Origin of the sequence: Rhizobium sophorae, from assembly GCF_013087515.1 — a bacterium.
GTDB lineage: Bacteria > Pseudomonadota > Alphaproteobacteria > Rhizobiales > Rhizobiaceae > Rhizobium > Rhizobium sophorae.
The window spans coordinates 230,291-287,224 of the sequence record NZ_JABFCN010000066.1; the positions used below are offsets into that span (position 1 = coordinate 230,291).

Consider the following 56,934-nt stretch of genomic DNA (forward strand, 5'->3'; position numbering starts at 1 on the left):
ACCATGCGGGGGCGTTTGGCGAGCATCGGTGCCGAGGAAAGTCTACTTTCCGAAGGCTGGAACCTGATCCTGGCGGAGCCGGGCGCCTGCGCCGTGCCGCACGACATCCCGCTGTCGGCGCAGTTCATTCCAGCACCCGTTCCCGGCACCGTCGCCGCAGCCCTCGAAAAAGCCGGGCTCTTCGACCGTGAAAATCCCGATCCGCTGAACACGCGGGATGCCTGGTATCTCTGCCGGCTTTTCGATGCCGAGCCCGGCGACGCGATCCTGCGTTTCGAAGGGCTGGCGACTCTCTGCCATGTCTTCCTGAACGGCCAGGAAATCCTGTTTTCCGAGAGCATGTTCACGGCGCACGAGATTCCGGTGACGCTGTCGGGCGGCGACGAACTGGCACTGTGCTTCCGGGCGCTCGGCCCCCGTCTGTCCGAGCCGGGACCGCGCGCACGCTGGCGGCCGCAGATGATCACGCCGGCGGGCTTGAAGAATTTCCGCACGACGCTGCTCGGCCATATGCCGGGCTGGTGCCCCGATATCCATGCCGTCGGCCCATGGCGGCCGATTTCGATGGTGCGGCGTCATCCCGTCTCGATCGACAATGTCTCCATACGCGCCGTTTTGGAGGAGAGTGGCGTCGGTCGCCTCAGCGTTTCCCTGCATAGCAATGCCGAGGATCCGGCAATGCTGCTGCGCTGCGGCGGGATGGAGCAGCCCTTCGAGAAGGTCGGCGACAGTCATTACTCGGCTATCCTCAAGCTTTCCGACATCGAGGCCTGGTGGCCGCATACGCATGGCGCTCCGCGTCTCTATGAGCTGACGCTGGTTTCCGACGGCGTGGAATATCCGCTCGGCAGGACCGGCTTCCGGCGCATCGACGTCGACCGCGGTGCCGATGGCGATGACTTCGCGCTCCTCGTCAACGGCGAACGCATCTTCTGCCGGGGCGCGGTGTGGACGACGGCCGATATCGTGCGATTGCCGGGCGGGCGGGCGGATTATGAGCCGTTCCTGCGGCTTGCCGCTGCAGCCGGCATGAACATGATCCGCATCGGCGGCACCATGGCCTACGAAACGCCTGATTTCTTCGCGCTCTGTGACGAGCTCGGTCTGCTCGTCTGGCAGGATTTCATGTTCGCCAATTTCGATTATCCGCGCAACGACAAGGCTTTTCTCGGTCACGTGCATGCAGAGGTCGAGGAGTTCCTGCACGGTTTGCAGGCGGCGCCTTCCCTCGCGGTGCTTTGCGGTGGCAGCGAAATCCACCAGCAGGCGGCAATGCTCGGTCTGCCGGCGGAATTCTGGAGCGGGCCGGTCACCGATGAAATCATCCCGGCGGTCGTCGCGCGCATGCGTCCCGACGTGCCCTACGTGCCGAACTCGCCATATGGCGGAGCGATGCCCTTTTCGCCCAATGCCGGTATTGCGCATTATTACGGTGTCGGCGCCTATATGCGGCCGATTGCAGATGCGCGCCGCGCCGATGTGCGTTTTGCCTCGGAAAGCCTCGCATTCGCGCATGTGCCGCAGCAAAGGACGCTGGTGCGTCATCTCGATGTGCCCGCCGTCCACAGCCCGCTGTGGAAGGCTCGCGTGCCCCGCGACCGCAGCGCATCGTGGGATTTCGAGGATGTTCGCGATTTCTACCTGCAGCTTCTTTACGGTTTCGATCCGGCTGAGCTGCGCCGCGAAGAGCCGGAACGCTATCTCGATCTCTCCCGCGCTGCGACCTGCGAGGTGATCGAGGAGACTTTTGCCGAATGGCGGCGCAAGGGCTCCGCCTGCAACGGCGCGCTCGTCTGGACGCTGCAGGACCTGCTGCCAGGCCCCGGCTGGGGGGTGATCGATTCCACCGGAGAGCCGAAGCCGGTCTGGTATGCGATGCGCCGTGCATTCCGGCCGGTGCAGGTGGTCTTCACCGACGAGGGAACGAACGGTCTCGATGTGCATATCGTCAACGAGACGGATGCCGCGCTCGATGTCGAGCTCGAGGTCGTCTGTCTGCGCGGCGGAAAACAGCAGGTCGTCAGCGGCAGCAGGGCCTTCAAGCTGGCGGCAAGAGACACGGAGCGCCTTGCCTGTACCGCGCTGTTCGGCGCCTTCTTCGACACGACCTATGCTTTTCGTTTCGGGCCGCCGGCGCATGATGCCAGTGTAGCGCGCCTGCGCTCGCTGGCGGACGGCGCCCTTCTCGCCGAGAGCTTCCACTTCCCGTGCGGACGGGGGAAGGCGCTGCATGATGCAGGTATCGAAGCATCATTCATCAGAGACGGCGACGACTGGTTCGTCGATCTCAGGACCGACCGGCTGGCACAATCGGTGCATATCGACGTCGAAGGCTATCGGGCCGACGACGACTGGTTCCACCTTGCCCCGGGCGCGATGCGGCGCGTGTTGCTCCACGCGCTGTCCGGCGTGGAAAGCGATATTCCGCCTGCGGGCGAGATCAGAAGTCTAGGCAGTTCGCATCGCGTCGCGTTCTAGAAAAGAGAGAGCATGCTGTCGTCCGAAAACCGCCCACACTTTTCGGCATCATGCTCTGGGGCTGACGCCGCTGCGAACGATGATGCCGATCCATTGGGAAAGACCGTGATTTGAGAACGATATACCGCTTTCTGCGCGCCCATGTTCTGCAGCGGCTGATCCCGCGGTCGCGTCTTGCCTTCAATTCGCGCAGGCCGGTGGAAATAGTCGGCTATCTCTCGATGGCGGTCGGCGTCGGCGAATCGGCAAGGCTCTGTGCCGGCGCATTGGCGGAAGCTGGGCGGGCGATTTCGCTCTCCGACGTCAGCACGCATCCTGACGAGAATTCCTTCGCCGGATGGATGCCGTCGCATCTCTCCACCGAACCCGCCGGGAGCCGGATCTGGCATCTCAATCCGCCGATGCTGCCGCGCGCCATCCTGAAGAAAGGCGTTGCCAATTTCAACCGCGCCTTCAACATCGGTTATTTCGCCTGGGAGCTCGAAGTCGTGCCGACCGAGTGGCGCAATGCGATGCATTACATGAATGCCGTCTTTGTGCCGTCGGAATTCACCAGGCGGGCGATTGCGCCCCTCACTGCGGCACCGGTCATCGTCGTTCCGCATCCTGTCACCGAGAAGCCGGCGACGGAAGGCATGCGCCAGAAATTCGGCATCGAGGAAGACGCCTTTCTCGTCAGCTTCATTTTCAGCGCCGGCTCCTCGATCAACCGGAAGAATCCGCGGGCCGTCATCGAGGCCTTCAGGATATTCGCCGCCGAATGCCCCAGCGCCTTCCTATTGATGAAGGCCAGCGGCGATATCAACAAGGATGAGGGCCTGCGCGAACTGGTCGCTTCGGTCGCTGGCAACGCCCGGATCAGGATCGTCACCGACAGGCTGTCGGACTCCGACATCAACGGCCTCATCCGCTGCTCAGACGCCTATCTTTCGCTGCATCGTTCCGAGGGTTTCGGGCTGACGGTGGCCGAGGCGATCATGCAGCGTACGCCCGTTGTTTCCACTGCGTGGTCTGGCACGGTCGATTTCTGCGATCCCGACAATAGCTGGCTGGTCGCCTCTCCCCTCATTGCGGTGGTCGATACCCATCCGGAGTTTGCCGGGCTCGAGGGCGCGGTCTGGGCCGATCCCTCTCCAGAAGCAGCCGCCGCGCACCTGCAAGATATCTTCCGCACACCCGAGCGTGCACGAGAGAAGGCCGAGAAGGCGCGAGAGTTCCTGCTGCGTTACCTCGCGGAAAACAGCTACGAGAAGGCGCTTCAGACGCTGCCGGCGATGCAGGCCAGCTAAGGTGCCACTCCGCTTTATTTTAACATTTTCGCATTAGAGATGGCGGGTATGCGGCGGTAGGCCGATCCTGACGGATGGACAGATGTCGAAGGGTATTATCGCAAACTCGGTGATGAACGCAGCGGCAGGCATGCTGCTGCTTCTGACGGGCTTTGTTTCATCGATCATAACCGCGCGGCTGCTCGGGCCGGAAGCCAACGGCATCGTCGCCTTCTCCCTCTGGCTGGTGGTGACCGGCGCCTCGATCGCCGAGCTTGGCTCCAGCATCACGCTGCTGAAGACGTTGCCGCAACTTTCGGCAGAGGGCTTCGATGCGCGCCGCCGGCGGGGTTTTGCCGCCATCCTCGTCAGCTTCATGATGTTCTCGACCGTCGTGCTGCTGGCGCTCTACGCGCTGTTCTTCCTGACTTCCGAAAAGATGCACTGGGCCGACACCGCGCCATCCGTCGCTCTGGTCACGGGCGTGCTGTTCTTCATCCAGGCAATCGGATCCTTCGTCAAATTCTACCTGATCGGCGAAAAGAAGCTCGGCGCCTTTTTCAAGCTGACGGTCGCCGTCTCGATCGTGCAGCTTGCCGGTGTTGCCGCCGGCGCCGTTTTCTACGGCGTCGAGGGCGTTCTCGTCGGTTATGCGCTCGGCCAGCTCGTGCTGTTCTTCGCCACGCTGCCGATCCTGCTTGCGCGGCGCGACTGGTGCGGGGTCTCGCTGAAATATCTCGCCTCCTCCTCCGTCATCCTGTCGGTCCAGTTCATCATCGATTCGATCTTCCTCAACCGGCTCGAACTGCTCTTCCTGCAGCAATTCTGGTCGGTGGAGATGGTCGGCTATTATGCCGTCGGCCTGTCGATCGCCAATATCGCCCTTCAACTGCCGATCCAGATGACCGGCAGCCTGCTGCCCTATTATTCCGAGCGGCGCCACAACAGCGACGATTCGACCTTGCCGGTCGAGGTCTTTACCGCGGTCACCCGCAGCATGGCCTATATCGTGCTGCCGATGAGCCTCGGGCTTGCCGCGATATCCAGCGAACTGGTGCTGGTCGTGTTCGGCGAAGCGTTCCGCCGCAGCGGAACGGTGGTGGCGCTGCTTGCGCTGGTCGCGCCCGCCTATACTTTCATGCAGATCCTCAGCCTCTACCTGCTGTCGATGGACAGGGCCCGCTTTCGCCTGAACATCAGTGTAATAGGTGGCCTACTGATGGTAGCGGGTTGTTTACTGATCGTACCTAGGCTTGCAGCCGAGGGTGCCGCACTCGTGCGCATCCTCGTATTCGTTGCGATGTCGGTGATGATGATCAGACAGACAGGATTCGGATCCCAGCTTTCGGGTCTCTACGCAAGCTTGACGAAGGTGACGCTCGCCTCCGTGCTGTGTGCTTGCGGAGCGACTTCCGTGTTGGAATTTGTCCAGGGTCCGGCCGGATTGGTCGGCGCGATCATCGCCGGCGCATTCTGCTATTTCGCAGCGCTGCGGGTGCTGCGCGCCGTGCCGGCCGAGGATGTCGAGGTCATGCGCTCCATTCTCGAGAAGATGCCGCCCCTGCTGCGGCGACCGGTCAGCCAGGCGATCAATTTCATCGCGCCGCGGCTTCCCGGCGATCCCGACCGCGCCAAAGTCGCGCCGGGCGAATTCTCGCTGGAGCCGGCCGAGGGTGCGGGGCGCAACGCTGCCCTGCCTGTCGTCTTCGACGGTACAATCGGGCTGTTCATGCCTGAGAATCCGCTCGCGAAGAAACGTTCGGCCGCCGTGCTCTTCGTAAGCCCCTGGGGTTTCGAGGAGATGTGCAGCCGGAAATTCTTCCGCGTGGCGGCCGAGCATTTCTCGGATATCGGCGTGCCGAGCCTGCGTTTCGACTATCGCGGCACCGGCGACGCGCTCGATTTCGGGGCGCTACCGGCAAGGCTGGAAACCTGGGAAAACTCGATCCGTGCGGCCGCCGCCGAGCTGAAATCCCTGAGCGGCTGCGACCGTGTCATCCTCATAGCCCAAGGCCTCGGCGCGACCCTTGCCCATCGCGTCGGTTCCTCGATCGACGGCGTCGACAGCCTCGTCATGCTGGCGCCGGTGCTGAGCGGCAGAGCCTATCTACGCGAACTCAACATGTGGTCCAAGATCATCGATGCCGATCTCGGCCTCGGCAAGGAGCATGTCCAGACCGCCAAGGTGCAGATCGCCGGGCTCGTCATGCCCGAAGAGATCGCTGCCGAGCTCGGCAAGCTCAGCATCGCCTCGCCGCAGGGGATCGCAGCCTCCCGCTATCTGATCCTCGAACGTCCTGCCAAGGCCGAGGATACCGGTTTTGCCGATGCGCTGAGGGCGCTTGGCGCCGATGTGGAGCAGGCGGCCTTCGAAGGCTATGACGAGCTGGCCACCAATCCGCTGTTTGCCAAGACGCCGATGGCTGTCGTCGCACTGCTGACGACGTGGCTGGAAACAACGACGACGGCGACATCCGCCGTCCATTCACCGGCCGCGTTCGACAACCAGCCGCTTGCCGGCGATGGTTTTGCCGAAACGCCGGTGCGTTTCGGAAGCCACAATCATCTGGTCGGCGTCGTCAGTCGGCCGCTCGGCGAGATCAAGGGCAATGCCGTGCTCTTCCTGTCGACGGCCTATGACCGGCATGCCGGTTGGGGACGGACGACGGTTGATATGGCGCGCGAGCTCGCCCGCCAAGGCGTCGTTTCGCTGCGCTTCGACTCCGCCAATGTCGGCGACAGCCCGCCGCGGCCGGATGCGCCGGAACAGGTGCTTTATTCGGATACGCAGACCGCAGATGCTGTCGCCGCGCTCGATCTACTCGAAAACGTCGTCGCCGGTCCCGTCATGGTCGCCGGCCGATGCAGCGGCGGCTATGTCGCCTTCCGCGCCGGCGTCGCCGACGAACGGCTGAAGGCGGTCGTGTCGATCAATCCCTTCGTCTATTACTGGGATCCCGACGTGCCGGTTCGCCGGGAGCATGTCGTCTCGGTCCCGCGTAGCCTTGATGATTACAGCCAGCGCCTGGCGCGACTCGACACGCTGAAGCGGCTGCTGCGCGGCCAGGTCGACGTCGTTGCGGCGCTGCGGAACATCGTCATCGCCGCCGGCCGCCGGCTGTCGCCGTGGATCGCGCCGCTGCTCGAGCTGCTTCCCGACCGGCGCCATATCGCCCGCGAGGTCCGGCACTCATTCGCGCTGTTCGGCAAGCGCAAGGTACCGCTGACGCTGATCTACAGCGAGGCCGATGTCGGGCTCGACCACGTCTATTTCCACTTCGGACCGCGCGGCGCCAGGCTTTCCCGCTATCCGAACGTGCGGCTGCTGATGCTGCCGGATGCCGATCACAATCTGACGCCGCCGCAATCGCGTAAATTCGTGCTCGACGAGATCATCCGTCTGGCGAAAGCATAACCGGCGATTCTACCGCGCCGCGTCGTTTCACATGCGCAATGCTGTAGCATATGCGGCAGGAAGACAGGATCAGATGCTTCTCGCGGCGACGACATCAAGCGACCTGTAGAGATCGATGTAACGTCCGGCGACGATATCCCAGGAATAGCCGCGGGCAGCGTCGAGAAGTCCGGCGCGAACGGCGTCCGGCTGGCGCGAAAGAGCTTGGTGGGCCGCTTCGATCGCCGTGGCGGCGCTCTCAGGATCGGTGAAATCGGCAAGCATGATAACAGGATGCCGGGCTGCAAGCGTCGCAAAGGCATCATTGGCGTTCAGCACCGGCAGGAGACCGGCGCTCATCGCCTCCAGCGCCACCAGGCCGAAACCTTCATATTCCGAGGCGGAGGCGAAAATCGAGGCTTCTGCGATAATGCGCCGGATGGTGTCGTTCTCGGGCGATACATGCAGGGTGACGCGGCCGGACAGATGACGGCTTTCGATTGCGCCTTCGACATCCGCCCGGCCCAGGTCGGATTCGGCGCCGACGATGTCGAGATGCCATTCCGGGTCGCGGGTCTTCAACATGGCCATCGCATCGAGCAGATGGTCGATGCGCTTGTTCACCGAGAACCGGCCGATCGTGACGATGCGGCGCTTTGCCCGGCGCGAAGCGGTGTCGGCGAATTTGCCGATATCGGCGCCGTTTTCGATCAGGAGGCTGTCGGGCACGATCTCGGAAAACTGCTTGAGGTCGGAGGCGCTGCAGCAGACGACGCGGCGATAGGCCATCGCCGAAGCGCGGGTCAGCGTCTGGAACCAGATCTTCTTGATCGTCGCGTATTTCCGCGTGTGGAAGAAGCCGCCATGGGTCGTGACGATCATCGGTTTTCCGTGCAGCCGCCGGCCCCAGGCGAGCGCGTCGAAGAAGAAGTCGATGGCATGGACATGGACGAGATCGGCGTCGGCGAGATGGCGAAAAACCTGCGGTGCCAGTGGATAGCGGCTGGTGCCGAACCAGGGGATGCGCACCACCTCGATGCCGTCGATATCTTCGCGAAGCGGCAGCTTGTCCTCTGGCGCAGTGAAGAGTGAATCCAGCGTGACGACGCGCACACGATAGCCGCGGCGCACGGTCTGGCGGGCGAGATTGGCGACCACGTCTTCCAGGCCGCCGCGATTGGGCAGGAATTGGCGCACGACATGGACGATCAGCGGCGCCGTTTCCAACTGCGGCTTCGCGCGCAACCTATCTGCCTCGACGATTGACATTTTCCACCTATCGCTGCACGTGCCGGCCCGCGCTGATGCAGGCCCGTGATATAACAACGACCAGATATGCCCGGCGTTAAGGCGCGGTTTAGGTGACCTCCTGCGGGGGCCAATCTTCGCGAAAAAGGTTAACCGTGTCTGACGGGAATTCAGAACGCCTTGAAGGTCAGCGTCGTCAGCGAGCGGACGATGCCGGGAATATTGGCGATGTTGTCGTTGATGAATTTGCCGATATCCTGGCCTTCCTCGATATAGACCTTCAGCAGCAGATCGTAGTCGCCGCTGGTCGAATAGAGCTCCGAGACCAGTTCGGTCTGGTAGATGGCGTCGGCGACATCATAGGTCTTGCCGGGTGCGCATTGGAGCTGGACGAAGATCGGCTTCATGGAGATTTCCTGCAAAGTTGTTTGGCGCGCATAATGGTCGAAAGCGCTATGCCGATGCAAGCCGTTCGTCACGCAGTCGGGCTGGCGGTCGCTTCTGCGACGATCCAGTCGCGAAAGGCGGCAAGTGGCGCATAGTCGGCGCGCTCGGGCGGAAAGGCGAGATAATAGCGCTCGCGACTTTCCATTTCTCGGTCGACAGCGGCGACGAGATCGCCGCGCCTGATCTCCTCCTGCATCAGGAATGTCGGCAGCAGGGCGACACCGAGGCCGGCGATCGCCGCCTGCGCGGCGGTGGCGAATTGGTCGAAGAGCATGCCGTGCACGCTTTCGAAGGAAACGCCGTTGCCGGCGAACCATTGCTCCCAGGCGTCCGGGCGTGTCGTCAGGTGCAGAAGCGGAACGGCCAGCAGATCCTCCGGTCCTGAGATCGCATATTGCTTCAGAAAATCCCGACTGCAGGCCGGCACAGTGCGCTCCGACATCAGAAGGGCGAGTTCGGCGCCCGGCCAGTGCGGATGGCCGAAATGGATGGCGGCGTCGATCGAATCAAGGCGGAAATCGAACGGCGAAAGCCGGGTCACCAGATTGATGGTCACGCCGGGATTGGCGGCGAGAAAGCGCCCCAGGCGCGGCGCCAGCCAGCGCGTGCCAAAGGTCGGCAGGATGGCGAGATTGAGCGTGCCGCCATGCGGATTGGCGCGTAGATTCAGCGAGGCGCTCGATATCCGCCGCAGCGCCTCGCGAATCTCGCGGGCATATCCGTCGCCAGCAGGCGTCAGCCGCATGGTCTGGCGTTCGCGCAGGAAGAGCTCGACACCAAGCTGCTCCTCGAGCGCGCTTACCTGACGGCTGACGGCGCTCTGCGTCAGATCAAGTTCGCGCGCCGCTGCCGTCACGCTGCCGGTGCGGGCAACCGCCTCGAAGGCGGCGAGATGCGAAATCGATGGCAGAAAACGTCTAGACGTCAGCATGGTCATTCCGTTTCAGAATGGGCTATTTCCGAAATAGCGATATTTGCGGCTTTGTCGCGCGTGTAAAGGGGTTCATCCTGCAAAAACGGAATGAGTCGGAGTTTCCCAATGCCGCAATTCTTCGTTTCCCCAGATCGCATCCGATCGCTGTTCACCGAGGCGATGTCGCAGATGTACCGGGCGGAGGTGCCGCAATACGGCACGCTGATCGAACTGGTGGCGGATGTGAATGCCGGCTGCCTTGAAAAGGATCCTGACCTCCGCGATCGCCTGGCCCGCGCCGGCGAGCTGGAGCGCATCGATGTGGAGCGCCACGGCGCCATCCGGCTCGGTACGGCCGACGAGCTCTTCACCATCCGCCGGCTGTTTGCGGTCATGGGCATGCAGCCGGTCGGCTATTACGATCTTTCGGTTGCCGGCGTGCCGGTTCATTCCACCAGCTTCCGCCCAGTCGACGAGGTGGCGCTCAACTTCAATCCATTCCGCGTCTTCACCTCGCTGCTGCGATTGGAACTGATCGAAGACGAAGAGCTGCGCGGCGAGGCCGAAGCCATTCTGGCAAAACGGCGGATCTATACGCCGCGTGCGGTCGCGCTGATCGAGCGCCACGAGCAGAACGGCGGCCTGACCGAGGCGGAAGCGACGGAATTCGTTGCCGAGGCGCTGGAAACCTTCCGCTGGCATGGCGAAGCGACAGTCAGCGCCGACACCTATAAGCGGTTGCACGATGCGCATCGGCTCATCGCCGACGTCGTCAGCTTCAAGGGGCCGCACATCAACCATCTGACGCCGCGTACGCTCGATATCGACGCGGTCCAGGCCCGTATGCCGGAACGCGGCATCACGCCGAAGGCGGTCATCGAAGGACCGCCGCGCCGTCATTGCGATATCCTGCTGCGACAGACGAGTTTCAAGGCGCTGGAGGAAACGATCGCCTTTTCCGGTGATGACGGTGCGATTCTAGGGACGCATACCGCCCGCTTCGGCGAGATCGAACAACGCGGCGTGGCGCTGACGGCGAAGGGCCGGGCGCTCTACGACCAACTGCTCGCCTCGGTTCGCGGCGAGGTGCAGGTGGGCGCCGGCGGCGCCAAGGCGGGCGCCTACGACGACGAACTCGCTGCGCGTTTCAAGGCACTGCCGGACAGCTGGGATGAGCTGCGCAGGGCGGATCTCGCCTTTTTCCGCTATTCCGCGACGCCGGCGGGCATTGCGGCTACGGTCGGCAGTACGCTGCCCGGCGATCCGGAGGCGCTGATCGCCAAGGGTTACCTCGCCTTCACCCCGATCGTCTACGAAGACTTCCTGCCCGTCAGTGCGGCCGGAATCTTTCAGTCGAACCTCGGCACCGACCAGCAGCAGAACTACGCGACCCGCTCGAACCGTGATGCCTTCGAGGCAGCACTGGGTGCTACCGTTCAGGATGAGCTGGCGCTTTACGCCGAACGCCAGGCTGCATCGCTGGATTCGGCACTGGCCGCGCTTGGCCTTGCGGGCCTGCCGCTGAAGACCGTTGCGTGAAATGGCAGGTTCAACACTTTCTTTTATGCATTAGAGTATCCGCGATTTCGCTCTGATCGGACTGAGCCATGCTGAATGATCCGCGCTCCCACGGCCTCTGGGAAAAGACAGCGCCCGAAGCGCCGACGACCTCGCCTCTCGACGGCGCGATGTCGGCCGACGTCGTCATCGTCGGCGGCGGTTACACCGGTCTCTCTTCCGCCTTGCATCTTGCCGAAGCCGGGTCGAAGGTGGTGCTGCTGGAGGCCAAAGAGATCGGCTTCGGCGGTGCCGGGCGCAATGTCGGGCTGATCAATGCCGGCATGTGGGTGATGCCGAACGATCTGCCCGGCGTGCTCGGCTCGGTGCATGGCGAACGTCTGCTCGATTTGCTCGGCAATGCGCCGAAGCTCGTCATGGAGCTGATCGACAAACATCAGATTGCCTGCGAACTCGAACGGAACGGCACGCTGCATTGCGCGGTCGGCGCGGACGGGCTGAAGGAGATCGAGGATCGCGCGGCGCAATGGTCCGCCCGCGGCGCAGCCGTGACGCTGCTCGATGCCGCGGAAACGGCAAAACGCATCGGAAGCGATGCCTATACCGGTTCGCTGCTCGACAAACGCGCCGGAACGCTGCAGCCGCTTGCCTATGCGCGCGGCCTTGCCCATGCCGCCGTCAAGACCGGGGTCGTCATTCACACGTCAAGCCCCGTCATCGCAACGGAGCAAAACGGCAGCCGCTGGATCGTGAAGACGGCAAAGGGCGAGGTCAGCGCGGACTGGATCATCGTTGCGACCGATGCCTACAGCACCGGTCCTTTCGAGCAGGTGCGCAACGAACAGATCTATCTGCCCTATTTCAATTTCGCCACCGTGCCGCTCGGCCATAATCTGCGTCAGTCGATCCTGCCGGGGCGGGAAGGCGCATGGGATACCAAGGAAATCCTCTCATCCTTCCGCATGGACCAGGCCGGGCGTCTCGTTTTCGGCAGTGTCGGGGCGCTGCGCAATACCGGCCTTGCCGTACACAAAGGCTGGGCGAAACGCGCATTGAAGCGGCTCTTCCCTGTGATCGGCGATGTCGAATTCGAGTGCGAATGGTATGGCCAGATCGGCATGACCGACAATGCGCTGCCGCGCTTCCACAAATTTGCGCCTGGGGTTGTCGGCTTTTCGGGTTACAATGGCCGCGGCATTGCGCCCGGCACGGTCTTCGGCCGCACGCTGGCGGAGCATATCCTTGGCCGGCTCACCGAAGCCGATCTGCCGCTGCCGCTGACTTCGCCGACCGAACCGAGCTTCCGTGCGCTGAAAGAAATATGGTACGAAGCCGGCGCTCAGGTCGCCCATTTCGCCGATGCCCGCTTCTGAGAAAAATTAGATTGGAACCAAGACAATGACCATCGCCGTCCTCGATCTCGCCACCGAAACCGCCAAGCTGCTTGCCGAACTCGGCGTCGATGCCGGCCGCTATCATGGCGGCACGCTTTCCGTTACCTCGCCGGTCACCGGCAAGGAAATCGGCAAACTCAGGGAACATTCCGTTTCCGAGGCGAAGGCGGCAATCGAAGCGGCGCATCAGGCCTTCCTCGAATGGCGTGCCGTGCCGGCGCCGAAGCGCGGCGAACTGGTCCGCCTGCTTGGCGAGGAACTGCGCGCCGCAAAGACGGCGCTCGGTCGTCTGGTCTCGATCGAGGTCGGCAAGATCACCTCCGAGGGTCTCGGTGAAGTGCAGGAGATGATCGACATCTGCGATTTCGCGGTCGGCCTTTCCCGTCAGCTCTACGGCCTGACGATCGCCACTGAGCGCTCCGAGCATCGGATGATGGAAAGCTGGCATCCGCTCGGCGTGATCGGCATCATCTCCGCCTTCAACTTCCCGGTTGCCGTCTGGTCGTGGAATGCGGCACTTGCGATGGTCTGCGGCAATTCCACTGTCTGGAAGCCTTCGGAAAAGACGCCGTTGACGGCGCTTGCCGTGCAGGCGCTGTTCGAAAAGGCGCTGAAGCGTTTCGTCGCCGAGGGCGGTAGCGCACCGGCCAATCTGTCGACGCTGATCATCGGCGGCCGTGAGGTCGGCGAGGTACTGGTCGACCACCCGAAAATCCCGCTCGTTTCCGCCACGGGCTCGACGGCAATGGGCCGCGCGGTCGGTCCGCGCCTGTCGCAGCGTTTTGCCCGCGCCATTCTCGAACTCGGCGGCAACAATGCGGCGATCGTCTGCCCGACGGCCGATCTCGACCTGACGCTGCGCGGCGTTGCCTTCTCCGCCATGGGCACGGCCGGCCAGCGCTGCACGACGCTGCGCCGTCTCTTCGTCCATGAGAGCGTCTACGACCAGCTGGTGCCGCGCCTGCAGAAGGCCTATGGCTCCGTCACCATCGGCAATCCGCTCGAGGCCGGGACGCTTGTGGGACCGCTGATCGACGGCCAAGCTTTTAAGAACATGCAGGCAGCGCTTGGCGAGGCGAAATCGGCCGGCGGCACGGTAACCGGCGGCGACCGCGTCGAAACCGGTTCGACCGAGGCCTTCTACGTTCGCCCGGCGCTTGTCGAAATGCCTGATCAGACCGGCCCGGTCGAGCACGAGACCTTTGCGCCGATCCTCTATGTGATGAAATACAGTGACTTCGACGAGGTGCTGGCGCTGCACAATGCCGTGCCGCAGGGCCTGTCGTCGTCGATCTTCACCAACGACATGCGCGAGGCCGAAACCTTCGTCTCCGCACGCGGCTCGGATTGCGGCATCGCCAACGTCAATCTCGGGCCATCGGGCGCCGAAATCGGCGGCGCCTTCGGCGGCGAGAAGGAAACCGGCGGCGGCCGCGAATCCGGCTCGGATGCCTGGAAGGCCTATATGCGCCGCTCCACCAACACGATCAATTACGGCAGGACGCTGCCGCTTGCGCAGGGCGTCAAGTTCGACGTCGAATAAGCCGGCGGCAAAAGGTGCAAAAGAGAGGCGGCGCTTTGCAGAGCGTCGCCTTTTCGACCGAGTTGAGATTTATTCCTTGTAATATGAAATAATTAGTCAAGATATTGTGATGTCTTTTCCGGGCAAGCCAAACTTGAAATTGGCAGTCAGGAAAAATATACGCCTCTGATCGCCCTTGGAGAGCTCGGGTGACATCGCTACGGAGGCCATCATGAACACTGCTCTTAACCGTTTTTCCCTCGCGCTTGCCGCTTCGCTTCTTTCCGTCACCGCGCTTGCGGGTAGCGCGTATGCGCAGGATGAAGGTCTCGTCGTTTACAATGCCCAGCACGAAAGCCTCGGCCGCGAATGGATCGATGCCTTCACCAAGGAGACCGGCATCAAGGTCACCATGCGCCAGGGCAGCGACATGCAATTCGCTAACCAGATCATCCAGGAAGGCGACGCCTCGCCGGCTGATGTCTTCCTGACCGAGAATTCGCCGGCTATGACGCTGGTCGATGGCGCGGGCCTGTTTGCCCCCATCGAAAAGGAAACGCTGGATCAGGTTCCGGATCAGTATCGCCCAGCTGACGGCATGTGGACGGGCATTGCCGCCCGCACCACCGTTTTTGCCTATGACAAGACCAAGCTCACCGAAGACAAGCTGCCGAAGTCGTTGCTCGACCTCCAGGATCCGGCCTGGAAGGGTCGCTGGGGCGCGGCACCTGCCGGCGCCGACTTCCAGGCTATCGTCGCAGCCCTGCTGCAGTTGAAGGGCGAAGATGCGACCAAGGCATGGCTGAAGGGTCTCAAGGACAACGCCACCCCCTACAAGGGCAACAGCGTCGCCATGAAGGCCGTCAATGCGGGCGAAGTCGAAGGCGCGGTCATCTATCACTACTACTGGTTCGGCGATCAGGTGAAAACCGGCGAGAACAGCAAGAATGTCGGCATGCATTACTTCAAGAACCAGGATCCGGGCGCTTTCGTCAGCGTTTCGGGCGGCGGCGTCCTGAAGTCTACCCAGCACATGAAGGAAGCCCAGGCTTTCCTGAAGTTCGTCACCAGCAAGGCAGGCCAGGCAGTTCTCAAGGACGGCACCTCCTATGAATATGCCATCGGCAAGGATGCGCCTTCAAACGACAAGCTCACCCCCCTTGCCGATCTCAATGCCCCGAAGGTCGAAGCTTCGACCCTCGACAGCAAGAAAGTCGTGGAGTTGATGACGGCCGCCGGCTTGATCTAACCTTTCTGCCGCAGGCGTCTTCCGGCCAAAACTATTGCTTTTGGCTCAAGAAAACCTTAGGGCATGACGACATCCGGCAACCGCCTTTCAAAGGCGGTTGCCTTCCTTTTTCAGCGTGTAAAGGCATCGGCCTTGCTGCAGGACAACAGATTGCTCGCATCCGGCAACGAGACGCCGGTCGCGCCGAGGGCCGCGCGAATGGTTTTGCCGCGTGGACGCATGCCGCACGCTTCCGTGATCCTGCTTGCAACCGTCGTCGCGATCTTCAGTCTCGTGCCGCTCGGCTTCATCGGCTGGGTCACCTACGATGTCGGCTGGGAAACGGTGAAGGCGCTGGTGTTCCGACCGCGCGTCGGCGAACTTCTCGTCAACACGGTTCTCCTGGAATCGATCACCATCCCGGTGTCGATCGCACTCGCCGTGACGCTCGCCTGGCTGACCGAGCGGACGGACATTCCTTTCGCGCGGCTCTGGGCCTGGCTGGCGATCGCTCCGCTCGCCGTACCTGCCTTCGTGCACAGCTATGCCTGGGTCAGCCTCGTTCCCGGCATGCGCGGCCTGCAGAGCGGCGTCTTCGTCTCGGTGATAGCCTACTATCCGTTCCTCTACCTGCCGGTCGTCGCAGCACTGCGCCGTCTCGATCCGGCCATCGAGGATGCCGCTGCCTCGCTTGGTCTCAATCCCTGGCGCGTCTTCTTCCGCGCCGTGCTGCCGCAGCTGAGACTTGCCATCTGCGGCGGCTCGCTGCTGATCGCGCTGCATCTGCTTTCGGAATACGGCCTGTTCGTCATGATCCGGTTCGACACGTTCGCGACGGCGATCGTCGACCAGTTCCAGTCCTCCTACAACAGCCCGGCCTCCAACATGCTCGGCGGCGTGCTGGTCGCCTGCTGTCTTTTTCTGCTCGGCTTCGAGGTGCTGGTGCGCGGCAATGAACGTTATGCCCGCGTCGGCTCCGGCTCGCCACGTCCGGCGGACCGCCGCCGGCTGGGCTGGTTCGTGGCGCCGGCCATGTTGCTGCCCGTCGTCCTGGCGGTACTGACGCTCGGCGTGCCGCTGGTGACGCTTGGCCGCTGGCTCTATCTCGGCGGCATCGATATCTGGCGCATCGAGGTCGGCAGCGCCTTCCTGCAGACCATCATGCTTGCCGTTGTCGGCGGCGTGCTGGCGACGATTGCCGCAGCACCGATGGCCTGGCTTTCCGTGCGGGCGCCCGGCCGCTTCCAGCGGGTGCTTGAAGCCTGCCATTATTATGTCGGCTCGCTGCCGGGCGTCGTCGTGGCGCTGGCGCTGGTGACGATTACCGTGCGTCTCGTGCTGCCGCTCTACCAGACCTTCGCAACGCTCATCGTCGCCTATGTGATGCTTTTCCTGCCGCGCGCCATGGTCGGGCTGCGTGCCAGCATCGCCCAGGCCCCGGTGGAGCTGGAGCGCGCCGCGATGGGTCTCGGCCGTACGCCGGGCCAGGCGGTGCGGCAGATCACCATGCGGCTTGCCGCACCCGGAGCGGCCGCCAGCGTCGCGCTGGCCGCACTCGGCATCACCAATGAACTCACGGCGACACTGATGCTGTCACCCAACGGCGTCGATACGCTGGCGACGAAATTCTGGTCGCTTACCAGTGAGATCGATTATGTCTCGGCCGCCCCTTACGCCTTCATGATGGTCGTGTTGTCGCTGCCGCTCACCCTGATGCTTTATACCCAATCGAAACGGACCGCCGGTCAATGACGCTGCTCACGATCGAAAACATCAGCAAGCGTTATGGCCCGGTCCAGGCGCTGAAGGATATTTCGCTCGAGGTCTCGGCCGGCAGCCGCACGGCCGTCGTCGGTCCGTCCGGTTCGGGCAAGACGACGCTGCTGCGCATCATTGCCGGCTTCGAGCAACCCGATGTCGGCAGGGTGACGCTGGATGGCGACCTGCTCGCCGACGGTCCGGCGACGGTACCGGCACACAAGCGCGGCATCGGCATCGTCTCGCAGGATGGCGCGCTGTTTCCGCACTTAAGCGTTGCCGAGAATATCGGCTTCGGGTTTGAGCGAGGCGCATCCGATCGCGACAAGCGCATCGTCGAGTTGCTCGATATGGTCGAGCTCGACCGCGGCATGCTGGCGCGGCGCCCGCATCAGCTTTCCGGCGGCCAACAGCAGCGTGTGGCGCTCGCCCGTGCGCTCGGCCGCAAGCCGCGGCTGATGCTGCTCGACGAACCCTTCTCGGCCCTCGATACCGGCCTCCGGGAAAATATGCGCAAGGCGGTTGCGCGCGTGCTGCAGGCGGCCGGCATCACCACCATTCTCGTCACCCACGACCAGGAGGAGGCGCTGACCTTTGCCGATCAGGTGGCGGTGCTCAGAGAAGGACGGCTGATCCAGGCAGGGTCGCCGCAATCATTGTATCTGCATCCGCGAGATCGCGAGACGGCACTGTTTCTCGGTGATGCCGTGCTGCTTCCCGCGATCATCCGCAACGGCTTGGCAGACTGCGCCCTTGGCCATGTCGCCGTCGAAGGCAGTCGTCAGGGCAAGGCGGAGATCATGCTGCGGCCCGAGCAGATCCGCGTCGTCGCCGATGAAAGCGATCGCAACTACGGCGGGCGTGTCGTTGAGGTGGAATTCGGCGGCGCGGTCTGCACCGTTGCCGTCTCGCTCGACGGCGTGGCGCTGCCGCCGATCCTGATCAAGACATCGAGCGTCGCGCTTCCGGCGCGAGGCGATCTCGTTCGCCTCGATATCGCCGGCAAGGCGCATGTCTTCGAGAACTGATACCGCGCGACAGCCCTAGACCTAGCCGAACTTGCGCACCACTTCTTCCGGCTCGATGCCTTCGAGCCAGCCGCCGGTAAAGCCGGCGCGTTCGAGGCCGAGGCGGATGACCGGCGATTGCCGCATCAGTTTCCAGATGAAATCCGAACGGTCGTTCTCGATGGTCATGACGACAAGGCCCTGGTCGATGCCGACGGTGCGGTCGTCGACCCAGCCTTCCGGCCGCTTGGTCTTGACCGTCGGGTTGAAGCCGCCGGGAAAGCCGCCTTCCAACAGCAGGTTCGGATAGGTGGTCAGAAGCGCCTTGGTGCCGTCGAGAGCCGCCTGCTTGTCGTAGGGCAGGCAGGCGAGCGCTGCCCAGGGTGCGATCGTGCCGTCATCGGGGCCGAGCGGTGCGCCGCGTGCGGCGTAACCCAGAACCTTCGGCTGGCGGCCGCCGCGCATGCGCCGTGTCGGCGGCGGACCGTCGCAGGCGGAGAAACCCCAGATGTTCCTGTTATAGCCGACGAACTGGCCGGGATTGCGCTCGGCATAGTCACGCTGGACGTTGATCATCACCTGCGTATTGCGGAAATAATCCCAGTTCCGCTCCGCCATCGGCTTGTCCTGAATGGTGCGGAAATCAATCCAGGCATGCGAGAAGAGGTGGATGAAGAGCGGCCCGGCATAGAGATAGGATTGCTCGCCATGCAGCATCCAGGAATAGCTTGACGTAAAGGCGTCGTAGCTCGATTGCGGAATGGGGTGCGTCGGCGAAGCGAGCGCCAGCGTATAGAGGATGATCGCCTCGTCGAAGCCGTGATAGCGCCAGCGCAGGAAGCCGGAAGAGGGCTTCCAACCCATGGCAATGGTGTCGCCCTTGTTCAGCGCCCAGCGCCAGTCGACGCGCTCGTAGATGAAGGTCGCGAGTTCCCGGATTTCAGTCTCCGTCTGGTCGTCTTCGCGATTGAAATATTGCGCAGCCGTGAGGATGCCGGCGACGAGCAGCGCCGTGTCGATGGTCGAAAGCTCGCTGTTCCAGGCGCGATGGCCGGTATCCATGTGCAGGAAATGATAGAAGAAGCCGCGGTGGCCGGTCGCGTGGCGTTCCTCGCCCTGGCGCGCCTCGGCGAAGAAGCGCAGCGTATTGACCGTACGCTCGGCTGCTTCCTCGCGGCTGATCCAGCAACGCTCGACACCGACGGGATAGGAGGAAAGCGCAAAGCCGACGGCCGCGATACTCGCCGGCACGCCGCCGATCGAGGTATCCGCCACCAGGCCATTTTCGGGATTGGTATATTTCAGGAAGTACTTGAATGCCGAATGCTGCAGCCTGTCGACAAGCGCTGCATCAATGTCTTCAATCCGTTGCAGCATAGGCTCCTACCCAACTGTTGCATCGCCCCATGCTTCAACATGGTGGCCGTCCCCGAGCAAATCAAACCTTTTTGATTCGTAGGGATAAGAGAACACAAATGGGCGGAATTCGTCGTTAACAATTATGGGTGAAATAATATCTAGGATAAGTGATATAAGCGGTGCAGCAAAAAGGGCGATCTGCCCCTAGCTGGCACAGCTCATTTCCTGAAATACTTGCTTCATCGGATGCTCTACAGAGCGGGTTTCACGCTCAGGCGGCTTCATCGACCCGCACCAGATGACCTGCCGACACCTCCCGATATCGGCGCGGCGGCGCGACGAAGCCAACCGGGCGAACGGGGCTGTTGAGCTCGTCGGTTCCGAGGTTGCGCTTGATGCCGCGCCGCGAGGGGTCGGGAACCGGCACGGCTGCCATCAGCTTCTTCGTGTAGGCGTGCTGAGGGTTGCTGAACAGTTGTGCGCGCGGGCCGATCTCGACGATTTCGCCGAGATACATCACCGCGACCCGATGACTGACGCGCTCGACCACCGCCATGTCGTGGGAAATGAACAGGAAGGCGAGGTTCAGGCTTTGCTGCAGGTCCATCAGCAGATTGCAGACCTGTGCCTTGATCGAGACATCGAGGGCCGAAACGCTTTCGTCGGCGACGATCACCTTCGGATCGAGTGCAAGCGCGCGGGCGATGCAGATGCGCTGGCGCTGACCGCCGGAAAATTCGTGCGGATACCGTTTCATCATGTCGGGTTTCAGTCCGACGCGTTCGAGAAGATCGGCCGCCTTGTCTCGGGCCTGGGCGCCGGTGCCGAGGCCGTGCTCCGTAATCGGTTCGGCGACGGCGGCGCCGACGGTCATGCGCGGGTTGAGGCTGGCGAAGGGATCCTGAAAGATCATCTGGATGCTGCGGCGCATTCGCCTGAGATCGGCCGCGTCAAGGCTCAGCACGTCATAACCGTCGAGGCTGACACTGCCGCCGTTCGGCTGGACGAGGCGGGTGATCGAGCGGCCGGTGGTCGATTTGCCGCAGCCGGATTCGCCGACGAGCGACAGCGTCTCGCCCTGGAAGAGATCGAAGGAGACGTCCTCGACCGCATGGATTGCGCCCGTCTTGCGGCCGAGCAGGCCGCCGCGGATATCGAAACGGGTAACGAGGTGTTTGACTTCGAGGATCGGCGTCCGGCGGCGGTCGACGGTATCGGCGACCTCGACCGGCTCGCGCCGTTCACCGGTCGTGGTATCGACCACGGGGAAACGCAGCGGCCATTTCCGGTCGGCCATCGAGCCGAGGCGCGGTACGGCCGAGAGCAGAGCGCGGGTATAGGGATGCCTGCCGCGATGGAAGATGTCGTCGGTCGTGCCTGTCTCTACCGCCTCGCCGCGATACATGACGATGGTGCGGTCAGCGATTTCGGCGACGACGCCCATGTCATGGGTGATGAAGAGCACGGACATGCCCTCTTCTTCCTGCAGCATCTTGATCAGGTCGAGGATCTGGCCCTGGATCGTCACATCGAGCGCCGTCGTCGGCTCGTCGGCGATCAGCAATTTCGGCCGGCTGGCGAGCGCCATGGCGATCATCACGCGCTGGCGCATGCCGCCTGAGAACTGGTGCGGATATTCATCGAAGCGCGCGGCGGCGTTGGGGATACGGACCTTTTCCAGCAGGCGCACGGTCTCGGCCCGCGCCTCGGACTTGCCGATATCGCCGTGGCAGGTGAGCGCTTCAGAGATCTGGCGGCCGATGGTGAAGATCGGGTTGAGGGATGTCATCGGCTCCTGGAAGATCATGGCGGCGTCGTTGCCGCGCACCCGGCGCATCTCCTTTTCCGGAAGGGTGAGAACATCCTTGCCGTTCAAGGTGATGGCGCCATCGATGCGGCTCGATCCCTTGGCGAGAAGCCGCATGATCGAAAGAGAGGTGACGCTCTTGCCCGAGCCGCTTTCGCCGACGATCGCCACGGTCTCGCCAGGTGTGACGTCGAAGGAGACGTCGCGCACCACCGGCTTCCAGTCGCCATCGACGAGGAAAGAGGTCGTCAGGTTCCTGACCGAGAGAACCGGAGAGGCGGGGGTCGAAGAAACATCAAGCATGTCGTTGCCTTGTTCTTGTCTGGGTTCACGTCTTCAAAGGCGTCGCGAAGGAGGCGGAAGGCCTGCCTGCCGCGATGCGGGTCGCTTCCAGCGCAGCGATCTTTTCATCGATCTCGCGCCTGTCGGTCATGCCGTTCGGATTTTGCCGCGTCGCCATTGTCTCCGCGACATGCAGGTAGCGTTCACCCGCCACTGCATGGAGGCGGACAAGTTCGGCGAGCGGATCGGGATGATCGTCGGCACGGAGGCTCAGCCACGGATAATCCTGGTCGCGATGGATGACGAGGGCGGCGGACTGCCTGCCGCGCTTGTCACCGCCGGCATCTTCGCCTGCCTGCATCGCCAGCAGCAGGCGTTCGGCCAACGGCTTGTCCATCGCCTTGTTGTAGGTGGCAAGCGTTTCGGTGACGACGTCAGGACCCGCCAGCATGTTGCCGGCGACCGAGACGTTTTCGTCGATCAGATGCCCCGCCCAGTCGATGCATGCAGCGCCGGTGAAGGCGGCGTTGCGCCCCTTCGCACCGATGAGGTGCAGCTGCCGCTGATTGCGGCCGGCGTCACGCGCGGTCAGCTCGGCAATGATCTCCTCCGGCGCTTTGCCGGCGGCCAGCAGCGACAGGCCATCGACGCCGTAAAGCGGGCTGACGAAGGCCTGCGTGGCGACGGCGCCGATGCCGCCGCGAATATGCGGCACAAGGGCGCCGACGGCGAAAAAGCGGCTCGCGACGGCGATGCCGAGATGACCGGTCAGGGGATCACGGGCGACGATCGACCAGGTCACGGCTATCTCCCGATCGCATAGGCCTGCATCAGGCGCGGGGTGGCTGCGGCGCGCAGCAGTCCGTCGGCATCGCGTTTTGCGGCGGTCAGCCGGCCGATCGTCCAGGGATCGGCGACCGTCAGCTTGTGGCCCTTGCGGCGCAGGGCATCAAGGACATCGGGGCCGAAATTCGCTTCCGCCATCAGGCTGCCGGGTTCGCGGGTGCGCGGATAAAAGGAGCCCGGAAAATGCGAGGTGTGGAACAGCGGCTGGTCGATCGCCGCCTGCAGGTTCATCTTATGATTGATATAACGCAGGAAAAAGGAGAGCTGCCACTGTTCCTGCTGGTCGCCGCCGGGTGTGCCGAAGGCCAGTGTCGGGCGGCCCTCATAGAGGCCGAGCGAAGGCGTCAGCGTCGTGCGCGGCCGTTTGCCGGGGGCAAGCGACGTCGGCAGGCCTGATTTCAGCCAAAACATCTGGGCGCGGGAATTGAGGCAGAAGCCGAGGCCGGGCACGGTGGGCGAGGATTGCAGCCAGCCGCCGGACGGGGTGACGGAGACCATGTTGCCGTCGCGGTCGATCACATCGATATGCACGGTATCACCGCGCTTTTCGGAGAGATGCGCCATGGTCGGCTCGTAGACGGCGCCGGTTTTCGAATCCGCACCGAGCATCGTCATCGTCAGATCATGCTGCGCTTCGAAGCCAGGCACGATGCCGGGGCGAAGATCGAAGGAGGCGTCCGCGCCGATAAGCTTGCGCCGCGCGGCGGCATAGGTCTCCGACAGCAGGTGCGCGACAGGGATCTCCGAAAATTCAGGATCGCCGTAATAGACTTCGCGGTCGGCGAAGGCGAGCTTCATCGCCTCGACGACGGTATGGACAAAATCGGCGCCAGCGGGGTCCATTGCGGCGAGATCGAAGCCTTTGAGGATCGACAGGGTCTGCAGGAAGACCGGACCCTGGCCCCAGGGACCGATCTTGGCGATGGTCCAGCCATGATAATCATAGGTCAGCGGTTCCTCGATCGTTGCCGACCAGTTTGCCATATCGTTGGCAGTCAAAACGCCCTTGTGGCGGTTGCCGCTCGCATCCATCACCTCGGCGGTCTTCAGATAGTCGTCGATCTTCTCGGCCACGAAGCCGCGATAGAAAGCGTCGCGGGCCGCCTGCACTTGCGCTTCCCGGCCGCTTTTCGTCTCGGCGTCGGCGATGATGCGCTTCCAGGTTTCGGCAAGCACCGGATTCCTGAAATTCGCATGCGCTTCGGGCGCGCTGCCACCCGGCAGCCAAGTCTCATAGGAGGTCGGCCATTCCTGCTCGAAGAAGGCGGCGAGCCCCTTGATGGTGGCGGACACGCGCGGCAGCATCGGATGGCCGTGCTCGGCGTAATAGATCGCCGGTTCCAGCACATCGCGCACGCTCATCGAGCCATAGTCGCGCAGCATCAGCATCCAGCCATCGAAGGAGCCGGGGATGACGGTCGCAAGCAAGCCGTCACCGGGGATCAGACTCAGGCCTTCCGCCGTGTAGTGTTCGATCGTCGCGCCGGCGGGGGCGGGGCCCTGCGCGCAGATGACCTCGACCTTGTCCTTCTTCTTCGAATAGATCACCGCCGGCAGATCGCCGCCCGGGCCGCAAAGATGCGGCTCGACGATCTGCAGCACGAAGCCCGTCGCCACCGCCGCGTCGAAGGCGTTGCCGCCCTTTTCGAGAATGCTCATGCCGACCGCCGAGGCGATCCAGTGGGTGGAGGTGACGACGCCGAAGGTGCCGAGGATTTCTGGACGGGTCGTGAATGCGGTCATGTCAAATGTCCTTTCAAGAAATCATGCTTCGCGCGGATCGAGCGCATCGCGCAGGCCATCGCCTAAAAGATTGAACCCGATGACGACGAGGAAGATCGCCGCACCCGGCCACATCGCCATCCATGGCGCCTGTGAGAGGAAATTCTTGGCGACGTTCAGCATCGAGCCCCAGCTCGGCGCCGGCGGCTGCTGTCCGAGGCCGAGGAAGGAGAGGCTCGCCTCGGCGATGATCGCGGTGGCGACGGTCAACGTCGCCTGCACGAGGATCGGCGCAAAGACATTCGGCAGGATATAGCGGGTGATGATGCTCGATGACCGGAGTCCGATCGAGCGGGCGCCCTCGACATATTCCTCGGTCTTCACCGAAAGCACCTGGCCGCGCGTCAGCCGCACGAAGACGGGCATGGCCGAAAGGCCGATCGCAATCATCGCATTGGTCAGGCTCGGGCCGAGAAAGGCTGCGAGCGCGATCGCGGTGATGAGGAAAGGCATGGCCAGAAAGGCTTCGGTGATGCGGGAGATCACCATGTCGATCCAGCCGCCGAAATAACCGGAGATAAGACCGAAGGGCACGCCGATGACAACGGCGATCGCCACCGAAAAGACGCCGGCCATCAGCGATGCCTGCGCGCCCCAGATCATCCGGGAAAGAATGTCGCGGCCGATGTCGTCGGTGCCGAGCCAGTGGGCGGCGGAGGGCGCCTTGCGGATTGCCGACCAGCTTGTGGCGTTCGGATCGGGAATCGGAAGAAGGGGCGCGGCAACCGCAAGGATCGCGAAAAAGGCGATGATAACAAGGCCGACGAGGGCGCCCTTGTTGGCCTTCAGCTTGCGCCAGGCGCGGCTTGGCGTGCGGTCGATCGCAGAGGGAATGCCGGTCTCTCCGATCGCGGTCATAGGGCGGCCCTCATGCGCGGATTGAGCAGGACATAGAGAATGTCGGCCAGGAGGTTCATCAGGATGAAGCCGATCGCGGTGCAGATCACCACACCCTGGACGACGGCGTAATCACGGTTGAAGACGGCGTCGACGATGAGCTTTCCGAAACCTGGAATGGTGAAGATCTGCTCGGTCAGCACGGCGCCGGCAAGCAGTTCGCCAAAGAGCAGCGCAGTCAGCGTCACGATCGGCAGCACCGCGTTGCGGAAGCTGTGCTCGAGCACGACAGTGCTTTCGGGCAATCCCTTGGCGCGGGCGGTGCGGATGTAATCGGCGCTCAGCACGCTGAGCATTGCCGAGCGGGTGTGGCGCATCAGGGTCGCGGCCAGCGCGTTGCCGAGCACGAAGGAGGGCATCAGCATGGTTTCCAGCGAACGCAGCGGATTGCTGAAGAAGGGTTCGTAGCCTGATGCCGGCAGCCAGCCGAGATTGACCGAAACCAGCAGGATCAGCATGATGCCGAGCCAGAAATTCGGGATCGACAGGCCGGTCAGCGCGATGATGTTGGCGAGATAGTCGATCATCGTGTTCTTCTTGACGGCCGCCAGGATGCCCATCGGCACGCCGATCGCAAAGGCGAAGATCATCGACATGATGGCGAGCTGGATGGTGACCGGCAGCTTCTCGCCGACGAGCTGCAGAACCGGCTGGTTGGTGCGCAGCGAGATGCCGAGATCGCCCTGAAGGGCGGCACCCAGCCAGCGCACATATTGATAGGGGACGGGATCGTTCAACCGGTATTTCTCGCGCAGGAATTCGAGAACCTGCGGGTCGCGTTCCTCGCCGGCCATGGCGAGGATCGGATCGCCGGGCAGCAGCTTCTGCAGCGAGAAGACGAAGATCGAAATGATCAAAAGCGTCGGTATGGCGACCAACAGCCGTTTGGCGATGTAGGTGTACATGGGCGATCCTGACACGACTGGGGTCATGCGGCGGAGGGTTTGCGCCGCATGATTTGCTTATGGTCAGCCGGCCTTCTTGACACCGACGAGACGGATCATCCCATCCGGCGAGGGAACGAAGCCGGTGATGTTCTTGTGCAGCGCCCAGATCCAGGACTGATGGCCGAGATAGATGATCGGCAGATCATCGTTGAGGATGACGGCGGCGGCATCGTATTTCTGCTTGCGCACGGCATCGTCGGTCGATGCACGGGCTTCGTTCAGCAGCTTGTCCACCTCGGGATTGCAGTATTTCGTGTCGTTGATACCGCCCTTGCAGGTGATGAACTGATGGATATTGCCATCGGGATCGACGCGGCCGGACCAGTCGGAACGGCTGAGCTGATAGTTGCCGGCCGTCTGCTCGCTGAGCAGCGTGGCGAATTCCGTCGATTTCAGGCTGACGTCGAAGCCGGCTTCGCCGACCATCGACTGGATGATCTGCATCATCTGCATGGCGACGGGATTGTTGGGGATCTGCAGCTCGATCGGCACGCGGTCGAAGCCGGCTTCCTTGATCAGGGCCTTGGCCTTGTCGAGATCACGGGCGGGGACGGGAATATCCTTGTCGAACCACGGGCTGCTTGGTGGGAAGGGCTGGTTGCCGGAGACGGCCGTGCCTTCATAGACGATCTGGTTGACGGCATCGCGGTCGATCGCCAGCGAGAAGGCCTGGCGCAGGCGTTTGTCCTTGCCGAAAGGATTGTCGGCACGCGCACCATTGCCGATATTGGTATAGAGCGCCATGTAGCCGGTGCCGACGGCGTCGGCATAGACGAGGCTCGAATCCGCCTTCACGGCTTCAGCGTCGGTCGCCGCCAGGCGCTCGATCATGTCGAGATCGCCGGAACGCAGGTTGGCGAGGCGCACCGTCGTATCCGGGATCGGCAGATAGGTCAGCTTGTCGATGAAGATCTTGTCCTTGTTCCAGTAGTCCTGGAATTTTTCGAGCACGATGCGGTCCTGCTGGACGCGCTCGACGAACTTGAACGGGCCGGCGCAGACCGGATGATCGCCGAACTTGGCGCCGAGTTCCTTGGCGGCCTTCGGCGAGACGATCATGCCGGCGCGGTCGGAAAGCTGGGCAAGAAGGGTGACGTCAGGCGCCTTGAGGGTGAACTTGACCTCGTATTCGCTCGTCGCCTCGACCTTTGCGACCGAGCTGAGCTCGCTCTTGCGGCGTGATTCCGGCAGGGTGATGTTGCGCTCGATGGTGGCGACGACGGCTTGGGCGTTAAACGGGGTCTCGTCGTGGAACTTGACGCCCTGGCGCAGCTTCATGGTGAGTTCTTTGCCGTCGGCCGACCAGCTCCATTCGGTGGCAAGCTGTGGCACGATCTTCAGATCCGGCGAGACGTCGACGAGCTTGTCGCACATCGCGGTATAGACGATGCGGCCGACGAAGGTGCGCGACTGCGCGGGATCGAGCACGTCGGCATCGTCCTGCAGGCCGATCTTCAGGTCGACGGCGAAGGCAGGAAGCGCAAACAGCGCGCCGGCAACGGTGGCGGTCAGCAATTTGGCGATCTTCATTCCATTCTCCTCTGTTCTGTTTTTGCTTGGTTTTTGCTTCCATTCCGGCGGTTACGACCCGCCTGTCTCTTTTCTCTGTTCACCTCCCAGTTCAGGCGAGGGTCTTGTCGACCTCCGTTTCGCTGTGATCGAGCGAGGTGATGCGGACGAGGCTTTCCTGCAGCGTCAGCAGATGCTGGCGCATCGCTTCGCCTGCCCTGGCCGGATCGCGGGCGGCGATCGCATCGACGATCGCCGTGTGCTGGTTAAACGTGACGGGCCGCGTCCGGCTGGCGCTGCGGGCGCGCTCGCGGATCGTCTGCCAGGTCTCGTCCTGGCGCACCCGGTTGATGACGTCGAAGATGGTGAGGAAGAAACCGTTGCCGGCGCATTGGGCGATCTGGCGGTGCAGCGCCCCGTCCCAGAGTTCGCGCCCATCGGCATCGGTGCTTTCGTAGATCTTTTTCACCAGATCATACATGCGCTCGATATCGGCGGCCTTGGCGCGCATGGCGGCAAGCTGGGCAAGCTGCGGCTCGATGCGCAGGCGCACTTCCATGACTTCCATGAGATCGGTGCCGGCAACGATCGAGCCGACATGATCGCTCCAGCCGTCGGGGCGCGGGCCGGCATAGGTGCCGGAGCCCTGGCGGCGCCAGATGCGCCCCTCGGCCTCCAGCACTTCGAGGGCGCGACGGACGGCACGGCGGCCGACGCCAAGCATTTCCGAAAGGGTGCGCTCGGTCGGCAGCTTGCCGTCGGCGTCGAGACTGTCGGACCGCAGGAGGGCCCTCAGCCTTTCCAGCGCATAATTCGAATTGCCCTGCGTCTCATCCATCGGCATTAGCTTAAATGGTCCGTACCAATTTTCTATTGGTTCAGTGCAAACCAAATCGTGCTGACCGTCAAGCGCTTTTTTGTGCAAATGGAAATCTGCCCGTTTTTTGCTCAATTGCTGCTATTGTCGCGGGACGGGAAAACAGTCGATCGCGGCGACAGGGCGGCGCCGCGATCGTCACTATCATCCAGAAAACGCAATTGGTTCAGGTGAAACTCAGGCCGGCGTCGAGCGTGCGGAGAGAAAGACCTGCGGCTCGAAGGCAAAATCCTTGTCGAAGGGGTAGGTCGGATGCTGCTTGCGCAGCCGCGGCAGGCGCTCGACGAACTGGTCGACGACACCTGTTGATAGCGCCATCAGGTTCGGGTTGGCGATCGGCGCCAGTTCCGGCGAGAGATAGCCCGATTTGACGACGATGATTTTCGCCCGGTGCGGGTCGAGGCCGAGCTGGGTGAAATCGACGATATTGTGATAGGGCCGGCGTTTGGCGGAAAGCACGAGATCGATGCCACTGACCGAAACCACCGCCTGGCGGTCAGTGGAATCTGATGTCTCATGCAGGAATTTGACGGTGAAGCGGGCAGAGACCGGCTTGCTGCCCTTGGTATCGAGCGAGGCGCCGACGCTGAGCTCCAGTTCCGCGCCGATGCCGGCGGTATAACAGGCCTCGGTCGCCGCCTTGTCGGCGATGCCGGCAAAGACGACGCCGGTGGCACCCCTGGCGATCAGCTCGGCCAGCACGTCGGCCCGGTCCCCGACGCCGCCACCTGTCGGGTTGTCACCGGATTCGGCCAGCACCACAGGGGCGGTCGGGCTTGCGATCGCCCTTTCGACGCATTCCTCGAGCGAACCGGTCTCGCAACCGAAGACGAAGTCTTCGCGCGCATCCCAATACGCCCTCGCGAGACGTTTGGCCTCGCGCTCCAACGCGGTGCGGTTGGTGCCGGTCATGATGGCGGCGGCGGTGGCGCGCGGTTCGTCGGCCCAGACATAGCCGACCATCAGCGATGCATCCCAGACGCCGTCGATTGCATCGATCCCCGGCAGCATCTCATAGAGGCTCTTTGCCGGCTCATCGACGGTGCTGGTGCGCTCGCCGGGCAGCACGACGGGGATTGGCGCCCAGAGAACGATCGGCCTCTCGCCGGTTCTCAGGCTTTTCACCAGCATGGAGACGGAGCGGCGCATCGTCTCCTCGACATCGATATGCGGTGCGGTGCGGTAGGTGGAATAGATGTCGAGCGCATCGATGATGCGCTGGGTGACGTTGCCGTGGAGGTCGTAGCTTGCCGAAACCGTGCAATCTTCGCCGACCAGCGCACGGGCCGCACTGATCCAGTCGCCCTCGGCATCCTCCATGCCCTCGACATACATGGCGCCGTGCATGGCAAGATAGAGACCGTCGAGCGGCAGCATCGGCTTCAGCCGCTCGAGGAATTCACCCTTGAAGGCCTCGTAGGTGGCACGCGAAACCGGGCCACCGGCAATGGCCCGGGCATGGATCGTCGGCAGGAACTCGGCATCGTAATCCTTGAGGAAGGCGAAATAGGGCGCTGCCAGCAGCGCCTCGCCGCGCACGATGCGGAAATCCTTCTCTTCGTTCAAGACGGGATTGTATGTGCTGCATTCGATATGAATGCCACCGACGGCGATGCGCATAGGAAACCTCAGTTGATGTTGGGAGCAATCAGGAATTTATGGGTGGTGGCGGCACCCGGCGCAGACGCTGGCGTCGATGCGCCAGGTGAGGATCAATGTCGTCCAAAGGAACTCGCGTTGCGATAAACTGAACATAAAGGTTCCCTATTCAAAGACGCGTCCATTTTGCCCCGACAATAAATTTACAATCGAACCAATCAACCAAAATAATTACGAGCTTGATTGGGGGGCGCAGGCGAGTGGGTGGTGTGGTGCCTGTGCAGCCAAAACGGATATGTTATACGACGATCATGGGATTAGGGGTTTTCATCCACCGCTCAGATTCGATCTATGACGACAGCCCGGCGGAGCAATATCAGTTTCCCAGCCAGTATCTCCATCGTGTCCAAGCATGCGTCGGCGACTGGATTATTTACTACGAGCCTCGAAAGGTCTCCGAGACTCGAGGTTATTTTGCTGTAGCGAAGGTGCAGCAAGTCGTTCGAGATTCCACCACATCGGGCATGTATCTAGCGCTGATCGAACCTGGAAGTTATCTCGACTTCGTCCACCCAGTTCCCTTCAGCGGTGCCGACGGTGTCGTCGAGCGCGGTGTGCTAAACGCGGAAGGTCGAATTTCCGGCCGCGCGCAGTCGGCGGTTCGTCCAATCTCGACGGACGACTTCAGCCGCATCGTTGCGCTGGGCCTCGATGATCGCGAACCATTGTTGCCACGCGTCGATGCGAGGGCATCGCCTCCAGGTTTTGGGGAAGAGCAAGCGCCATTCCAATTCGAACAGAGCCGCGACCGAGTGAGCTATATAGCGTCCCGAATTGTGCGAGATCGCGTTTTTCGCCAAGTCGTTTTGAGCGCCTATGATAAGCGCTGCGCAATTACCGGGCTCAAGTTGATCAATGGCGGAGGGCGGGCAGAAGTCGATGCGGCGCATATCCGGCCGGTCGAGGCGAACGGTCCCGATATCGTCAGCAATGGGATTGCTCTATCCGGCACGGCCCATTGGATGTTTGATCGAGGATTGATCGGGCTCACCGACAATCTCGAGATTCTGATTTCACGACAGGTCAATGATCCCGATGCAGTACGGGGTTTTATCAACAAAACCGGTCGCGCGATTGCGCCCCGAAGAGCATTTGAGCGACCGCATGCGCATTTTCTGCAATGGCACCGCGAGCACTGCTTCAAGCAGTAAATATGTCGCCGTTATTTTCGGCAATCGCGCAACGAAGAAGCCGCACCTTGACAAACATGTGCGAGCTACGAGCGGCCCGAACTAGCGGGACGGACATCGTGCCGTCCGTGTATCCAAGCTGAACAAGTCGGGAGAAACTGGAGCGGGCGAAGGGATTCGAACCCTCGACCCCAACCTTGGCAAGGTTGTGCTCTACCCCTGAGCTACACCCGCTCAATCCGCATCGGTCCGGGGTAGTTGTTGGACCGTGGGCGCCGCCTCGCGGCGACCGGCGCTATATGGCCTAACGGGTTTTCAAATGCAACAGGGAAATGACGGAGAGGCGAAGAAAAATTCCAGTGTTCGCAGACGCCCGGCGGAAAGGCCGCAAATGCGGGGCAAAGCGTCGGTCGCAAAGATTGCCAAACGACGTGGACCGACTTAATCAGGACGCCTCGCTTTTTTCCCTTCCTGTCCAATGGATTGCCCCATGTCCGAAAATGCCCCGAAGACAAGAGAAGAATTGTTTGCCTTTCTCGACGGGCTCGGCATCGCCCATAAGACGGTCGACCATGCGCCGGTCTTCACCGTGGCGGAATCAGTGGCCCTGCGCGATGAAATCCCCGGCGGCCACACCAAGAACCTGTTCGTCAAAGACAAGAAGGACAGGTATTTTCTGCTGACCGTGGAGGAAAATGCCGAAGTCGATCTCAAGCAGGTGCATAATTTGATCGGCGGGTCCGGCCGGGTCTCCTTCGGCAGGCCGGAGAAGCTGATGGAGTATCTCGGCGTTGCTCCGGGCTCGGTGACGGCCTTCGGCGCGATCAACGATACTGCGGAGAATGTCACCTTCGTGCTCGATGCAGAGCTGATGGCGCACGAGATCGTCAACTGCCATCCGCTATCCAACGATGCGACGACGTCGATTGCGAGCAGCGACCTTATCCGCTTTATGGAAGCGACGGGACATAAGCCGCTTGTATTGAAAGTGACGTCCTGACATACGATTTTAGCGCTAAAGCGCGTCGCGATCTTTTAGATTCGCTTGTCGCGCTTTAGTCTTTGGTTTTGCGCATGTCTTTATCGCAAAACCGCCACACAGTTTTGCGCGACATGCTTTAGCAAAGACGCCGGCAGGATCGGCGCGGCGGGAGATACCTATGAGCGGCAGCGACAACCCCTATAACGGTTCCTTCGGAAATCAGATGACGGCGACGACACGCTTTAGTGCTGCGCCGGAACCCGCGGCTGCGGCCGGCAGCTACATCACGGATACGACGACCGCGAATTTCGCCAAGGACGTCATCGAGGAATCGCGCAAGCAGCCGGTGCTGGTCGATTTCTGGGCGCCCTGGTGCGGTCCGTGCAAGCAGCTGACGCCGGTCTTGGAAAAGGTAGTCAACGAGGCCAAGGGCCGCGTCCGGCTGGTCAAGATGAACATCGACGATCATCCCTCGATCGCCGGCCAGCTCGGCATCCAGTCGATCCCCGCTGTCATCGCCTTCGTCAACGGCCGTCCTGCCGACGGTTTCATGGGCGCGGTGCCGGAAAGCCAGATCCAGCAGTTCATCGACCGTATCGCCGGTCCGGCCGGCGCCGATGAGGCGGCCGAAATCGAAGCCGTGCTTGTGGAAGCGGCGGAACTGCTTGCCGCCGGCAATATCAACGAGGCCGCTCAGCTTTATGGCGCCGTCATGCAGGCCGATCCCGAGAACGCCAAGGCGCTTGCCGGCATGGCCGAATGCATGATTGCCGCCAACCAGCATCAGCGGGCACGCGAAATCCTGACGGAATTGCCGGAAGAGCTGGCGAAAGACGCCGGCATCCAGGCCGTGCTGATGAAGCTCGAGCAGATCGAGGAGGCCCGCAAGCTCGGCGATCCTGTTGCGCTCGAGCGCGAACTGGCCGCCAATCCCGACGATCACGAGGCGCGGTTGAAGCTTGCCAAGATCCGCAATGTCGAAGGCCGGCGCGACGAGGCGGCCGACCATCTGCTGCTGATCATGCGCAAGGACCGCACCTTCGACGATGATGGCGCCCGCCGCCAGCTGCTACAGTTCTTCGAGGTCTGGGGCTTCAAGGATCCGGCGACGGTTGCAGCGCGCCGCAAGCTTTCGGCGATGCTGTTCTCGTAGGGCGCCGGTGTCCGACAGGACGCGCTACGGACGGTCTGTCGCATTGAATCCGGGCATGATCTTTTCCGAAAGTCGATTCCGATTTTCGGGGTATTCGCCACTGCATAATTCCTTAAATCGGAATCGATTTAAGGATTAAATTATGCAGCGATTCAAAGTGTTGCAGCGTGATTTGCGCGTCTAAAAAGACGCGCGGCGCTGTAAGTTCGAGCATCTGCCCTTGCGTTTTCGGACGAGGGCACCACATTCTCGTCAGGACGGGCAAGCCCGTTACAAGAATGTGGGACGGTTTCATGCAAGTCGGGAATGCCAGATACCTGAAGCCGGGCGATCTGCCTGATTCAATCGCTGTCTTCCCCCTGACCGGCGCCCTTCTCCTGCCGGCCGGGCAGCTTCCCCTCAACATTTTCGAGCCGCGCTATCTGGCGATGCTGGATGCGGCACTGAGCGGAAACCGGCTGATCGGCATGGTGCAGCCGGCACTCGGCGAACATGAGGACAAGGGCGGCGAGCCCAACCTTGCCGCTGTCGGCTGCCTCGGCCGCATCACCTCCTTCGCCGAGACCGGCGATGGGCGCTATATCGTATCGCTGACCGGCGTCTGCCGCTTCCGGTTGCTGGAGGAGAAACCGACCAGCGATCCCTTCCGCATCTTCCGTATCGCCCCTTTCATCGCCGATCTCTCGGCCGCAAACGAGGAGGAGGCGGTCGACCGCGCAGCGCTTCTCACCGCCTTCAAGGCCTATCTCGATGCCAACAAGCTGGAGGCGGACTGGGAGAGCGTCGAGCGGGCAAGCAATCTGACGCTCGTCAATTCGCTGGCGATGATGTCGCCCTTCGGGCCGGCGGAAAAACAGGCGCTGCTGGAAGCGCCCGACCTGAAGACGCGGGCCGAGACGCTGATCGCCATTACCGAAATCGTGCTGGCGCGCGTCTTCGGTGACTCCGACACGGTTCTGCAGTAGACTTCAGCCATGGACGAAAAACTCAGCCGCGTTGATCCAAAGCTGCTCGATCTCCTGGTCTGCCCGCTCTCCAAGGGCCGGCTTTCCTATGATCGCGAGCAGAATGAGCTTGTCTCGGAAAAGGCGCGGCTGGCCTATCCGATCCGCGACGGCATTCCGATCATGCTGGTGTCCGAGGCCCGCCGCCTCGACGACTAAAACACGTCGCAGTTTTCCGTCCGGAATTTCGTAAGAACACAGGTCAAATCGTCTGGCCGGCAAGCAGCCGCGGATTGTCCTTTGCCGTCGTTCCGGCCGCCTGGCCGATGAAGAAGGATTTGAGGCGCGGCAGCCGGTCGACGATGCCGAGGCCGACGTCGCGGGCGATGCGGATCGGCGTCGCGTCGTTGGAGAAGAGCCGGTTCAACACGTCGGTCGTCACCCCCATGCGGAAAGTGTCGAAGCGCCGCCAGGTCTGGTAGCGCTCGAGAATGTTGATCGAGCCGATATCGAGGCCGAGGCGGTCGGCCTCCACCACGGTTTCGGCGAGTGCCGCCACATCCTTGAAGCCGAGATTGAGCCCCTGACCCGAAATCGGGTGGATGCCATGGGCGGCGTCGCCGGCCAGCGCGAAACGAGGCGCGACGAAGGAGCGGGCGAGCGTCAGGCCGAGCGGGAAGGCGCGCTTGTCGCCGATCACTTTCAGGTTCCCAAGCTTGTGGCCGAAGCGGCGTTCGAGCTCTTCCTCGAAGATCAGGTCGTCGGCGGCGACCAGCCGGTCGGCTTCATGCGTCCGCTCGGTCCAAACGAGCGAGGAGCGATTGTTCTTGAGCGGCAGGATGGCGAAGGGACCGGCCGGCAGAAAATGTTCCTCGGCGCAGCCGTCATGTGGCCGCTCATGCTCGACCGTCGCAACGATGCCGGACTGGCCGTAGTCCCAGGTAACGCTCCTGATGCCGGCGAGATCGCGCAGCGTCGAGCGCACGCCGTCACAGGCAACCAGCAGCCGGGTTTCCAGCGCGCTGCCGTCCGAAAGCGTGACGGTGACATGGGTGTCATGGGTCTTCAGCTCCGTGGCGCCGAGCCCGTGGCGGATGTCGATGCCGAGCCGCTCGCAGGCGCCGCGGAGTGCCGCGACCATCGCGACATTCGGGATCATGTGGGCGAAAGGCCGGCCGTCGGCCACTTCTCCGTCGAAGGTCAGAAAAACCGGACGCACCGGATCGGAGGTCTTGGAGTCGGTGACGATCATCTTGGTGATCGGCTGGGCTTCCGGCTCGATCTCGTTCCAAATGCCGAAAACCTCGAGCATCTTTGCCGCCGCCGCGATGATGGCGGAAGCGCGCGTATCGTTTTTCCAGACATGCTCGGGAGCCGCCTCGACGACCGCGACATTCAGATGGGGTGCTGCCTGTTTGACCGCGACAGCGGCGGAAAGGCCGACATAACCCCCGCCCACAACCAGCATGTCCAGCATCGCGCCGCTCCCTTACCTTGTGCCTTAGATGTGCTCTATATAGATCATCGCAACTTCACTTCCTACCGCTGGGAGACATAGAAAATGACGGGCGAGACGACCGGGCTTTCGGCGATGGAGACGCTGCTTTCGACACTCGACCTCGAGCCGATCGAGGTCGATATCTTCCGCGGCCGCAGCCCCAAGGTCGGCTGGCAGCGGGTCTTCGGCGGGCAGGTGATCGGCCAGGCGCTGATGGCGGCGCAGCGCACCATCGAGGGCGAGCGTTTCGTCCATTCGCTGCATGCTTATTTCATGCGTCCCGGCGATCCCACGGTGCCGATCATCTACCAGGCGGAGCGCATCCGCGACGGATCGAGCTTCAACACGCGGCGTGTCGTCGCGATCCAGCATGGCAAGGCGATCTTCGCGCTGTCGGCCTCCTTCCAGGTAGAGGAGCCGGGCTTCGAGCATCAGATCGCGATGCCTGAGGTGGAGATGCCTGAGGCGCTGCTCGGCGAGCAACAGATCAAGGAACAGTATCTCGCGCACGCGCCGGAAGCGATCCGAAAATACTGGCAGCGCGAGCGGCCGATCGAGATCCGTCCCGTCTCGCTGACACATTATTTTTCCGACAGGAAGCTCGATCCGAAACAGGATGTCTGGGTGCGCGCCACCGGCCCGGTTCCCGACGACCGGCTCTATCAGGCGGCGGTGCTTGCCTATCTTTCGGACATGACGCTGCTCGATACGTCGCTCTATGCGCACGGAACGTCCATCTTCGACCAGAGCCTGCAGGTGGCGAGCCTCGATCACTCCATGTGGTTCCACAGACCCTGCAAACTCGACGACTGGCTGCTTTATACGCAGGACAGTCCGTCGGCTTCAGGCGCCAGAGGATTAACCCGGGGTAGCCTGTTTACACGATCGGGTAGCCTGATCGCATCGGTTGCGCAGGAAGGCCTGATTCGGAAAAAGGCAAATGAATAAAAATTGTGCAACTTTATAAATTTGCGCTTTATTTGTGCGCTTACTGGCCAATCATTTGCCTGTTTATTGGCGCTCTTTATTATAACCTTTACTTTTCAATAACTTAAGACACGCCTCGAATCTGGCACATCCCTTGAATGTGTATTGGCCGGTCGCTGTTCAGGAACGTCAGCGGCAAGGAGAGTCGGCTCCGCGCCGAGGATAACGAAGGATGGGAAACCAGATGAAAATTGTGATGGCCATTATCAAGCCGTTCAAGCTCGATGAGGTCCGCGAAGCCCTTACGGCGATCGGTATTCAGGGGCTGACCGTAACCGAGGTGAAGGGCTACGGGCGCCAGAAGGGGCACACCGAAATCTATCGCGGCACCGAATATGCAGTCAGCTTCCTGCCGAAGCTCAAGATCGAAATCGCGGTTGCATCGGAACTCGTCGACAGGGCGGTCGAGGCCATCGCGGCAGCGGCCAAGACCGGTCAGATCGGTGACGGCAAGATCTTCGTCTATTCGATCGACCATGCCGTGCGCATCCGTACGGGCGAAACCGATTCAGAAGCGCTGTAAGAACGGCAGATCAAGGAGCTTTTTCCAATGTCAATTTCGAAGTTTTCTTCCACCTTTGCGCGTCTTTGCGCAGCTTCGGCCGCCCTTTTGGCGCCGGCCGTCGCTTTCGCGCAGGAGGCTGCACCAGCCGCCACTGCCGCTGCTGCTCCTGCTCTCACTATGGACAAGGGTGACAATACCTGGATGCTCGTCTCCTCGGCGCTCGTCCTTCTGATGACCATCCCCGGCCTTGCGCTTTTCTACGGCGGTCTTGTCCGTGCCAAGAACATGCTCTCGGTGCTGATGCAGGTCTTCATGATCACGGCCGTCGTGGCGCTGATCTGGGTGACCTACGGCTATTCGCTCGCCTTCACCGACGGCGGTTCGCTGAACAGCTTCGTCGGCGGCTTCTCCAAGGCTTTCCTGGCCGGCGTCAACACCTCGTCGCTCGTAGAAACCTTCTCGAAGGGCGTCGCCATTCCGGAATACACCTTCATCGTGTTCCAGATGACGTTTGCCTGCATCACCCCCGGCCTTATCGTCGGCGCATTCGCCGAGCGCGTCAAGTTCTCGGCCGTCATGCTCTTCGTCGTGCTCTGGGTCACCTTCATCTACTTCCCGATGGCACACATGGTCTGGTTCTGGGGCGGTCCGAGCTCCTACACCTCGCCGGCCGGCCTGATCTTCTCCTACGGCGCAATCGACTTTGCCGGCGGCACGGTCGTTCACATCAATGCCGGTATCGCGGGCCTTGTCGGCGCCATCATGCTCGGCAAGCGCACGGGCTATAAGAAGGAAATCATGGCTCCGCACTCGATGACGCTGACCATGGTCGGCGCCTCGCTGCTCTGGGTCGGCTGGTTCGGCTTCAACGCCGGCTCCAACCTCGAAGCTAATTCCTATGCCTCGCTTGCCTTTATCAATACCTTCGTCGCAACGGCTGCTGCCGCTGTGTCCTGGTGCATCGTCGAAAGCCTGACCCGCGGCAAGGCCTCCATGCTGGGTGGTGCTTCCGGTGCGGTCGCCGGTCTCGTTGCCATCACTCCGGCGGCAGGCTTTGCCGGCCCGATGGGCGCGATCGTTCTCGGCCTCATCGTTTCGCCGGTCTGCTACTTCTTCGTCGACGTCGTGAAGAACAAGTTCAACTACGACGACAGCCTTGATGTCTTCGGCGTCCATTGCATCGGCGGCATCATCGGCGCTCTCGGCACCGGTATCCTCGTCAACCCGGCACTCGGTGGTGCAGGCATCGTCGATTATTCCACAGCCGACTTCGCAGCCTCCTATGCCGGCACGGCAACCCAGGTCTGGAACCAGGCCAAGGGCGTGCTGACGACGCTGCTGTGGTCGGGCATCGGCTCGGCGATCCTCTTCAAGATCGTCGACGTCGTCATCGGCCTGCGTGTGACTGTCGAAGCCGAACGCGAAGGTCTCGACCTTTCGACCCATGGCGAAGCCGCCTACCACTCTTCTTGATCACAGGGTTTGCGGCGCCCGGCAGAAGGGCGCCGCTTCACGGCCCGTCGCGGCCTATCTAACCATAGACCGCATTTGGCCCGGACCTTTCAAGGTTCGGGCTTTTTTCATTTCCCGGTTCGGAATGCACGTCCAGGCATGCATGGTTAACATCGCTTTAACCCGGCTCTGATTAGGTAGAGCGGACGCATTTTGGCACGGCGAAGCTTCAGCGATTCGCGTGTCCTCAGGCATTGGACGGGTTAGACACATGGCAAGAAGCACGTCGCCGGCAATGGATGGCCGTCCGGATCGGTTCTCCTTCTCGGCATTCATGCTGCGGCAGATCCAGGCGCTCATCGGCTTTGCGATCTTTCTGCTGCTGGCGTTCTGCGTCGCGGCACTGGCGACATGGAATGTTGCGGATCCGAGCTACTCCTATGCGACCGCCAACTTGCCGACGAATATTCTCGGCTACAGCGGTGCTGCCTTTGCCGATATCGTCATGCAGTTCCTCGGGCTTGCTAGCGTCGTTTCGATGCTGCCGATCGTCGCCTGGGCGCTGACACTGATCTCGGGCCGCCGCTTCAGCCGTATTCCTGCCCGTGCCGGCGCCTGGTTCGGCGGTTCGGTGCTATCCTGCGCCGTCCTCGGCTGCTTTCCGCCGCCGCTCACCTGGCCGATCCCGAACGGCATCGGCGGTGTCATCGGCGACATGATCCTGCGTTTTCCCGCACTCTTCGTCGGCGCCTATCCGACGGGCACCTTCGCCATGGTCGTCGGCTGCATCTTCGCCGCGCCGACCGCCTGGCTGATGCTCTTTGCATCGGGGCTCGTCGGCCGCAGTGACGCCGACGAGGAGATCGAGGAAGACTACGTCGATACGCGCAGTAGCAAAGCCCGCGTCGTCGGAGACGAGGACGAGGAGGAAGACGAGTCCCGCTGGGTCGCTCTCAGCGGTGCCGTGACGCATGCCTGGTACATGAGCCAGGGCCGGCTACGCCGGCTCTTCGGCATGGGGCCGCGCAAGCGGCGCCAGGGCGATTACGAATCACCTTATGATTTCAACGATGACGAGTTCGGCACGCTGAACGAACCCGTCCGCGCCAAGGCGCCGACCGTCCGCGGCGAGCGCATGGAGCCGTCGATGGAGCCATCGATGGGGGCAAGGGCGGCTTCGCCGCGGCGCATCGTCTCCGCACCATCGTTTTCCATCGATGACGATGACGATAATGACGACGACCTGCCCTTCGATAACGACATGCCGCCGCGCCCGGCCGATATCCTGCCCGACGACGATGACGACGACGACTGGATGATCCGCGCGCCGGCAAAGGCGGCCGGCAAGCCGGAACCGCGCGTCGTCCCGGTGGTCGCGCGTCCGAAGCCCAGCGCCCGCATCGAGCGGGAGGCGCAGGGCTCGTTCATCCGTCCCGAAGGCTTCCAACTTCCCTCGATGCATCTGCTCGCCGAACCGAAGAACGTCGTGCGCGACTCCACGCTTTCGGCCGATGCGCTGGAGCAGAATGCCCGCATGCTCGAAGGCGTGCTCGAAGATTTCGGCGTCAAGGGCGAGATCATCCATGTCCGCCCCGGCCCTGTCGTCACGCTCTACGAACTGGAGCCGGCGCCCGGCATCAAGTCGTCGCGCGTCATCGGCCTTGCCGACGATATCGCCCGCTCGATGAGCGCCATTGCCGCCCGCGTCGCCGTCGTGCCCGGCCGCAATGCGATCGGCATCGAATTGCCGAACCAGACGCGCGAGACCGTCTATCTGCGTGAGCTGATCGCCTCCCGGGATTTCGAGGGCAGCAAGGCGAAGCTCGCCATGGCGCTCGGCAAGACGATCGGCGGCGAAGCCGTGATCGCCGATCTCGCCAAGATGCCGCATCTGCTCGTCGCCGGCACCACCGGCTCCGGCAAGTCGGTCGCCATCAACACGATGATCCTGTCGCTGCTCTATCGCATGACGCCGGAACAGTGCCGGCTGATCATGATCGACCCGAAGATGCTCGAACTCTCCGTCTATGACGGCATCCCGCATTTGCTTTCGCCTGTCGTCACCGATCCGAAGAAAGCCGTCGTCGCGCTTAAATGGACGGTGCGCGAGATGGAAGAGCGCTACAAGAAGATGTCGAAGATCGGCGTGCGCAACATCGACGGCTTCAACACCCGCGTCGAGCAGGCGCTGTCGAAGGGCGAGGCGATCTCGCGCACGGTGCAGACGGGATTCGACCGCCATACCGGCGAGGCTATGTACGAGACCGAAGAATTCGATCTGCGGCCGATGCCCTATATCGTCGTGATCATCGACGAGATGGCCGACCTGATGATGGTCGCCGGCAAGGATATCGAAGGCGCCGTCCAGCGTCTGGCGCAGATGGCGCGCGCCGCCGGCATCCACGTGATCATGGCGACACAGCGTCCGTCGGTCGACGTTATCACCGGCACGATCAAGGCGAACTTCCCGACCCGCATTTCCTTCCAGGTGACCTCGAAGATCGACAGCCGTACCATTCTCGGCGAACAGGGCGCCGAACAGCTGCTCGGCATGGGCGACATGCTCTACATGGCGGGCGGCGGGCGTATCCAGCGCGTGCACGGCCCGTTCGTTTCGGATGTCGAGGTGGAAGAGATCGTCTCTTACCTGAAGACCCAGGGCTCGCCGCAGTATCTCGACGCGATCACCGCCGATGACGACGAAGATGGCGATTACGGCGGTGGCGGCGGCGGTCCGGCCGGCACGTCCAATCTTTCCGAATCGGAAGATCCCTACGACCAGGCGGTCGCCATCGTGCTGCGCGACGGCAAGGCATCGACCTCCTACGTCCAGCGCCGGCTCGGCATCGGCTATAACCGTGCGGCCTCGCTCGTCGAGCGCATGGAAAAGGAGGGCATCATCGGACCGGCCAACCATGCCGGCAAACGCGAGATTCTCGTTCCGACCGAAGGCGACATCCTCGACCGCTGACATAACAGGCATATATTTCCGATGCAGCCGCTTTTGGGGAAACCTGATAGCATCGAAGCCGTTACCTCTCGCAGGCCGATCGCAACGCCTTGAAGACGCCGCCTTTCGGCAGCATGCAGATCGCATAAAGGAGATTTAGATGAGTCACTCCGATACCTTCCTCTCCGGCCTGACGGTAACGCGCCGCGACCTTCTCGGCGCCTTTGCCCTCGCGGTGATAGCGAGCGCCATTCCCCTTGGCGCTTACGCGCAGGCGGCAGCTCCTGCTTCCGGCACGGCGCAGGCGATCGCCGATCATTTTTCCGGCGTCACGACGATGCAGGGTGAATTCGTGCAGTTCGGCCCGCGCGGCGAGCAGACCGGCGGCAAGTTCTTCATCCAGCGCCCCGGCAAGCTGCGCTTCAACTATGACGATCCGTCGCCGATGCGGGTGATCGCCGACGGCAAGAACGTCGCCATCGGCAATACGAAGCTGAAGACCTGGGATCTCTATCCGCTGTCCAAAACCCCGCTCAGCCTACTTCTGGCGCAGCGTATCGATCTGTCGGCCGGCATGGTGAAGGGCGTGAAGGAAGAGTCCGACCTGACGACAATCGCGCTCGGCAACAATACGGTGTTCGGAAACTCGACCATCACCATGATGTTCGACCCGAAGACCTACGACCTGCGTCAGTGGACGATCACCGACAATCAGGGCAAGGACACCTCGGTGATGATCTTCAACGTCAAAACCGGCATGCAATTCGACGATCGCGTTTTCCGCGTGCCCTATGAGACCATTCCAGGCACGCCTCAGTCGCGCGACTGAGGCCTTTTCGGTTGATCGGCTGCTCCTTTTACAAGCGGCCGGTTCCCTCGCGTCCGCCTTTGTTTTAAAGCCCTTTCATGAAAGCGTGAAAGGGTTTGGGCATGGGTTTTTCGATCACCACCTGGAATATCAATTCGGTGCGGCTGCGCATGCCCATCGTCGAGCAACTGGTTCTCAAGCATAGGCCCGATATCCTCTGCCTGCAGGAAACCAAGGTGACGAACGAGCTGTTTCCAGCGGCACCGCTGAGGGCGATGGGCTACGATCACATCATCATCCATGGCCAGAAGGGCTATCACGGCGTGGCGATCGCCTCGCGCATTCCGTTGACCGAGGATCACCGGCAGGATTATTGCGGCGTCGGCGATGCGCGCCATATCTCGGCGATCTTCGAGCACGGCAATCGCCGTGTTCGGCTGCATAATTTCTACGTCCCGGCCGGCGGTGACGAGCCGGATCGCACGATCAATCCGAAATTCGGCCACAAGCTCGATTTCATCGAGGAGATGAAGCTGCTGAAAGCCAATGGCGAGGCCAACACCTCAGCCATCCTCGTCGGTGACCTCAACATCGCGCCGCTGGAGCATGACGTCTGGTCGCACAAGCAGCTTCTGAAGATCGTCAGCCATACGCCTGTCGAAACCGAGGGGTTGCTCGAGGTGATGAAGCGCGGCGCCTGGCTCGATCTGATGCGCCAGCATGTGCCTGAAAACGAGAAACTCTACACCTGGTGGAGCTACCGCGCCAAGGACTGGGAGGCCGCCGACCGCGGCCGCCGTCTCGACCATATCTGGTCGTCGTCGGATCTCGGGCCGCATCTGAAGCGGATAGAAATCCTGAAGGAGGCGCGCGGCTGGGATCGTCCCTCCGACCACGTGCCAGTGACGGCGCATTTCGATTTCTAAGCGGTACAGCTTCGTGGAAGCGCAGGGATTCTTATCGCTAACAGGGATCAGTTGAAGCGGTAGAATTGGCTTGCGGCCATTGCCGCGAGTTCGGCAAGATTGTCGCGGATCCGGTTCTCGATCAGCCGGGCTGCGTCCGGATATTCCTCGATCAGCCGGTGAAAGAGGGCGCGGGTGATGCGGATGATGCTGGTGTCCTCACGTGCTACCGCGGTGAACTTGCGCTCCACCAACGTCACCAGCGCCAGCTCGGAAACCAGGGTTCCCGGACCGGCGATCCCCCCTGTCCTCTGCATGCCGTCGCTGCTCGTCGCGCTCAGCTCCAGGCTACCGCTGAGGATGACATAGGCGCTCTCGGCGGGCGAGCCCTGGCGAAACAGCATCTGGCCGGCGGCAATCATGCGCCGGTCGGCGCCGAAGGCGATCAACCGCAGCTGATCCTCGTTCATGTCCTTGAACAGAGGAAGCTGCGCGAGCATGTGAATGTCGTCGGTCAGCGCCATGCGGGCTTTTCGCCTTAGAGCAATTCCAGCAAAGTGCCTGGCGGTTTTGCCAGGCAAAGCGTGAAACGCTTTTGCCGGGAATTGCGTGAAAACAAAGAGATAGAGCACTTCCGTGATTCAGGGAAAAACGGAAATGCTCTAGGGTATGATCTTGTAGCCGCCGTTTTCCGTGACGAGGATTTCGGCATTGGAGGGGTCGCGCTCGATCTTCTGGCGCAGGCGATAGACGTGGGTTTCCAGCGTATGCGTCGTCACGCCGGAATTATAGCCCCAGACCTCTTCGAGCAGTATGTCGCGGGTGACGACCTTCTGTTCGGCGCGGTAGAGATAGCGGATGATCGCCGCTTCCTTTTCCGTCAGCCGGATCTTCTGGCCGTTATCAGTGGTCAGGAGCTTCTGACTCGGCTTGAAGAGGTAGGGGCCGACGGTGAAGGTTGCGTCCTCGCTCTGCTCATGCTGGCGCAGTTGCACGCGGATGCGCGCGAGCAGCACGGCGAAGCGGAAAGGCTTGGTGACATAATCGTTGGCGCCGGCTTCGAGACCGAGGATCGTGTCCGAATCGGTATCGTGGCCGGTCAGCATGATGATCGGCGCCTTGAAACCGCCCTTGCGTAGCAGCTTCACTGCCTCGCGGCCGTCCATATCGGGCAGGCCGACATCCATGATCAGCAGGTCGATCGGCATCGAGCGGGCGGTCGCGACACCTTTGCCGGCGTTGGCTTCCTGCAGAACCGTGAATTCCTCATACAGCGACAATTGCTCCGTCAGCGTCTGTCGAAGGTCATCGTCGTCATCCACCAGAAGAATGGTGCGTGCGGTCATGCCGTTTGCGTCCTCATGTTAAGTCCCCTAGTCCTACGCCAAATTCCTGGTTTGGCAAGGATCGGGCAGCGGGCTGTTGCCGGGTCGGTTTCGATATGATTTCAATCGAAGCCCCAGACAAGGCACGACATGCGAGAAAAATGGAAAAAGCAAGGCAGAGGCGAGGTATGACGCCGTCGACGATCATGGTGCGTCCTGCGCCGGGGCGCAAGAGCCGGGCGATCGTCCGGCTTGGCGCCATCACCGTGCCTGCTGCGATCGGCCGCTCCGGCCGCACCGTGATGAAACGCGAGGGCGACGGCGCCACGCCGATCGCCTCGATGAGGCTGATATCAGGCTTCCGGCGCGGCGAGCGGAACGGCCGGCTCGTCACTCCCCTTTCCATCCGCCGCATCCGCCCCGACATGCTCTGGTGCGATCAGTCTGGCAGTGCCAGCTACAACCGCCTCGTGCGCGCGCCGTTCAGCGCAAGTCACGAGGAGATGCGGCGCAGCGACGGGCTCTACGATGTCTGTCTGGTGATGGATTGGAACATCTCCTCGCGTGCGCGCAATCGCGGCTCGGCGATCTTCTTCCATCTCATCCGGCCAGACTACGAGCCGACGGCGGGCTGCGTGGCGGTGAGCCTGCGCGATATGCGCCGCCTGCTGCCCCACCTTCGAAAGGGAACGATTGTCCGCGTCGTCTGATTGTCTTCCGGATGCGGCCGCCTATATGTTTTCGGTGACCGAACGCTCGGGCTGAAATGCGTTTAGGGACATCCGCAGGCGCGGTGCAATTCATGCCTCGTCCAATTCTTCAAACTCCCGGAGATATATTGTGACCGCTCAACCCATCATCACTTTCCATGACGGACATTCCATTCCGCAAGTCGGCCTCGGCGTCTGGCAGACGCCGCAGGAGGTCGCTGCTCCCACCGTGCGAACGGCGATCGCCGCCGGCTATCGTCACGTCGATACCGCTTCCGGTTACGATAACGAAGAGGGCGTCGGTGAAGGCATCCGCTCTTCCGGCCTCGACCGCAAGGATATCTTCGTCACCACCAAGCTCAGGAATACCGATCAGGGCTATGACAATACGCTGCGCGCCTTCGACGGCAGCCTGAAGAAGCTCGGTTCCGAATATGTCGACCTCTATCTCATTCACTGGCCATCGCCGCATCGCGGCCTTTATACAGAGACCTGGAAGGCTTTCGTGCGCATCCGGGAAGAGGGCCGCGCCCGCTCGATCGGCGTGTCGAATTTCTATCCTGAACATCTCGAGCGCATCATCGGTGAAACTGGCGTCGTCCCCGTCATAAACCAGATCGAGCTGCATCCCGATTTCCAGCAGAAGGCGGCGCAGGAGGCTCATCAGAAGCTGAATATCGCCACCGAATCCTGGAGCCCGCTCGGGCAGGGCAAGTTCGTCTCGAACCCTGTTATCGGCGAGATCGCCAAAAAGCATCAGAAGACGCCGGCCCAGGTCATCATTCGCTGGCACATCGACACCGGCCTCGTCGTCATCCCGAAATCCGTGACGCCGTCGCGCATCGAGGAGAATTTCCAGGTGTTCGACTTCAAGCTCGATGCCGACGATATGGCCGCGATCGCCAAGCTTGATAGCGCCGACGCCCGCATGGGGCCGGACCCGCACACGGCGACCTTCTGATCGCCGTCCCAATCATTGCCAAGCCAATCAGCGGCCGCCTCGGGAGAGATCACCCGCGGCGGCCTTTGTATGACAGGCCTGCCGCTTCAATAATTACATTTGGACGAGCCGTTGGTCGGGGTAAAACCGTAGTTGCAGGCATTGTTCAGGCGCTGCGGCCGTCCGATCGAGCCGGTATGTTCGTCCGAAGCGAAGGCGCGCGAGGGATACCAATAGCCGTTCGAGCTCTTGGTATAGCCGGGCCGGGCGCTGCTATAACCGCGATATCCATTGAGAGTTGGTGCCTTGCTTTGCGCGACCTGTTGCCACAAGCCGGAAGAGACCGTGATCGGCGGTACCGTCGGATGGATCGGCGCAGCCGCAGCGGCATCGATTGATGCCAGCGATGCGAACACGCCCAGAATGGTTTGCGGCAGGCGTCCTGCCATTTTCTGTCTCATGGTTATTCTCCCAGATCACACAACACGGAGCTGGCCTAGCCAGGCCAGTGATCGCCGAAACCGGCAATGGACGCCCGAAATCGTGCCTGTCGAAAGTCGCGCGACTTGCGCCTGAAGCGCCATCTCGATGAAGCCATAGGCCTTCGCCGATGTCGATTGCCCGAACGGGTGAAATCGAGAAGGCGTGCCATGCACCGACGAGACTATGGGATCATTACCCGTCAGGTGCCGAGGAAACAGGGTGCCATAAAATGCGAAGCCCACCGATGCGCAGGGGCATCGGTGGGCTTTTGATTGTCATCCGTTTTGACGGATCAGTTCCACTCGCGGATATCGACGAAGTGCCCGGCGATCGCGGCTGCGGCTGCCATTGCCGGCGAGACGAGGTGCGTGCGGCCCTTGAAGCCCTGACGACCTTCGAAGTTGCGGTTCGAGGTCGATGCGCAGCGTTCGCCCGGCTTCAGGCGGTCGTCGTTCATGGCAAGGCACATGGAGCAGCCCGGCTCGCGCCAGTCGAAACCGGCGGCCTTGAAGATCTTGTCGAGGCCTTCGGCTTCCGCCTGTTCCTTGACGAGGCCGGAGCCCGGCACGATCATTGCGTCGACGGTTGGGGCAACCGTCTTGCCTTCGACGACCTTGGCGACTTCGCGCAGGTCCTCGATGCGGCCGTTGGTGCAGGAGCCGATGAAGACGCGGTCAAGGGTGATGTCGGTCATCTTCGTGCCCGGCTTCAGGCCCATATAGTCAAGCGCGCGCCACTTGGAGGTGCGCTTGGTTTCGTCCGGAATGTCGTCCGGGTTCGGAACGATGCCCTGGACGGAGATGACATCTTCGGGCGAGGAGCCCCAGGAAACGATCGGCGGCAGGCTGGCGGCGTCGAGCACGACGACACGGTCGTAGTGAGCGCCCTCGTCGGTCTGCAGTGTCTTCCAGTAGGCGATCGCCTGTTCCAGCGCCTCGCCCTTCGGCGCGCGCGGCTTGCCCTTGATGTATTCGAAGGTCTTTTCGTCAGGGGCGATCAGGCCAGCGCGGGCGCCGCCTTCGATCGTCATGTTGCAGATGGTCATCCGGCCTTCCATCGACAGCGCGCGGATCGCTTCGCCGGCAAATTCGATGACGTGGCCGGTGCCGCCGGCTGTGCCGATCTCGCCGATGATGGCAAGAATGATGTCCTTGGCGGTGACGTGCGGCGGAAGCACACCGTCGACCCGCACCAGCATGTTTTTTGCCTTCTTCTGGATCAGCGTCTGGGTCGCCAGAACATGCTCGACCTCGGAGGTGCCGATGCCGTGCGCCAGGGCGCCGAAGGCGCCGTGCGTCGAGGTGTGGCTGTCGCCGCAGACGATGGTCATGCCGGGCAGGGTGAAGCCCTGTTCCGGACCGACGATGTGGACGATGCCCTGGCGCTTGTCGCTTGCCGAATAATATTCGACGCCGAATTCGGCGGCGTTGGTGGCCAGCGCTTCCACCTGGATGCGGCTTTCCTCGTTCTTGATGCCGAGATGGCGGTCGGGCGAGGTGGGGACGTTATGGTCGACGACGGCAAGCGTCTTTTCCGGCGCGCGAACCTTGCGGCCGGTCATGCGCAGGCCTTCGAAAGCCTGCGGCGAGGTGACTTCGTGGACCAGGTGGCGGTCGATGTAGAGAAGACAGGTGCCGTCTGCCTGTTCGTCGACCAGATGATCGTCCCAGATCTTGTCGTAGAGGGTACGCGGTGCGCTCATGGCGTTAAGTCCGTTTTTCTAAAGCTTTTGGAAAATCGAGAAATGGCAGATCAGGCTCCGCCGGCCGTCATTCGATCAACGAAGTCGGCTGTTGAGCGCACCGGACACGCACGCAAAAAACCGTGCCGGCAGGCGATAATGGTCCTGCAGCACGAAAATATGCGCACCAATGCATCTGAACTTGGATTCCATGGCCCTGCATATAGCGATTTTTCGCGGCGGCTTCAATTTGAATCATCAGCAGACGCTCTGCGGCCGCTCCGCGGCGCGGCGGGTATTGATCGCTTACCGCGACTTCATCCATCTCTCCGTCCGCCGCAGCGCCAGCGACAGGCCGATCGTCAGGATCAGATAGATATAGGTGACGATCGAATAGGTCTCGAAGAAGCGGAAGGAGCCGGCAGCATAGACCTTGCCCATCTGGGTGATGTCGGCGACTCCGAGCACGGAGACGAGCGAGCTGTCTTTCACCATCGAGACGAAATCGTTGGAGAGCGGCGGGAAGATCACCCGGATCGCCTGCGGGAAGACGACGGAGCGAAAGCGCCGGTAGCGCGACAGGCCAAGCGCCTTGGCTGCCTCGATCTGGCCCAGATCGACCGACTGGAAACCGGCCCGGAAGATTTCGGCGATGAAGGAGGAATAGCCGACCGTCAGCGCGATGATCGCTCGCCACATCAGCGAGAGATCGCGCACCAGGATGGGCTCGGCTACGCCTGATGTCACCAGCGGTGAAATCAGGAAATTATAGCCTGCAACCAGAGCCGGCGCGCCGACGAAGGCGACGTAGAACAGCAGCACGAGGATCGGTATGCCGCGGATGATCTCGATGTAGAAGCGCGCAATCTGCCGCAACACCTGGCTGTCGGCCATGCCAAGCAGGCAGATGCCGAGGCCGAGCACGGTGGCGAGCACGAAGGCGACCAGCGTGACGAAGACGGTGATGCCGACACCGTTGACGACGGTGCGGAAGACCTGGGCGTAGATATCGTTGGCGACGATGACGGCGGCAAGCACGATGCCGATCGTGACGAGGGCGACCAGCCACCAGGGATAGTCGTCCTTGACGTGTCTGTCGGGAGATGGTCGCACTGCCATCAATAGTTGCTCGGCGTCATTCGCCCATCTTGTAGTCGAGGAACCACTTCTTGTTCAGCGTATCGAGCGTGCCGTCGGCCTTGAGTGCTGAAATGGCGGCATTGACCGGGGCGACAAGGTCGGACCCTTTCGGGAAGATGAAGCCGAAATCCTCGGTGCCGAGCGGTTCGCCGATCAGCTTCAGGGCGCCGTTCGAGGCATCGACATAACCCTTGCCGGCGGTGCCGTCGGTCAGCACGACGTCGACGTCGCCGGCCTTCAGGGCCTGGACGGTGGCGCCGAAGGTTTCGAAGAGCTTGATGCGGGGGTTCTGCTCGTTGCCATCAAGCACTTCATAGACGGCGGTGTAGAAAGGCGTGGTGCCGGGCTGTGCGCCGACCAGGCCATCCTTGAATTCGCCGAAGGACTTGGCATCGGTGAAGCGCTTCTCGTCGCCGCGCACGAGCATGAACTGCTGCGAGCGCATATAGGGGTCGGAGAAATCCACTTTCTGCTTGCGGTCTTCCTTGATGGTGATGCCGGTCATGCCGATGTTGTACTGGCCATCGGACACGGCCTGGATCATCGCGTCCCAGCTGGTGTTCTGGTATTCGACCTTGAAATTCAGCCGCTTGGCGATCTCGTTCATCGCATCATATTCCCAGCCGATCGCCTTGCCGGATTTCGGATCGACGAATTGCAGCGGCGGATAGGCATTCTCGGTGACGACGACGACGCTCTTGCCGCCGAGATCGGGCAGCTCGGCGGCCGATGCGGCGAGGGGTAGAAGAGCAAGGGCGGCGAAGCTCGCAAGAACGGTACGGCGAAACAACATTGAACGGTTCCCCAAAATTGAACGGCAAAAACTGTCACGGAAGATAGGTCTGAGGCAAGGCCGCCCACTGCGTGCCCGAGCAAAAAATAGAAAAGGCGACCCGAAGGCCGCCTTTCCAAGCAAAGAATTTTGCGTAGCGCAGATCTTATTCTGCTGCCGGTTCCGCTGCAGCGGCGGCTGCTTCTGCGGCGGCCTTTTCGGCAGCGGCCTTGGCTTCCGCAGCTTCGGCTGCTGCCTTCTCGGCGGCGAGCGCCTGAGCTGCTGCAACCTTTTCAGCTTCGATGCGTGCCTTTTCCTCGGCAATAGCGGCGCGCTCGGCGTCGTTAAGCTTGCGGGCGCGGACGCCGGTGTCTTCAACGATACGGGCAGACTTGCCGCGACGGTCGCGCAGGTAATAGAGCTTGGCGCGACGGACCTTACCGCGGCGAACGACGTCGACGCTTTCGATCATCGGCGAGTAGACCGGGAATACGCGCTCGACACCTTCGCCGTAGGAGATCTTGCGAACCGTGAAGTTTTCCTGCAGGCCGCCGCCGGAGCGGGCGATGCAGACGCCTTCATAGGCCTGAACGCGGGTACGGGTGCCTTCCGTGACCTTCACGTTGACGCGGACGGTGTCGCCCGGGGAAAATTCTGGAAGCGTGCGCTTGGCTTCGATCTTGGCGGCCTGTTCGGCCTCAAGCTGCTGAATGATGTTCATCGTCTTAACCTTTGGTTCTTCTGAAACAGCCAGAGCGCTCAACACTGATCCTTCGGAACTGGCCTCAGGACTTTGCCCGTCAAGGGCGGGAGCGGATTCGCCATTCTTTGTTTGCTGGCAGACGGGGATAAACCCCATTTCCGCGTGCGCCAATACACGAAAGGCCAGGGCTTGTCATCCCTTGGGCGGCATTTTTGTGAAAAGGGCTGCGAAATCAGCCGCTTTTTCTCACTTTGCAGCGCCGCGCGCCTTTTCAGACGCGCAAAGGACGCTGTAACACTTTGAATCTACGCATCGTGCTTTCCGAAAATCGATCCTGATTGTCGAGCCGATGCGCTAGCCTTTTTCGAGCAGATCCGGCCGCCGCTCCCGAGTCAGCCGCACCGCTTCCTGATGCCGCCATTTTTCGATGGCGCCGTGGTTGCCCGAGGTGAGGATCGCGGGGATTTCCCGGCCTTCCCACTCCTGCGGGCGGGTATAATGCGGATGTTCCAGCAATCCGCCTTCGAAGCTTTCGTGCAGGCCGGAAAGATCGTTGCCCATGACGCCAGGCAGGATGCGGACGATTGCATCGAGCACGATCAGCGCCGCCGGCTCGCCGCCGGATAGGACGTAATCGCCGATCGAGACCTCTTCCAATCCGCGCGCCTCGATCACCCGCTGGTCGACGCCCTCGAAGCGGCCGCAGACGATGGTGACGCCGTCGCCGGCCGCCAGCTCGCGCACACGCTGCTGCGTCAGCGGCCGGCCGCGCGGGCTCATCAGCAGCCGCGGGCGGGTATCGTTTTCTGAGGCACTGTCGATTGCGCGGGCGAGAATGTCTGGTTTCAGCACCATGCCGGCGCCGCCGCCTGCCGGGGTGTCATCGACAGTGCGGTGTCTGTCGGTGGCAAAGTCGCGGATCTGTACCGTGTCCAACGACCATTGCCCCCGCTCCATCGCCTTGCCGGCGAGCGAGAAGCCCAGATGCCCCGGAAACATTTCCGGATAAAGTGTCAGCACGCTCGCCCGGAATGCCATCACTTCTTCTTTTTCGGCTTGTCGGGAGTGAATTTCGAAAGTTCTTCCGGATCGTCGGCCAGACCTGCCGCCAGCGGATCGATCAGCAGCGTGCCGGCCTCGAGGTCGATCTCCAGTACCGAGGCTTCGGAGAAGGGGATCAGCACCGGGCGTTTACCCGGACCCTTGAGTTCCAGCAGGTCGCCGGCGCCGAAATCGAAGACGCCGGTGACCGTGCCATAGCTGACGCCCTTGTCGTCGCGCGCCTCGAGCCCTTCGAGATCGGCATAGTAGAACTCATCGTCCTCCAGCTCCTCGTCCGGCAGGTTGTCCCGCTCGATATAGAGTTCAAGCCCGTTCAGGGCCTCGGCGGCATTGCGGTCGTTGACGCCGCGGAAACGGACGACGACAACATTCTTCATCTCGCGGATTTCGAGGACTTCGAAGCTACGGCCGTCCATGCTGTGCAGATGGCCGTAGTCGCCAAGGGCGCTCGGATCGGCCGTATAGGCCTTGGCGCGCACCTCGCCCCGGAGGCCCTGCGCGCCACCGATCGTCGCCATCAGAACGGGGTTTTCAAGCTTTGTCATGGGTTCCTTCATGTGAAGCCGAAAGACAGGTTTCTCATAAACGAAGTGTGGGCGATTGGAAACGAAAACGGGCGGCATGTCGCCATGCCGCCCGCTCGAAGGGAAAGTCCCGATTATTCCGCGGCGTCGGCAGCAGCAGCTGCGGCGTCGGCAACCTTCTGAGCCTTTTCGGCGGCGCGTTCCTGGGCGCGCTTGCCAGGCTTTGCCTTGACCGGGTTGTTCTTGACTTCGCGCTTGGCAACGCCGGCCTCATCGAGGAAGCGCAAAACGCGGTCGGTCGGCTGAGCGCCGTGTTCGATCCAGTGCTTGATGCGCTCGGCGTTCAGCTGAACGCGCTTCTCATCGTCCTTGGCGAGCATCGGGTTCCAGGAACCGAGGTTTTCGAGGAAGCGGCCGTCACGCGGGCTGCGCGCATCGGCGAGAACGACGTGGTAGTACGGGCGCTTCTTGGAACCACCGCGGGCGAGACGAATTTTCAGTGCCATGTTCTTTACTCCTTGGGCTTTTCTTGACCGCTTCGTTAAGCGGTACGGTTATCGGGCTGCAGCGCTTTGTTCAGCGTGATCCGCAGCGATCTGCTCATGATGCCGGATGACTTCCTTGATGACGAAGTTCAGGAACTTCTCGGCGAAATCCGGGTCCAGATTGGCGGCTTTCGCCAGCTGGCGAAGGCGTTCGATCTGGTATTCCTCGCGCGCCGGGTCGGCCGGCGGCAGATTGTATTTGGCCTTCAGCACGCCGACCTCTTTGGTGCAGCGGAAGCGTTCAGCCAGCATGTGCACGAGCGCCGCGTCGATATTGTCGATCGACTGGCGGTAGCTCGAAAGCTGGGCTTTGACGTCTGGATCAATCATGGGGTAGGCGATCCTTTCACTTCTTCTTGGGCAATCCGGGCAGGCCCGGGAAACCACCACCAAGGCCCGGCAGCTTTGCGCCGCCAAGACCGGGCAATCCGCCCGGCAAGCCTCCGCCTAGACCGGGCATACCCCCACCCGGTTTTCCGAGACCCGCGGCTTCCGCCTGCTTCTGCAGCGCTTCGAGCTGCTTCGGGTCGATATTCGAGAGATCGGGCATGCCGCCCATGCCGCCGAGGCCCCCCAGCCCCATCTTGCCGGCAAGGCCGCCCATCATCTGCTTCATCATGCCGCCTTTGCCCTTGCCGCCCATCATCTTCATCATGTCCGCCATCTGGCGGTGCATCTTCAGAAGCTTGTTGATGGCGGCGGCATCGGTGCCGGAGCCGGCGGCGATGCGCTTCTTGCGCGAATGCTTGAGCAGGTCGGGATTGGCGCGCTCGGCCCTGGTCATCGACTGGATGATGGCGATCTGGCGGCCGAAAAGTCTGTCGTCGAGGCCGGCTGCGGCCATCTTGTCCTTCATGCCGGCCATGCCGGGCATCATGCCCATGATGCCGCCCATGCCGCCCATCTTCTGCATCTGGCGCAGCTGGTCGGCCAGGTCATCGAGGTCGAACTTGCCCTTGGCCATCTTGGCGGCCATGGCCGCCGCCTTCTCGGCGTCGATGTTTTCGGCCGCACGCTCGACGAGCGAGACGATGTCGCCCATGCCGAGGATGCGGTCGGCGATGCGGCGGGGATGGAATTCCTCCAGCTCGCTCATTTTCTCGCCGACGCCGATCAGCTTGATCGGCTTGCCGGTGACGGCGCGCATCGAAAGGGCGGCACCGCCGCGGCCATCGCCATCCATGCGGGTCAGCACCAGACCGGTGATGCCGACGCGTTCGTCGAAACTGCGGGCGAGGTTGACGGCGTCCTGGCCGGTGAGGCTATCGGCGACCAGCAGGATTTCATGCGGGTTCGACCGCTTCTTGATGTCGGCCATCTCGACCATCAAGGGCTCGTCGATATGCGTGCGGCCGGCGGTATCGAGGATGACGACATCATGGCCGCCGAGCCTGGCCGCCTGCACGGCGCGGGCAGCGATATCGGTCGGTGACTGGCCCGATATGATCGGCAGCGTGTCGATATTGGCCTGCGCGCCGAGCTGGCGAAGCTGCTCCTGGGCTGCCGGACGGCGTGTGTCGAGCGATGCCATCAGCACCTTCTTCTTCTCGCGCGTCGTCAGTCGATGGGCAATCTTGGCCGACGTCGTCGTCTTGCCGGAGCCCTGCAGGCCGACCATCATGATGACGACAGGGGCAGCGGCATGAAGGTCGACGCCGACGCCTTCGCCGCCCAGCATCTCGATCAGTTCGTCATGGACTATCTTGACGACCATCTGGCCGGGCTTGATCGACTTCAGGATCTCGGCGCCGACGGCTTTTTCACGCACGCGGTCGGTGAAGGAACGCACGACGTCGAGCGCGACGTCGGCCTCCAGCAACGCACGGCGAACCTCGCGCAGCGCTGCGGAAACATCCGCTTCCGAAAGCGCGCCACGGCCTGTCAGTCCATTCAGAATGGATCCAAGACGGTCCTGGAGGTTTTCAAACATCGGCTCTTCCTTGATACGTTTCGGGCGGGTTGGGATATGCCCGGAAACGTCGTGCTTTTCCTTGACGAAAACAAGACGCAAAGCCAAAAAGCACCCGAGGGCGCATCGCGCTGTCGGGTGTTGACCTCCGGGATCTCAGGTCCCGGTCGGCGGCTCGGAGTCGTGTGGCTCGTCGCGGATTGGGCGCGATAAACAGGAAAGCCGCGCGAAAGTCAAGGCAATGCGGACAAATGACCGCATGACCGACTTCTTAAAAGCTGTGTGACGAGAGGGCGGTCGTGTTTCATCCAGTGGTTGCAGTGAAAGTACATATTTAAACGAAGTGATGTATTGGCTTGCACAGTCCGCCAGGGTTTCGGGTTTTGCCGATAAATATTCTCACTCGGGCGGCCGAATTCGCTGTCAGCGCCAGTTGCAAATTATTCTGCCTATGATTCTACTTTCTACTTAAGTGCGTCCTGTAAAATGATTCGTGAATATCCTTGATGCCGAATTAATCGGCGGAGATATCGAATGCTAAATGCTGATATTGAGAGCTGGGCGCTGGCGCGGGCCCATCATATTGTCCTGAACGAAGGCCTGAATCTGGCGAAGGCGGCACAGGATCTGGACCGCAAACGGTCCCGCTCGCTGGTCTACGAGCTGAGAAAGGTCATCACCGCAGCTATTGTCGAAGCCCATGCCGCGTCCTTCGATCCCGACGGTGCGCAGCGGTAAAAGCCGAACTGCTGCCTCGATGGGGTCAGCGGGCCGTAACGCCTGCCCGGCACTCACCCACTGGTAATTCCTTCGCATTTCCGCCATATACACCGGAAAGACAGACGGAATGATACCCATGAGCGCAACGGTCGAATTCGCGAGGATGAACGGGCTTGGCAACAAGATCCTAGTCGTCGACATGCGCGGCCGGCCGGACAAAGTGACGCCGGCGGCGGCGGTGACGCTCAATGCCGATCCCCAGACTGAGTTCGATCAGATCATGGCGATCCATGATCCGAAGGCCGAAGGCACCGATGCCTTCATCGATATCCTGAATTCCGATGGCTCGAAGGCGCAGGCCTGCGGCAACGGCACGCGCTGCGTCGTGCAGGCGCTTGCCGCCGAGACCGGCAGGAAGGTCTTTACGTTCCAGACGGTCGCCGGCATCCTCAACGCCGTCGAGCACGAGGACGGGACGATCTCCGTCGATATGGGCCGACCGGTGTTCGATTGGGACAGGATCCCGCTGGCGGAAGAATTCCACGACACCAGCCGCATCGAGTTGCAGATCGGCCCGATTGACAAGCCGGTGCTGCATTCGCCTTCGGCGATGTCGATGGGCAATCCGCATGCGATCTTCTGGGTGGACAGGGACGTGATGTCCTATGATCTCGCCCGCTTCGGACCGCTGCTCGAAAACCATCCGATGTTTCCCGAGCGCGCCAATATCACGCTGGCGCAGGTGACGTCGCCGACATCGGTGACGACGCGCACCTGGGAGCGCGGCGCGGGGCTGACGCTTGCCTGCGGCTCGGCTGCCTGTTCTGCTGCCGTCAGTGCCGCGCGCACCGGGCGTACCGGCCGCAAGGTGACGATTAATGTGGCAAGTGCCAAGCCGCCGGGCGTGCTTTCCATCGAATGGCGCGAGCACGACGATCACGTGATCATGACCGGCCCTGCCGAATG

General features: G+C 62.1%; 50 protein-coding genes and 1 tRNA gene (1 of these 51 running past the window's edge). 24 read left to right on the forward strand and 27 right to left on the reverse strand.

What is annotated here, in order from left to right; all coding sequences use genetic code 11:
• Window positions 1-3 precede the first annotated feature (3 nt).
• From G9X64_RS33335 to G9X64_RS33345, 3 genes are all read left to right on the forward strand, one after another.
• Window positions 4-2,478 (forward strand): glycoside hydrolase family 2 protein, encoded by a 2,475-nt coding sequence (locus G9X64_RS33335; protein WP_171378255.1) that lies wholly within the window; start codon window positions 4-6, stop codon window positions 2,476-2,478.
• A gap of 110 nt (window positions 2,479-2,588) precedes the next feature.
• Window positions 2,589-3,767 (forward strand): glycosyltransferase family 4 protein, encoded by a 1,179-nt coding sequence (locus G9X64_RS33340; RefSeq protein WP_171378256.1) that lies wholly within the window; start codon window positions 2,589-2,591, stop codon window positions 3,765-3,767.
• 82 nt (window positions 3,768-3,849) lie between these two features.
• Window positions 3,850-7,161, forward strand: coding sequence for an oligosaccharide flippase family protein (locus G9X64_RS33345; protein ID WP_171378257.1), 3,312 nt, complete (start codon window positions 3,850-3,852; stop codon window positions 7,159-7,161).
• Window positions 7,162-7,230: 69 nt separating this feature from the next.
• Here G9X64_RS33345 and G9X64_RS33350 read toward each other — a convergent pair whose 3' ends face one another.
• The 3 genes from G9X64_RS33350 to G9X64_RS33360 all read right to left on the reverse strand — a co-directional run bounded on the left by G9X64_RS33350 (window position 7,231) and on the right by G9X64_RS33360 (window position 9,772).
• The gene (locus tag G9X64_RS33350) at window positions 7,231-8,409 is read right to left on the reverse strand and encodes a glycosyltransferase family 4 protein (RefSeq protein WP_171378258.1); all 1,179 of its coding nucleotides are present in this window, start codon (window positions 8,407-8,409) and stop codon (window positions 7,231-7,233) included.
• Between the two features lie 149 nt (window positions 8,410-8,558).
• Window positions 8,559-8,795, reverse strand: coding sequence for an Lrp/AsnC ligand binding domain-containing protein (locus tag G9X64_RS33355; RefSeq protein WP_003543721.1), 237 nt, complete (start codon window positions 8,793-8,795; stop codon window positions 8,559-8,561).
• 68 nt (window positions 8,796-8,863) lie between these two features.
• Window positions 8,864-9,772, reverse strand: a complete 909-nt coding sequence (locus G9X64_RS33360; RefSeq protein WP_171378259.1) for a LysR family transcriptional regulator — start codon at window positions 9,770-9,772, stop codon at window positions 8,864-8,866.
• Window positions 9,773-9,856: 84 nt separating this feature from the next.
• Between G9X64_RS33360 and hglS the strand changes: the two genes are divergently transcribed.
• The 6 genes from hglS to G9X64_RS33390 all read left to right on the forward strand — a co-directional run bounded on the left by hglS (window position 9,857) and on the right by G9X64_RS33390 (window position 18,196).
• On the forward strand, window positions 9,857-11,287 hold the full coding sequence (gene hglS, locus G9X64_RS33365) for a 2-oxoadipate dioxygenase/decarboxylase HglS (protein ID WP_171378260.1): 1,431 nt from the start codon (window positions 9,857-9,859) through the stop codon (window positions 11,285-11,287).
• 68 nt (window positions 11,288-11,355) lie between these two features.
• Window positions 11,356-12,639 (forward strand): NAD(P)/FAD-dependent oxidoreductase, encoded by a 1,284-nt coding sequence (locus G9X64_RS33370; protein WP_171378261.1) that lies wholly within the window; start codon window positions 11,356-11,358, stop codon window positions 12,637-12,639.
• A gap of 25 nt (window positions 12,640-12,664) precedes the next feature.
• Window positions 12,665-14,203 (forward strand): L-piperidine-6-carboxylate dehydrogenase, encoded by a 1,539-nt coding sequence (gene amaB / locus G9X64_RS33375; protein ID WP_171378262.1) that lies wholly within the window; start codon window positions 12,665-12,667, stop codon window positions 14,201-14,203.
• A gap of 211 nt (window positions 14,204-14,414) precedes the next feature.
• Entirely contained in the window at window positions 14,415-15,431 is a 1,017-nt protein-coding gene (locus G9X64_RS33380) for an iron ABC transporter substrate-binding protein (RefSeq protein ID WP_171378263.1), read from the forward strand.
• Between the two features lie 63 nt (window positions 15,432-15,494).
• Window positions 15,495-17,162: an ABC transporter permease gene (locus G9X64_RS33385; RefSeq protein WP_171378264.1), complete on the forward strand. Its 1,668-nt coding sequence runs from the start codon at window positions 15,495-15,497 to the stop codon at window positions 17,160-17,162.
• Window positions 17,159-18,196, forward strand: a complete 1,038-nt coding sequence (locus G9X64_RS33390; RefSeq protein WP_171378265.1) for an ABC transporter ATP-binding protein — start codon at window positions 17,159-17,161, stop codon at window positions 18,194-18,196. The genes G9X64_RS33385 and G9X64_RS33390 overlap by 4 nt, the downstream gene beginning before the upstream one ends.
• Window positions 18,197-18,217: 21 nt before the next feature.
• On the opposite strand, the gene G9X64_RS33395 is transcribed toward G9X64_RS33390, so the two are convergent.
• From G9X64_RS33395 to G9X64_RS33435, 9 genes are all read right to left on the reverse strand, one after another.
• Window positions 18,218-19,552, reverse strand: coding sequence for a glucoamylase family protein (locus tag G9X64_RS33395; protein ID WP_171378266.1), 1,335 nt, complete (start codon window positions 19,550-19,552; stop codon window positions 18,218-18,220).
• 253 nt (window positions 19,553-19,805) lie between these two features.
• Entirely contained in the window at window positions 19,806-21,644 is a 1,839-nt protein-coding gene (locus G9X64_RS33400; protein WP_171378267.1) for an ABC transporter ATP-binding protein, read from the reverse strand.
• A 25-nt stretch (window positions 21,645-21,669) separates the two neighbouring features.
• A complete protein-coding gene (locus tag G9X64_RS33405) occupies window positions 21,670-22,425 on the reverse strand; it encodes a DUF1028 domain-containing protein (protein WP_171378268.1) in 756 nt (251 codons plus the stop codon).
• A gap of 2 nt (window positions 22,426-22,427) precedes the next feature.
• Complete coding sequence (locus G9X64_RS33410; RefSeq protein ID WP_171378269.1) at window positions 22,428-24,212, reverse strand: gamma-glutamyltransferase family protein; 1,785 nt, start codon at window positions 24,210-24,212, stop codon at window positions 22,428-22,430.
• A gap of 21 nt (window positions 24,213-24,233) precedes the next feature.
• The gene (locus G9X64_RS33415) at window positions 24,234-25,109 is read right to left on the reverse strand and encodes an ABC transporter permease (protein WP_168309115.1); all 876 of its coding nucleotides are present in this window, start codon (window positions 25,107-25,109) and stop codon (window positions 24,234-24,236) included.
• Window positions 25,106-26,053 (reverse strand): ABC transporter permease, encoded by a 948-nt coding sequence (locus tag G9X64_RS33420; protein ID WP_024320455.1) that lies wholly within the window; start codon window positions 26,051-26,053, stop codon window positions 25,106-25,108. Before G9X64_RS33420 ends, G9X64_RS33415 begins: the two co-directional genes overlap by 4 nt.
• Window positions 26,054-26,116: 63 nt before the next feature.
• Window positions 26,117-27,625, reverse strand: coding sequence for an ABC transporter substrate-binding protein (locus G9X64_RS33425; protein WP_171378270.1), 1,509 nt, complete (start codon window positions 27,623-27,625; stop codon window positions 26,117-26,119).
• A 91-nt stretch (window positions 27,626-27,716) separates the two neighbouring features.
• Window positions 27,717-28,448 (reverse strand): FadR/GntR family transcriptional regulator, encoded by a 732-nt coding sequence (locus G9X64_RS33430; RefSeq protein ID WP_171378271.1) that lies wholly within the window; start codon window positions 28,446-28,448, stop codon window positions 27,717-27,719.
• Between the two features lie 210 nt (window positions 28,449-28,658).
• The gene (locus G9X64_RS33435) at window positions 28,659-30,101 is read right to left on the reverse strand and encodes a M81 family metallopeptidase (protein WP_171378272.1); all 1,443 of its coding nucleotides are present in this window, start codon (window positions 30,099-30,101) and stop codon (window positions 28,659-28,661) included.
• 290 nt (window positions 30,102-30,391) lie between these two features.
• Here G9X64_RS33435 and G9X64_RS33440 point away from each other — a divergent pair, with 290 nt between their 5' ends.
• Window positions 30,392-31,291, forward strand: a complete 900-nt coding sequence (locus tag G9X64_RS33440; protein WP_168309280.1) for an HNH endonuclease — start codon at window positions 30,392-30,394, stop codon at window positions 31,289-31,291.
• Window positions 31,292-31,429: 138 nt separating this feature from the next.
• Here the strand turns inward: G9X64_RS33440 and G9X64_RS33445 are convergent.
• Window positions 31,430-31,504: transfer RNA gene (locus G9X64_RS33445), tRNA-Gly, on the reverse strand.
• A gap of 256 nt (window positions 31,505-31,760) precedes the next feature.
• Between G9X64_RS33445 and G9X64_RS33450 the strand changes: the two genes are divergently transcribed.
• From G9X64_RS33450 to G9X64_RS33465, 4 genes are all read left to right on the forward strand, one after another.
• Window positions 31,761-32,270 (forward strand): prolyl-tRNA synthetase associated domain-containing protein, encoded by a 510-nt coding sequence (locus G9X64_RS33450; protein ID WP_171378273.1) that lies wholly within the window; start codon window positions 31,761-31,763, stop codon window positions 32,268-32,270.
• Window positions 32,271-32,430: 160 nt separating this feature from the next.
• The gene (trxA, locus tag G9X64_RS33455; protein WP_168314857.1) at window positions 32,431-33,405 is read left to right on the forward strand and encodes a thioredoxin; all 975 of its coding nucleotides are present in this window, start codon (window positions 32,431-32,433) and stop codon (window positions 33,403-33,405) included.
• Between the two features lie 278 nt (window positions 33,406-33,683).
• Window positions 33,684-34,370: an LON peptidase substrate-binding domain-containing protein gene (locus G9X64_RS33460; RefSeq protein ID WP_171378274.1), complete on the forward strand. Its 687-nt coding sequence runs from the start codon at window positions 33,684-33,686 to the stop codon at window positions 34,368-34,370.
• A gap of 9 nt (window positions 34,371-34,379) precedes the next feature.
• Window positions 34,380-34,568, forward strand: coding sequence for a Trm112 family protein (locus G9X64_RS33465; RefSeq protein ID WP_017966162.1), 189 nt, complete (start codon window positions 34,380-34,382; stop codon window positions 34,566-34,568).
• Between the two features lie 43 nt (window positions 34,569-34,611).
• Here the strand turns inward: G9X64_RS33465 and G9X64_RS33470 are convergent, their stop codons facing one another.
• Window positions 34,612-35,826, reverse strand: a complete 1,215-nt coding sequence (locus G9X64_RS33470; protein WP_168314856.1) for a ubiquinone biosynthesis hydroxylase — start codon at window positions 35,824-35,826, stop codon at window positions 34,612-34,614.
• 84 nt (window positions 35,827-35,910) lie between these two features.
• On the opposite strand from G9X64_RS33470, the gene tesB reads away from it, so the two are divergent.
• The 6 genes from tesB to G9X64_RS33500 all read left to right on the forward strand — a co-directional run bounded on the left by tesB (window position 35,911) and on the right by G9X64_RS33500 (window position 43,475).
• Window positions 35,911-36,795, forward strand: coding sequence for an acyl-CoA thioesterase II (gene tesB / locus G9X64_RS33475; protein WP_168309107.1), 885 nt, complete (start codon window positions 35,911-35,913; stop codon window positions 36,793-36,795).
• 211 nt (window positions 36,796-37,006) lie between these two features.
• Window positions 37,007-37,357: a P-II family nitrogen regulator gene (locus G9X64_RS33480; protein ID WP_017962468.1), complete on the forward strand. Its 351-nt coding sequence runs from the start codon at window positions 37,007-37,009 to the stop codon at window positions 37,355-37,357.
• 27 nt (window positions 37,358-37,384) lie between these two features.
• Window positions 37,385-38,812 (forward strand): ammonium transporter, encoded by a 1,428-nt coding sequence (locus G9X64_RS33485; protein WP_171378275.1) that lies wholly within the window; start codon window positions 37,385-37,387, stop codon window positions 38,810-38,812.
• A gap of 250 nt (window positions 38,813-39,062) precedes the next feature.
• Window positions 39,063-41,762: a DNA translocase FtsK gene (locus G9X64_RS33490; protein WP_171378276.1), complete on the forward strand. Its 2,700-nt coding sequence runs from the start codon at window positions 39,063-39,065 to the stop codon at window positions 41,760-41,762.
• A gap of 139 nt (window positions 41,763-41,901) precedes the next feature.
• Entirely contained in the window at window positions 41,902-42,570 is a 669-nt protein-coding gene (locus tag G9X64_RS33495; protein ID WP_168314853.1) for an outer membrane lipoprotein carrier protein LolA, read from the forward strand.
• Window positions 42,571-42,671: 101 nt separating this feature from the next.
• On the forward strand, window positions 42,672-43,475 hold the full coding sequence (locus G9X64_RS33500) for an exodeoxyribonuclease III (protein WP_168313627.1): 804 nt from the start codon (window positions 42,672-42,674) through the stop codon (window positions 43,473-43,475).
• A gap of 47 nt (window positions 43,476-43,522) precedes the next feature.
• Here G9X64_RS33500 and G9X64_RS33505 read toward each other — a convergent pair whose 3' ends face one another.
• Both G9X64_RS33505 and G9X64_RS33510 read right to left on the reverse strand, forming a co-directional pair.
• A complete protein-coding gene (locus G9X64_RS33505) occupies window positions 43,523-43,978 on the reverse strand; it encodes a cyclic nucleotide-binding domain-containing protein (protein WP_171378277.1) in 456 nt (151 codons plus the stop codon).
• A 138-nt stretch (window positions 43,979-44,116) separates the two neighbouring features.
• Entirely contained in the window at window positions 44,117-44,800 is a 684-nt protein-coding gene (locus tag G9X64_RS33510; RefSeq protein ID WP_027666953.1) for a response regulator transcription factor, read from the reverse strand.
• Between the two features lie 167 nt (window positions 44,801-44,967).
• On the opposite strand from G9X64_RS33510, the gene G9X64_RS33515 reads away from it, so the two are divergent.
• The gene (locus tag G9X64_RS33515; RefSeq protein ID WP_171378278.1) at window positions 44,968-45,489 is read left to right on the forward strand and encodes a L,D-transpeptidase family protein; all 522 of its coding nucleotides are present in this window, start codon (window positions 44,968-44,970) and stop codon (window positions 45,487-45,489) included.
• 130 nt (window positions 45,490-45,619) lie between these two features.
• Window positions 45,620-46,450 carry an aldo/keto reductase gene (locus G9X64_RS33520; protein ID WP_171378279.1) on the forward strand — a complete coding sequence of 277 codons (831 nt, stop codon included), beginning with the start codon at window positions 45,620-45,622 and terminating at the stop codon, window positions 46,448-46,450.
• 86 nt (window positions 46,451-46,536) lie between these two features.
• Here the strand turns inward: G9X64_RS33520 and G9X64_RS33525 are convergent, their stop codons facing one another.
• The 11 genes from G9X64_RS33525 to ffh form a co-directional block, all read right to left on the reverse strand.
• Entirely contained in the window at window positions 46,537-46,890 is a 354-nt protein-coding gene (locus G9X64_RS33525) for a cell surface protein (protein WP_168312953.1), read from the reverse strand.
• Between the two features lie 314 nt (window positions 46,891-47,204).
• Window positions 47,205-48,614 (reverse strand): 3-isopropylmalate dehydratase large subunit, encoded by a 1,410-nt coding sequence (leuC, locus tag G9X64_RS33530; RefSeq protein WP_020052055.1) that lies wholly within the window; start codon window positions 48,612-48,614, stop codon window positions 47,205-47,207.
• Between the two features lie 67 nt (window positions 48,615-48,681).
• Window positions 48,682-48,918, reverse strand: coding sequence for a hypothetical protein (locus tag G9X64_RS33535; RefSeq protein WP_168314732.1), 237 nt, complete (start codon window positions 48,916-48,918; stop codon window positions 48,682-48,684).
• Complete coding sequence (locus G9X64_RS33540) at window positions 48,900-49,712, reverse strand: amino acid ABC transporter permease (protein WP_168314849.1); 813 nt, start codon at window positions 49,710-49,712, stop codon at window positions 48,900-48,902. The genes G9X64_RS33535 and G9X64_RS33540 overlap by 19 nt, the downstream gene beginning before the upstream one ends.
• Window positions 49,713-49,728: 16 nt before the next feature.
• Window positions 49,729-50,526 carry a basic amino acid ABC transporter substrate-binding protein gene (locus G9X64_RS33545; protein WP_168314848.1) on the reverse strand — a complete coding sequence of 266 codons (798 nt, stop codon included), beginning with the start codon at window positions 50,524-50,526 and terminating at the stop codon, window positions 49,729-49,731.
• 145 nt (window positions 50,527-50,671) lie between these two features.
• The gene (gene rplS, locus G9X64_RS33550; RefSeq protein WP_003582945.1) at window positions 50,672-51,226 is read right to left on the reverse strand and encodes a 50S ribosomal protein L19; all 555 of its coding nucleotides are present in this window, start codon (window positions 51,224-51,226) and stop codon (window positions 50,672-50,674) included.
• Window positions 51,227-51,562: 336 nt separating this feature from the next.
• Entirely contained in the window at window positions 51,563-52,246 is a 684-nt protein-coding gene (trmD, locus tag G9X64_RS33555; RefSeq protein WP_168312950.1) for a tRNA (guanosine(37)-N1)-methyltransferase TrmD, read from the reverse strand.
• On the reverse strand, window positions 52,246-52,815 hold the full coding sequence (gene rimM, locus G9X64_RS33560) for a ribosome maturation factor RimM (RefSeq protein WP_168312949.1): 570 nt from the start codon (window positions 52,813-52,815) through the stop codon (window positions 52,246-52,248). Before rimM ends, trmD begins: the two co-directional genes overlap by 1 nt.
• A gap of 113 nt (window positions 52,816-52,928) precedes the next feature.
• Window positions 52,929-53,300 carry a 30S ribosomal protein S16 gene (rpsP, locus tag G9X64_RS33565; protein ID WP_003543667.1) on the reverse strand — a complete coding sequence of 124 codons (372 nt, stop codon included), beginning with the start codon at window positions 53,298-53,300 and terminating at the stop codon, window positions 52,929-52,931.
• A gap of 48 nt (window positions 53,301-53,348) precedes the next feature.
• Entirely contained in the window at window positions 53,349-53,669 is a 321-nt protein-coding gene (locus G9X64_RS33570) for a chorismate mutase (protein WP_168312948.1), read from the reverse strand.
• A 16-nt stretch (window positions 53,670-53,685) separates the two neighbouring features.
• Window positions 53,686-55,269, reverse strand: a complete 1,584-nt coding sequence (gene ffh, locus G9X64_RS33575; RefSeq protein WP_168312947.1) for a signal recognition particle protein — start codon at window positions 55,267-55,269, stop codon at window positions 53,686-53,688.
• 513 nt (window positions 55,270-55,782) lie between these two features.
• Between ffh and G9X64_RS33580 the strand changes: the two genes are divergently transcribed.
• Window positions 55,783-55,986: a hypothetical protein gene (locus G9X64_RS33580; protein ID WP_012759368.1), complete on the forward strand. Its 204-nt coding sequence runs from the start codon at window positions 55,783-55,785 to the stop codon at window positions 55,984-55,986.
• 118 nt (window positions 55,987-56,104) lie between these two features.
• Window positions 56,105-56,934: the 5' portion of a diaminopimelate epimerase gene (gene dapF / locus G9X64_RS33585; protein WP_171378280.1), read on the forward strand. 76 nt of this gene lie beyond the right edge of the window; the window shows 830 of its 906 coding nt (coding positions 1-830); it begins with the start codon at window positions 56,105-56,107; its stop codon lies off the right edge, out of view.

Excerpts from the sequence above, each read along its gene's own strand:
- G9X64_RS33485 (WP_171378275.1), top strand. The coding sequence starts at position 37,385 with ATGTCAATTTCGAAGTTTTCTTCCACCTTTGCGCGTCTTTGCGCAGCT.
- G9X64_RS33335 (WP_171378255.1), top strand. The coding sequence starts at position 4 with ATGCGGGGGCGTTTGGCGAGCATCGGTGCCGAGGAAAGTCTACTTTCC.
- G9X64_RS33500 (WP_168313627.1), top strand. The coding sequence starts at position 42,672 with ATGGGTTTTTCGATCACCACCTGGAATATCAATTCGGTGCGGCTGCGC.
- hglS (WP_171378260.1), top strand. The coding sequence starts at position 9,857 with ATGAGTCGGAGTTTCCCAATGCCGCAATTCTTCGTTTCCCCAGATCGC.
- tesB (WP_168309107.1), top strand. The coding sequence starts at position 35,911 with ATGACGGGCGAGACGACCGGGCTTTCGGCGATGGAGACGCTGCTTTCG.
- G9X64_RS33480 (WP_017962468.1), top strand. The coding sequence starts at position 37,007 with ATGGGAAACCAGATGAAAATTGTGATGGCCATTATCAAGCCGTTCAAG.
- G9X64_RS33510 (WP_027666953.1), bottom strand. The coding sequence starts at position 44,800 with ATGACCGCACGCACCATTCTTCTGGTGGATGACGACGATGACCTTCGA.
- leuC (WP_020052055.1), bottom strand. The coding sequence starts at position 48,614 with ATGAGCGCACCGCGTACCCTCTACGACAAGATCTGGGACGATCATCTG.
- G9X64_RS33430 (WP_171378271.1), bottom strand. The coding sequence starts at position 28,448 with ATGCCGATGGATGAGACGCAGGGCAATTCGAATTATGCGCTGGAAAGG.
- rimM (WP_168312949.1), bottom strand. The coding sequence starts at position 52,815 with ATGACAAAGCTTGAAAACCCCGTTCTGATGGCGACGATCGGTGGCGCG.
- G9X64_RS33395 (WP_171378266.1), bottom strand. The coding sequence starts at position 19,552 with ATGCTGCAACGGATTGAAGACATTGATGCAGCGCTTGTCGACAGGCTG.
- G9X64_RS33410 (WP_171378269.1), bottom strand. The coding sequence starts at position 24,212 with ATGACCGCATTCACGACCCGTCCAGAAATCCTCGGCACCTTCGGCGTC.
- G9X64_RS33350 (WP_171378258.1), bottom strand. The coding sequence starts at position 8,409 with ATGTCAATCGTCGAGGCAGATAGGTTGCGCGCGAAGCCGCAGTTGGAA.
- G9X64_RS33440 (WP_168309280.1), top strand. The coding sequence starts at position 30,392 with ATGGGATTAGGGGTTTTCATCCACCGCTCAGATTCGATCTATGACGAC.
- trxA (WP_168314857.1), top strand. The coding sequence starts at position 32,431 with ATGAGCGGCAGCGACAACCCCTATAACGGTTCCTTCGGAAATCAGATG.
- trmD (WP_168312950.1), bottom strand. The coding sequence starts at position 52,246 with ATGGCATTCCGGGCGAGCGTGCTGACACTTTATCCGGAAATGTTTCCG.
- ffh (WP_168312947.1), bottom strand. The coding sequence starts at position 55,269 with ATGTTTGAAAACCTCCAGGACCGTCTTGGATCCATTCTGAATGGACTG.
- G9X64_RS33385 (WP_171378264.1), top strand. The coding sequence starts at position 15,495 with ATGACGACATCCGGCAACCGCCTTTCAAAGGCGGTTGCCTTCCTTTTT.
- G9X64_RS33465 (WP_017966162.1), top strand. The coding sequence starts at position 34,380 with ATGGACGAAAAACTCAGCCGCGTTGATCCAAAGCTGCTCGATCTCCTG.
- G9X64_RS33400 (WP_171378267.1), bottom strand. The coding sequence starts at position 21,644 with ATGCTTGATGTTTCTTCGACCCCCGCCTCTCCGGTTCTCTCGGTCAGG.
- G9X64_RS33450 (WP_171378273.1), top strand. The coding sequence starts at position 31,761 with ATGTCCGAAAATGCCCCGAAGACAAGAGAAGAATTGTTTGCCTTTCTC.
- rplS (WP_003582945.1), bottom strand. The coding sequence starts at position 51,226 with ATGAACATCATTCAGCAGCTTGAGGCCGAACAGGCCGCCAAGATCGAA.
- G9X64_RS33545 (WP_168314848.1), bottom strand. The coding sequence starts at position 50,526 with ATGTTGTTTCGCCGTACCGTTCTTGCGAGCTTCGCCGCCCTTGCTCTT.
- G9X64_RS33435 (WP_171378272.1), bottom strand. The coding sequence starts at position 30,101 with ATGCGCATCGCCGTCGGTGGCATTCATATCGAATGCAGCACATACAAT.
- G9X64_RS33525 (WP_168312953.1), bottom strand. The coding sequence starts at position 46,890 with ATGAGACAGAAAATGGCAGGACGCCTGCCGCAAACCATTCTGGGCGTG.
- G9X64_RS33495 (WP_168314853.1), top strand. The coding sequence starts at position 41,902 with ATGAGTCACTCCGATACCTTCCTCTCCGGCCTGACGGTAACGCGCCGC.
- G9X64_RS33570 (WP_168312948.1), bottom strand. The coding sequence starts at position 53,669 with ATGATTGATCCAGACGTCAAAGCCCAGCTTTCGAGCTACCGCCAGTCG.
- G9X64_RS33470 (WP_168314856.1), bottom strand. The coding sequence starts at position 35,826 with ATGCTGGACATGCTGGTTGTGGGCGGGGGTTATGTCGGCCTTTCCGCC.
- G9X64_RS33490 (WP_171378276.1), top strand. The coding sequence starts at position 39,063 with ATGGCAAGAAGCACGTCGCCGGCAATGGATGGCCGTCCGGATCGGTTC.
- G9X64_RS33505 (WP_171378277.1), bottom strand. The coding sequence starts at position 43,978 with ATGGCGCTGACCGACGACATTCACATGCTCGCGCAGCTTCCTCTGTTC.
- G9X64_RS33580 (WP_012759368.1), top strand. The coding sequence starts at position 55,783 with ATGCTAAATGCTGATATTGAGAGCTGGGCGCTGGCGCGGGCCCATCAT.
- G9X64_RS33425 (WP_171378270.1), bottom strand. The coding sequence starts at position 27,625 with ATGAAGATCGCCAAATTGCTGACCGCCACCGTTGCCGGCGCGCTGTTT.
- G9X64_RS33420 (WP_024320455.1), bottom strand. The coding sequence starts at position 26,053 with ATGTACACCTACATCGCCAAACGGCTGTTGGTCGCCATACCGACGCTT.
- amaB (WP_171378262.1), top strand. The coding sequence starts at position 12,665 with ATGACCATCGCCGTCCTCGATCTCGCCACCGAAACCGCCAAGCTGCTT.
- G9X64_RS33370 (WP_171378261.1), top strand. The coding sequence starts at position 11,356 with ATGCTGAATGATCCGCGCTCCCACGGCCTCTGGGAAAAGACAGCGCCC.
- G9X64_RS33415 (WP_168309115.1), bottom strand. The coding sequence starts at position 25,109 with ATGACCGCGATCGGAGAGACCGGCATTCCCTCTGCGATCGACCGCACG.
- G9X64_RS33515 (WP_171378278.1), top strand. The coding sequence starts at position 44,968 with ATGACGCCGTCGACGATCATGGTGCGTCCTGCGCCGGGGCGCAAGAGC.
- G9X64_RS33360 (WP_171378259.1), bottom strand. The coding sequence starts at position 9,772 with ATGACCATGCTGACGTCTAGACGTTTTCTGCCATCGATTTCGCATCTC.
- G9X64_RS33540 (WP_168314849.1), bottom strand. The coding sequence starts at position 49,712 with ATGGCAGTGCGACCATCTCCCGACAGACACGTCAAGGACGACTATCCC.
- G9X64_RS33460 (WP_171378274.1), top strand. The coding sequence starts at position 33,684 with ATGTGGGACGGTTTCATGCAAGTCGGGAATGCCAGATACCTGAAGCCG.
- G9X64_RS33390 (WP_171378265.1), top strand. The coding sequence starts at position 17,159 with ATGACGCTGCTCACGATCGAAAACATCAGCAAGCGTTATGGCCCGGTC.
- G9X64_RS33535 (WP_168314732.1), bottom strand. The coding sequence starts at position 48,918 with ATGGATGAAGTCGCGGTAAGCGATCAATACCCGCCGCGCCGCGGAGCG.
- G9X64_RS33380 (WP_171378263.1), top strand. The coding sequence starts at position 14,415 with ATGAACACTGCTCTTAACCGTTTTTCCCTCGCGCTTGCCGCTTCGCTT.
- rpsP (WP_003543667.1), bottom strand. The coding sequence starts at position 53,300 with ATGGCACTGAAAATTCGTCTCGCCCGCGGTGGTTCCAAGAAGCGCCCG.
- G9X64_RS33355 (WP_003543721.1), bottom strand. The coding sequence starts at position 8,795 with ATGAAGCCGATCTTCGTCCAGCTCCAATGCGCACCCGGCAAGACCTAT.
- G9X64_RS33345 (WP_171378257.1), top strand. The coding sequence starts at position 3,850 with ATGTCGAAGGGTATTATCGCAAACTCGGTGATGAACGCAGCGGCAGGC.